This is a genomic window from Sphingomonas naphthae, assembly GCF_028607085.1.
GTDB lineage: Bacteria > Pseudomonadota > Alphaproteobacteria > Sphingomonadales > Sphingomonadaceae > Sphingomonas_Q > Sphingomonas_Q naphthae.
In genome coordinates, this window is the sequence record NZ_CP117411.1 from 3472060 (window position 1) to 3526601 (window position 54542).

Consider the following 54542-nt stretch of genomic DNA (forward strand, 5'->3'; position numbering starts at 1 on the left):
GAAATTGTCGCTGATCTTCACGATCGGGAGCTGGGCGGCCATGATCCATCCTTCGGCAAGGTTTCCGTGGTAGCGGGACAATTGCGCGCTGCAAGCACCCGTAACGATTCTGGCGGAAAGGGCCGATTTCATGACCGCTGAGACACCGGCAACGGGCTGGACGATCCTGGTGGTGAGCCTGGCCGACGCCGGCGAGCGCCGCGCCCGCATCACGGCGATGCTGGAGCGCACCGACTGGCCGTGGCGCTTCCTCGACGGCGCGCGATCGGAGCCCGCCGCCGCGCCCTATGACGCGACGGCGGCGATGCGGCATCGCGGCCGGCCGCTCACGCCCGCCGAACGGGGGTGTTTCGGCAGCCATCATGCGGCGTGGGCCGCGCTGATCGCCGATGCGGCGCTCAGCCACGTCCTCGTCATCGAGGATGACGTGCTGCTCGATCCCGGCTTCGATTTCGCGGGGCTGCCCGCGCTGATGACCGCCACGGGGATCGACTATCTCCGCCTCTACGCGCGCTTCTCGGTCGCCTCGCGGCGGATCGCGCTGGTCGGCCACCGCTGGCTGATCCGCTTCCGCCGCCCGCCTTACGGCACCCAATGCTACATGCTCTCGCGGCATGGCGCCGCGACGTTGCTCGCGGCGGCCACCAGCGTGTCGCGCCCGATCGACGACGAGATGGACCGTTACTGGCACAACGGCCTGCCGATCTACGCGCTCTACCCCTTCCCCGTGCTGGAGATGCAATCCGGCTCCTCGATCCGCGCGACGGAGGTGTTGCCGACCGAGGTGAGCGGGCTGGCGCACCGCCGCTGGCAGGCGCTGCGCATCGCGGAATGGCTGAAGAGCTGGGGCTGCGATCGCGCGCTGCGCGCCAAGGATCGCGCGGTGGCGGCGGCGCTGGCGCGGTTTCAGACGGGCTGAGGCCGCCGCGGCAAAGCGAATCTTGTCGCCCGGATAGCGATAGCCCCTAGGCAAAATCTTCTCTACTAATTAGATCGAGAAAACCGGTTCCCTAGGCCGGCCGCGGACCCCATCCGCAAACCCATCTGCCCGGCCGCACCCCCTGCGGCCGGGCTTTTTTGGCTCGCACCCACATGAGCCGATAATCCCCCTCAAGCGCCCCCAATACCGGGAGGAATGGGGAATTTCGTCCCGAGCAAATACGCAACGAACAGCCCCGCCACATCCTTGGCGGTTAGCGCGTTTTCCGGTGGCGGGGCGGTCAGCGCCGCCTTGAGCCGTGAACCTGATACGCGGCTCCGCTCCACCATGCGGCTGCTATAATCCGTTTCACCAGCCGCGAAGCCGCTCAAGGTCCAGAATGGGCCGGCGCGGAAGGACACCGACCAGAGATCGGACTTACGGACGGCTTTGATCCAGTGCCGTGGACTTCTCCCGAGGATCACAATGCCCCCGTCGTACATATTATCGATGTCGGCGAGCTCAGTGTTCAGAGTCGTCTCGTCCGCTATCAGCAGCGCCGGCCGATTACCGAGATACAGCGTAGCGGGCTCGATCTGCCCGGTGGTTGTAGCCGGCATGTTACCTCACAACCGCTCGATCAACGCCTGCGCCGCCGCCGGGGCGCGCACCTTGGCGCCGTTGATCATGAAGACAAACACGTCGCGCGCCGCCACCGCCGGGCCCTTTGCGGCGATGTACGACAGCCCCTCCGGCTGGTGCCCGCCCGCCCAGCTTTTCGCCACTTTCGCCCAGCGATCGAGCGCGTCGGGGGCGTAGCCGGTCGGCTCGGCCTCGCTCGCATCCTGGAGGCGGGCGTAGACGAAGTCGGCGGTGACGTCGGCGAACTGGGGGTAATCGGGCGAATCCGCCACCACGATCGCCACCCCATGATCGCGGCACAGATCGACCAACGCGGGATCGCGAAAACTCTCGTGGCGCGGCTCGACGACGTGGCGCAGCGCCAGCCCCTCATATGTCTCCGGCAGCAGGGCGAGGAATCTCGCGAAATCCTCGCGATCGAATTGCTTGGTGCCGGCGAATTGCCACAGGATCGGCCCCAGCCGGTCCTCCAGCCGGACGATGCCTTGTCCGAGAAAATTGCCGATCGATTCCCCCGCCTCGGCCAGCACCTTGCGGTTGACGCAATAGCGCGACGCCTTGAGCGAGAATTTGAAGCCATCGGGCACGGCCTTGGCCCATTTCTCGAAGCTCTCGGGCTTCTGCCGGCCGTAGAAGGTGCCGTTGATCTCGATCGCCGTCACCGCGCGCGAGGCGAAATCCAGCTCGTCGGCCTGGCGCAGCTTGGGCGGGTAGAAGGTGCCGCGCCACGGTTCGTAGGTCCAGCCGCCGATGCCCACGCGGATGTCGCCTGCCATGCTCCGTCTCCCGATTCGCCGGGCTTGGTTAGCGCAAAGCATCTGCTGTAGGACAGGGCGCATGGACGGCGGCATCGATATCGAGGATTTCACGGGCGGCCCCGGCGCCATCGCCGACATGACCCGCGTCCGCGCCATCCTGATCGAGGCGGCGCGGGCGGGGCAGGCGATCAGCTACTCCGCCTTCCTGCGCGAACTCGGCTTCCGCTTCACCCGCCCCAAGATGCGCGCCCTGTGCCGCACGCTCGACGCGATCGATCGCGAGGGCGTGGCGCGCGGCGAACCCGAGATGGCGGTGCTGGTGGTGCGGGAGTCGGATAGCCTGCCGGGTCAGGGCTGGTGGAGCGGCGGCCACGCCTTCCTGCTGGGGCATGAGGGGGAGTGGACCGGGCCGGAGGCGCGGGCGCTGGTGGCGCGGTTGCAGGGCGAGGTGTTTGCGTATTGGCGGGAGCGGTGAACCAGGCCCCCCGTTCGTCCCGAGCGTAGTCGAAGGACGTGGAGAGCCACGCGCTTGGGGCCCGTCCTTCGACGACGCTCAGGACGAACGGTTGTTATGCAACTGCGTTCAAACCCGCCCCACCGCGTGCAATTCCACGCCATGCGCGCGCAGCCACGCCCGTTCCGCCACCGGCTCGCGCCCGAGCAACCGCGCGACCGCCGCGTGGAAGGCCCGCGAATGATCCATGTGGAGCCGATGCCCCACCTCATGCGCCACGGTCGCCTCCAGCACCGCCGGCGGCGCCAGGATCAGTCGCCACGAATAGCGGATGCCGCCGCTCGACGAGCAGCTGCCCCAGCGACTGCGCGGATCGCCGACGCCGACCGGCCCGCGCGCCACGCCCGCCTTGTCGCAATAGGCATGGGTCAGCACCGTCAGCTCGGCCAGCGCCTCCGCCCGCAGCCAGCGCAGGATGCGCGGGCCGATCGACTCCAGCGGCCCGCCGGTCACCAGCCGATCCCCCTCGATCCGCACCGTGCGCGGGCGCGCCGCCGCCCAGTCGATCGTCAGCATCCGGCCGCGCACCGGCAGGGTCGCGCCCGGACCCAGCGGCAGGGTCGCGGGGATCGCCGCCAGCGCGGCCTCGATCCAGCCGCGCTGCCCCTCGGCCCAGGCCAGCGCCGGCCGCAGCGCCGCGCGCCTGGGCAGCACCAGGGTCACCGCCCCGTCGCGGGGATCGACCGACAGGCGCATCCGCCGCGCCTGCGCCATGCGCCGCACGACCAGATCGCGGACATGGCCCCCGCCCGCGAACGTCAGATCAGAGGATGCGATCGACGACATGATCCTCGAGATCGCCCGCCTCCACCTCGGACACCGTCCAGCCGCGCACCGAAATGCCGGCCTTGTGGACCGATTCCGGATCGCCGCTGATAAGCGGATGCCAGTCCGCCAGCGGCTGCCCCTCGTCGAGCAGGCGATAGGCGCAGGTCGAGGGCAGCCAGTCGAGCGTCCGCAGCTTGGCGGGCGTCAGCCGCACGCATTCGGGCACGAACATCCGGCGGCGCTTGTAATCCATGCACTGGCCGTTGCGCCGATCGAGCAATTTGCACGCCACGTTGGTGGGATGCAGCTCGCCCGTATCCTCATCCTCCAATTTGTGGAGGCAGCATTTGCCGCAGCCGTCGCACAGCGATTCCCATTCGGCGCGGCTCATCTGGTCGAGGCGCTTGGTCTCCCAGAAGCGCGGCGGGGGCGTCAGCGCACCCATCGGTCGAGCGCCTTTTCCACCGCCTCGGCGCCCTCGTCCTGCGGGATCAGCGCCAGCGGCTCGCCCTTCGGGCCGAACAGCATCGCCTGGCTCATATGATCCATCAGATAGCCGCTCGATCCTTCGGCCTGCTGCTTCTTGAAATAGACGGCATAGCGCTTGGCGACGTCGGCGATCTCGGCCTCGCTGCCGGTCAGCCCGATCAGCCGGGGGTGGAACGCCTGGACATAGGGCTTCAGCACCGCCGGCGTGTCGCGCGCGGGATCGATGCTGATAAGGATCGGCTGGACCTGCGCGCCGCGCTTCGGATCATCCGCCTCGAACGCCTTCAGCCCCTTGGCCAGATGCTGGAGCGAGGTAGGGCATACGTCCGGGCAGAAGGTGTAGCCGAAATAGATCAGGCGATAGCGGCCGATGAAGGCCGTGTCGGACACGCGCTTCCCATCCTGATCGGTCAGGGTGAAGGGGCCGCCGATCGTGGCGCCCTCCAGCGGAGGCGGCTTGGCGGTGCGCTGGCAGGCGGCCAGCGGCAGCGCCAGCGCGATGGCGAGCAGGAAGGGTTTCAGGATGCCATTGTTCATGGTGCCGCCAGCCATGCTTTGCTATTCGATCGCGCGCAAGCGGCCCCACGCCGATGGGGCGAACCGGGATCGAACAAGGGGCATGAGCGACAATATGGGTAAGCGTTTCGCCGGGGCCAAGGCCCGCACTGCTCTGGCCGCCCTGATGCTGTTCGCCGCCGCCCCGCCGGTGGCCGCGCAGATGATGTCGGAAGGCTATAATTTCCTGAAGGCGGTGCGCGAGCGCGATGCCAACAAGGCGATCCCGATGCTCGACAAGCCCGGCACCGGCGTGGTCAACACCCGCGACTATTCCACCGGCGAGACCGGCCTCATCATCGCCACCAAGGGCCGCGACATTCCGTGGATGGCGCTGATGCTCCAGCGCAAGGGCAAGACCGAGCTGCGCGACAACAATGGCGACACGCCGCTCACCATCGCGGCGCGGCTGGGCTTCATGGAGGGCGCGCAGCTGCTGGTCGACAATGGCGCGGCGGTGAACCTGCCGACCAACGGCGGCGAGACTCCGCTGATCCTGGCGACGCAGAAGCGCGACATGGCGATGGTGCGCTACCTGCTTTCGGCCGGCGGCGACCCCAAGATCGCCGACCGGGTGACCGGCAAGACCGCGATCGACTATGCCCGCGACGACCCCCGCGCCAGCATCGTGCTGAAGATGCTGACCGACGCCAAGCCGAGCGCGCCGGTGGCGGGGCCGGCCCGGCCGATGCGGTGATCCCGCTGCGCGTTGGAAATTCGCTCCGGGGCGTGGTGGGCAGGGCTGGATTCGAACCAGCGTACGCATAACACGGGCAGATTTACAGTCTGCTGCCTTTAACCACTCGGCCACCTGCCCATGAGGGCCCCGGAGCGAGGCGGCCTCATGGCGAAGCGGCGGCCCCATGTCAACGGCATGCGGCGACGGCGGCGGTTGCGCCGCCCCCCGTCCCCCGCGTAGAGCGCGCGAATGAAACGCGGCCACCGCCCCTCCGCCCCCGCCTCCGGCAAGCCCCGCTTCTGGGGCCGCCACGCCGTCACCGCCGCTTTGCTCAACCCCGCGCGCACTGTGCGCCGGGTGTGGGGCACGCGCGAGGCGCTATCGGTGCTGGGCATCCCGCCCGACATTCCCGTCACCATCGCCGAGGTCGCCGATCTCGGCCGGCTGGTGCCGGGCGACGCGCCCCACCAGGGCCTCGTCGCCGAGGTCGATCCGCTGGAGGATATCTGGCTGGGCGATCTGCTGGCCGATGCCGTGGGCGAGGGCGATCATCGCCCGCTGGTGGTGCTGGATCAGGTGACCGATCCGCACAATGTCGGCGCGGTGCTGCGCTCGGCCGCCGCCTTCGACGCGCTCGGCATCATCACCCAGGATCGCCACGCCCCACCGGAATCGGGCGCGCTGGCCAAATCCGCCTCGGGCACCTTGGAGACCGTGCCGTGGGTGCGGGTGGTCAATCTCTCCCGCGCGCTCGACGAGATCGGCGAGGCGGGCTTCTGGCGGATCGGCCTGACCGGCAAGGGCCCGCGCCTGCTGAACGAGGCGATCGGCACCGCCCGCATCGCGCTGGTGCTGGGCGCCGAGGGCGAGGGGATGCGCCAGAATACCGAGGCGCATTGCGACGAACTGGCCCGCCTGCCGATCAGCGACAAGGTGGAGAGCCTGAACATCTCCAACGCGGCGGCGATCGCGCTGTACGCGGTGGCGACGCGCTGAGATTATCTCGCTTGTGCTCCGGCGAAGGCCGGAGCCTAGGGTGTTTCGAGCGCGGCGCGTGGACTCTGGGCTCCTGCCTGCGCAGGAGCACAGGATGGTGCGTGCGAACCCCTCTTGCAAAGTAGGATTTCCTTTGCTCTTGCCCGGCCCATGCCGTGCATCGCCCCTTCGCCGCCCGCATCGAAAGCCACCCCGCCGGGCGTGACCTACGTGACCATCCACAGGCAAATCGCCCCGATTCGCCCGATCGGCGCCAACCCCCTTTTCCAAGGGCGCACCATCGCTATAACGGTCGGCCAACGGCATTCGGGGCGGGTTCAATGAAGGCGACGATCGAACGGGCGACACTGCTGCGCAGCCTGAGCCATGTCCAATCGGTGGTCGAGCGGCGCAACACCATCCCGATCCTGTCCAACGTGCTGATCGAGGCGACGAGCGCCGGCGGCCTGCGCCTGATGGCGACCGATCTCGATCTCCAGATCGTCGACACGATCGAGGCGGCGGTGGACACGGCCGGCGCCACCACGGTTTCGGCCCACACCCTGTTCGATATCGCCCGCAAGCTGCCCGAGGGCTCGCAGGTCGAGATCACCGCCGCCGACGGCAAGATGCTGGTCACCGCCGGCCGCGCCCGCTTCAACCTGGGCACCCTGCCGCGCGACGATTTCCCGGTGATCGCCGAGGGCGACCTGCCGACGAAGTTCGAGCTGCCGGCCGAGACGCTGAAGCAGATCATCGACAAGACGCGCTTCGCCATCTCGACCGAAGAGACGCGCTATTATCTCAACGGCATCTTCATCCACGTCTCCGACGAGGCGACGCCGCTGCTGAAGGCCGCAGCGACCGACGGCCACCGCCTGGCCCGCGTCACCGTGGCGCGGCCCGAGGGGGCGGAGGGCATGCCTGACGTCATCATCCCGCGGAAGTGCGTGGCCGAGCTGCGCAAGCTGCTCGACGAGGTCGATGGCTCGGTCGAGGTATCGCTGTCGGGCACCAAGATACGCTTTGGCCTGGGCTCGGCGATCCTCACCTCCAAGCTGATCGACGGCACCTTCCCCGATTATTCGCGCGTCATCCCCACCGCGAACGACAAGCTGCTGCGGCTCGACCCGAAGAGTTTCAAGGACGGTGTCGACCGCGTCGCCACCATCGCCAGCGAAAAGACCCGCGCGGTGAAGATGGCGCTGGAGCGCGACAAGATCACGCTTTCGGTGACGAGCCCGGAGAATGGCACGGCGGCCGAGGAAGTGCCGGGCGAATATACCTCCGCCGGCTTCGAGATCGGCTTCAACGCGCGCTATCTGCTCGAAATCCTCGGCCAGATCGAAGGCGACACCGTCGAGGTCCACCTCGCCGACGCCGCCGCCCCGACCCTGATCCGCGAGAGCGACACGGCCCCGGCATTGTATGTGCTGATGCCGATGCGGGTGTGATCGGGTAATCTCGACCACTCCCGTCCGCGCGGGCGGCGACCAAGCCATGCTGACCCGCCTCGCCCTCACCGATTTCCGGTCCTACGCCACCGCGCTGGTCGCGCCCGGCGCCGGCTTCGTCGTGCTGACGGGGGAGAATGGGGCGGGCAAGACCAATGTGCTGGAGGCGGTGTCGCTGCTGACGCCCGGCCGGGGCCTGCGCGGGGCGGCGCTGTCGGAGATGGCGCGGGGCGACGGGCCCGGCGGGTTCGGGGTGGCGGCGCGGATCGGGGACGTGGACCTCGGCACCGGCACGCTGGCCACCGCGCCCGAGCGGCGGCAGGTGCGGATCAACGGGGCGGGCGCGGCGGCGGCGGCGCTGTCCGACTGGCTGGCGGTGCTGTGGCTGACCCCGGCGATGGACCGGCTGTTCGCCGAGAGCGCGGGCGGGCGGCGGCGCTTCCTCGACCGGCTGGTGCTGGCGAACGAACCCGGCCACGCCACCCACGCCGCCCGCTACGAGGCGGCCATGCGCGCGCGCAACAAATTGCTTGCCGATCCCGACAGCGCCGACCCCGCCTGGCTGACCGCGCTGGAGGCAGGGATGGCCGAACATGGCGAGGCGCTGGCGGCGGCGCGGGCGCGCACCGTGACGGCGCTGGCCGCGCGCCTCGCCGCGCAGCCCGCCGGGCCGTTCGCGCGGGCGGGCTTCGCGATCGAGGGCTGGCAGCCGGGGGGCGATCTGGCGGGCGAGCTGCGCCGGGGGCGGGGCCGCGACGCGGCGGCAGGCCGAACGCTCGTGGGGCCGCACCGCTCCGATCTGGCCGTGACGCATCTCGACAAGGGCCAGCCGGCGGGGCTGTGTTCGACGGGCGAGCAGAAGGCGCTGCTGCTCGGCATCGTGCTGGCCCATGCCGATCTGGTGGCGGAGGCGCGGGGCAGCCGGCCGGTGATGCTGCTCGACGAGGTGGCGGCGCACCTCGATCCGAGGCGACGGGCGGCCTTGTTCGGGCGGCTGGGCGAGGCCGGCGGGCAGGTGTGGATGACGGGGACGGAGGAGAGCCTGTTCGCCGAAGCGGGGACCGGGGCGAGCCGGTTCCATGTGGAGGATGGCGTGGTCCGCCCCGCATGACCAACTCGACCCGTTCCTCCCGAGCGTAGTCGAGGGACGCGCCCCAAGCGCTGCCGTCCGGTCGCACGTCCCTCGATTACGCTCGGGACGAACGGCGTATGGTGCGGCCAGGCATTCCTCACGGACCCCACCTCGCCCTCTCGCGTTCGGCGTGGCATGGTTCGTCCCGATATGCCCCGCATCCTCCTCACCCTGATCCTCGCGCTCGCGCAGATCGCCGCGACCTTCCTGCCGCTGGCGGGGGTGGGCGAGACGATCGGGACTCGATCGGCCGAGGCGCCGAGCCTGCTGACCCCGCCCGGCTGGGCCTTCGCCATCTGGGGGCCGATCTATCTGGCGACGATCGCCTACGCCGTGTGGCAGGCGCTGCCCGCCAACCGCGCCTCGCCCCGCATCGCGCGGATCGGCTGGTGGATGGTGGGGGCGCTGGCGCTCAACACGCTCTGGCCGCTGGTCTTCCAGTTGCAGGGGAGCAAGGGCTGGTCGGTGCTGGTGATCTTCGCTTTGCTCGCCTGCCTGCTGGTGGCGGTGCGCAAGGTGGGGCTGATCGGCGCGCGCGATCCCGATCAATATCTGGTCGCGCTGCCGGTCGGCCTGTTCGGCGGCTGGGTGATGGCGGCGAGCGTGCTCAACATGACGAGCTGGCTGGGCAATGTCGCCGAGGTGCCGCTGCCGGCGATGGCGCCCGAGGCGTGGGTCGCTTTCCTCGCCATCCTGCTCGGGCTGCTCGGCGCGGTGACGGTGGTGCGATCGGCCAACCTGTGGTTCGGCCTCGCCCTGCTGTGGGCGCTGGGCGGGATCGCGGCGACGGCGGGGGCGACGGGCAACCGGCTCGGGCTGATGGCGGCCGGGGTCGCGGCGCTGCTTTTGCTGCTGGGTGGCGTGGCCTCGATCCGGGTCGGCAAAAAGGCGATGCGATGAGACCGATCCTCCACTTCCACCCCTTCTCCAGTTTCTGCCAGAAGGTGCTGGTCGCGCTCTACGTGCGGGCGATCGATTTCGAGCCCAACATCGTCGATCTGTCCGACGCCAACCAGCGCGCGGCGCTGGCGGCGCTGTGGCCGTTCGCGCGCTTTCCGGTGTGGCAGGAAGGCGATGTCGGCCTGCCCGAAACCTCGATCATCATCGAGCATCTCGACCGCCTCCCCGCCGACGGCCCGCGCCTGATCCCGGCCGATCCGGCGGCGGCGCTGGCGGCGCGGCGCTGGGATCGCTTCTTCGACTGGGATGTGTCGCTGCCGATGCAGAAGATCGTCGGGGACTATCTTCGCCCCGAAGGATCGCGCGACCCCTATGGCGTCGGCCAGGCCCGCGCCCAGCTGCTGACGGCTTACGGCATCGCCGAGACGCAGTTGGCGGGTAGCGCATGGGCGGCCGGCGAGACCTTCACGATCGCCGATTGCTCGGCCGCGCCGGCGCTTCATTACGCCGACCTCGTATTGCCGATCGGGAAGCGCCATCCCGCGCTGACCGCCTATCTTGCTAGGCTGCGCGCTCACCCCGCCGTCGCCCGGATGGCGCGTGAAGCGGAGCCCTACGCCCACTATTTCCCGGTGCCGCGCGACACCTAATTTTCTTGGGTTCGCCCGCGCGACTCCCTATATGATGGGCATGGCAAGCACCCCCCAGAACAATGAATATGGCGCCGAGAGCATCAAGGTTCTCAAGGGCCTCGACGCGGTCCGCAAGCGGCCGGGCATGTATATCGGCGATACCGACGATGGTTCGGGCCTCCACCATATGGTGTTCGAGGTATCGGACAATGCGATCGACGAGGCGCTGGCGGGCCATTGCGACCGGGTGCTGATCACGCTCAACCCGGACGGCTCGGTTTCGGTGGAGGATAACGGCCGCGGCATCCCGACCGGCATCCACAAGGAAGAGGGCGTGTCGGCGGCCGAGGTCATCATGACCCAGCTGCATGCCGGCGGTAAGTTCGACAACACCAACGACGCCAACGCCTACAAGGTCTCGGGCGGCCTGCACGGCGTGGGCGTCAGCGTCGTCAACGCGCTCAGCGACTTCCTCGATCTCACGATCTGGCGGAACGGTGAGGAGCATTACATGCGCTTCATGCGCGGCGATGCGGTGGCGCCCCTCAAGGTGGTCGGCGAGTGCGGCGACAAGCGCGGCACGCGGGTGACGTTCATGCCCTCGGCCGAGACGTTCAAGATCACCGAATTCGACTTCGACAAATTGGAGCATCGCTTCCGCGAGCTGGCGTTCCTCAATTCCGGCGTCCGCCTCGTGCTGGCCGACGCGCGCCATACCGAGCGCAAGGAAGTGGAGCTGTATTACGAGGGCGGGATCGCCGCCTTCGTGAAATATCTCGATCGCACCAAGGTGTCGCTGATGCCCGAGCCGGTGGCGATCACCGGCCAGCGCGACGACGTCGGCATCGAAGTGGCGCTGGAGTGGAACGACAGCTTCCACGAGAGCACCTTGTGCTTCACCAACAATATCCCGCAGCGCGACGGCGGCACGCATCTCGCCGCCTTCCGCGCGGCGCTGACCCGCACGCTCAACGCCTATGCCGACAAGTCGGGGCTCCTGAAGAAGGAGAAGGTGACCCTGACCGGCGACGACATGCGCGAGGGGCTGACCGCGATCGTCTCGGTCAAGCTGCCCGATCCGAAGTTCTCGAGCCAGACCAAGGACAAGCTCGTCTCGTCCGAAGTGCGCCAGCCGCTGGAAGCCTTGATGGCCGACAAGCTGGCCGACTGGCTGGAGGAAAATCCCGCCTACGCCCGCGCGATCATCCAGAAGACGATCGACGCCGCCGCCGCGCGCGAGGCCGCCCGCAAGGCGCGCGACCTGACCCGGCGCAAGGGCGTGATGGACATCGCCAGCCTGCCCGGCAAGCTGGCCGACTGCCAGGAGCGCGACCCCAGCAAGTGCGAGCTGTTCCTCGTCGAGGGTGACTCGGCCGGTGGATCGGCCAAGCAGGGCCGCGACCGCAACATCCAGGCGATCCTGCCGCTGAAGGGCAAGATCCTCAACGTCGAGCGCGCGCGGTTCGACCGGATGCTCTCCTCCAAGGAAGTCGGCACGCTGATCCAGGCGATCGGCACCGGCATCGGCCGCGACGATTTCAACCTGGAGAAGCTGCGTTACCACAAGATCGTCATCATGACGGACGCCGACGTGGACGGCGCGCACATCCGCACGCTTCTGCTGACCTTCTTCTACCGGCACATGAAGCCGATCATCGATGCGGGCCACCTCTTCATCGCCCAGCCGCCGCTCTACAAGATCGCCAAGGGCAAGTCCGAAACCTATCTGAAGGACGATGCCGCGCTCGACGAATATCTGATCGTCAACGGCTCGGCCTCGATGGTGCTGGACGGGCCGGACGGGCAGCGCGGTGGCGAGGATCTGCGCCAGCTGCTCGATCATGCGCGGCGGATGCGCACGCTGATGGCCTATGTGCCGCGCCGCTACGACAGCGCGGTGATCGAGGCGCTGGCGCTGGCGGGCGGGCTCGATCCCGATCCGGCCGGCCGCACCGGCGTGGGCGACAAGGTGACTTTGTGGCTCAACGCCGGCGACGGCGAGGCGCAGTGGACCGTCGATCAGACCGGGGAGGGCGGTTACCACCTGCGCCGGCTGTGGCGCGGCGTGACCGATCATCATGTGATCGACGCGGCGTTCGTCGGATCGGCCGAGGCGCGCAAGCTGCATGCGCTCGCGACCGAACAGGCCGAGACCTATCGCGCCACCAGCCGGCTCCACGCCGCGCGCGCGGGCGACGCGGACGAGGAGGATGCCGCCCCGCTGCGCGGCACCGCCATCACCCGCCCGTCCGAGCTGCTCGAGGCGGTGTTCGCCGCCGGGCGCAAGGGCACCGCGATCAGCCGCTACAAGGGCCTGGGCGAGATGAACGCCGAGCAGCTTTGGGAAACCACGCTCGACCCATCGAACCGCGCCATGCTGAAGGTGGAGATCGACCAGGCCGACGTGGCCGACGAGATCTTCACCCGCCTGATGGGCGACGTGGTGGAGCCACGCCGCGAGTTCATTCAGGACAATGCGCTGTCGGTCGCCAATCTCGACGTCTGACCGTTTTGGAGGGCCGGCCGTGAGCGAGAATATCCGCATCGCCAGCAGCCGGCTCTCCGCCGAAATATCCCCCTTCGGCGCCGAACTGCGCGCGCTGCGCGACGGGCAGGGGCGCGATCTGCTGTGGGATGGCGATCCGGCCTGGTGGACCGGCCGGGCGCCGATCCTGTTCCCGGTGATCGGCGTGCTGAACGGCGGCGTCTATCGCATCGATGGCGTGGCCCATCCAATGCCCAAACACGGCTTCGCCCGCCACAGCGACTTCGCCGTCGCGGCGCTCGCGGCGGACATGGTGGCGCTGCGGCTCACCGACAGCGAGGCGACGCGTGCCGTCTGGCCCTTCGCCTTCACGCTCGACCTGATCTACACGATCGCCGCCGCCACGCTGACGATGGAGGCGGTCGTCACCAACGCCGACGCGCGGCCGATGCCGGCGAGCTTCGGCTATCACCCCGCGCTGCGCTGGCCGCTGCCCTACGACGGGTCGCGCGCCGCCCACCGCATCCGCTTCGCCGAGGCCGAGCCCGATCCGGTGCGCCGCATCGATGGCGAGGGCCTGCTCCGCCCCGATCGCCTGCCGACGCCGATCGTGGGCGACACGCTGGCGCTCGACGACAGCCTGTTCGTGGACGATGCGCTGATCCTCGATTCCGTACGCAGCCGCCGGCTCCATTTCGGCGCGCCGGGCGTTGAGGGCCTCGACGTGACGTTCGACGATCTTCCGACCCTGGCCCTGTGGACCAAGCCCGGCGCACCCTATCTGTGCATCGAGCCGTGGCAGGGCATCGCCGATCCGCAAGCCTATGCAGGCGACATCGTCGACAAACCCGGCATCGTGACGATCGCGCCGGGCGAAAGCCGCCGCTTCACGATGACGATCGCCCTCTCCGCGCCAGAGCCCGCCTGAATGGCCGCACCGGCGACCGCCCATATCGCCGCGATCGGCACCGCCATTCCCGATAACGAGGTCCACGGCACCTTCATCGACTGGGCCAGCGCCCGCATCGCCGATACTCGCCAGCGGGCGCTGTTCCGCCGCATGGCGGAGCGATCGGGCATCGGCGCGCGCTGGTCAGTGCTGGGCGGCGGGATGGCGGCGGGGGGTTTCTACGGCGGCGATGCCCTGCCCTCCACCGCGACGCGCATGGCCATCTATGCCGAGGAGGCGCCGCGCCTCGCCGCGCGCGCCGTGGCCCAGCTGGCGGCGCAGGTGGCGCTGCTGGGGCTGACCCATCTGGTGGTGGCCAGCTGCACCGGCTTCGTCGCGCCGGGGATCGATCAATTGCTCGCCGAGCAGCTCGGGCTGGACGTGACCGTCGAGCGGACGTTGATCGGTTTCATGGGCTGCTACGCGGCGGTCGCGGCGCTGCGCACGGCGCACCATATCGTCCGCTCCGAGCCCGCCGCCCGCGTGTTGGTCGTGACGGTCGAATTGTGCAGCCTCCACCTTCAGGACGACAGCAATATCGAGCCGCTGCTCGGCCAACTCCAGTTCGGCGACGGCGCGGCGGCGGCGCTGGTGACCGCCGAGCCGCGCGGCCTCGCGATCGAGGCGCCGTTCGCCGCCGCGCTGGAGCAGAGCCACGATCTGATCCGCTGGACGATCGGCGATCAGGGCTTCGCGATGCATCTGTCGGGCGAGGTGCCCGGCCGCATCGCCGCCGCGCTGGAAGGGCCGCTGGGCGAACGGCTGACCGGGGGCCGCGCGATCGATGGCTGGGCGGTCCATGCCGGCGGGCGATCGATCCTCGACGCGGTCGAGCGCAGCCTCTCCTTGCCGGCCGAGGCGCTGGCCGCCTCGCGCGAGGTGCTGACGCGCTATGGCAATATGTCGTCGGCGACCCTGATGTTCGTGCTGGAACGGATGCTGGACCGGCCGGTGCGCGACGGCATCGCCCTCGCCTTCGGCCCCGGTTTGGCCGCCGAGGGTTTCCGTTTTCGGAGCGCAGTATGAGCCTGGCGGTGCGCGCCACCGCCGAGGAGCAGATGGACGATCCGGCGCTGCCGCCCGAAACCTATGCGGCGGTGCTGCGCGATCTGGCGCAGGTCAATCGGCTGACATGGGCGGCGCGGCCGACACTCGCCTTCCTCGATCGGGCGCTGGCGGGGCGGCGGCATGTCCGCCTGCTCGACGTGGGCTTCGGGCAGGGCGACATGCTGCGCGCCATCGCGCGCTGGGCGGGCAAGCGCGGGATCGCCTGCGAACTGGTCGGCGTCGATCTCAACCCCGGATCGCGCGCCGTGGCCGAGGCGGCGACCCCGGCGACCATGCCGATCCGCTACGTCACCGGTGACTATCGCGACCAGCCGGGCTTCGATGTCGTCGTCTCCAGCCTCGTCGCGCATCACATGAGCGCCGCCGAGCTGACCGACTTCCTTGCCTTCATGGAGCGCGAGGCGCGGGTCGGCTGGATGGTCAACGACGTGCATCGGCTGTGGTTCGCGCACATGGGTTTCCCGCTGCTGGCGACGGCGATGCGCTGGCACCCGATCGTCCGCGCCGACGGGCGCCTCTCGATCGCGCGCGGCTATCGCGCCGCCGAATGGGCGCCGCTGCTGGCCGACGCCGGCGTGACCGAGGCGCAGGTCGTCCGCCGCTTTCCGTTTCGCTTGTGCGTCGAACGCCGCCGCTGATCGCCGGCGGCGGGCCGGCGGGCACCGCCGCCGCGATCACCCTGGCGATGGGCGGGCAGACCTCGCTGGTGATCGAGCGCAGCAATGGCCCGCACGATCTGGTCTGCGGCGCCTTTCTCGGCTGGGACGCGCTCGCCCGGCTGGAGCGGCTGGGGATCGACGTCGCCGCGCTCGGTGCCACGCGGATCGATCGGGTGCGGCTGATCGCGGGCGGGCGCATCGCCGAGGCGCGCCTGCCCCACCCCGCCGCCGGCCTGTCGCGCGCCCGGCTCGACGAGGCGCTGCGCGCGCATGCGGTCACGCTGGGTGTCGAGGTGCGGCGCGGCACCGCCATCCGCCGGATCGAGGGCCGCACCCTCCACCTCGCCGAGGGCGATCCGATCGAGAGTGACAGCCTGTTCCTCGCCACCGGCAAGCATGATCTGCGGGGGCAAACCCGCCCCCACGCACCGCACCCCAGCGTCGGCCTGCGCCGCGCGCTCCACGGCGGGGCGGGGCTGGAGGGGGTGATCGAACTGCATCTGCTGCGCGGCGGCTATGCCGGGCTGCTGTTGCAGGAAGACGGGCGCGCCAACCTCTGCCTGTCGATCGATCCGGCCCGGCTGGCGACGGCGGGCGGGATCGACGGGCTGGTGGCGGCGCTGGCCGGGGAGGCGCCGCAGCTCGCCGCGCGGCTGGCCGGGGGTGGAGGCCCGTGGGTGTCGATCGCCGGCGTGCCCTACGGCTGGCGCGGCGCCGACACCCGCCCCGGCCTGTTCCGGCTGGGCGATCAGGCGGCGGTGATCGCGTCGCTGGCGGGCGACGGTATCGCCATCGCCCTGGCCAGCGGAGAATCGGCGGCACAAGCGTGGCAGTCGGGCGGCGCCGGGGCCGCGCCCGGCTGGCAGCGCGCCTTCGCCGCCCGCGCCCGCCGCCCGATCGCGCTGGCCGAGGGGCTGCGTCACCTCGCCGAGCGGCCCGCCATCGCCGCCCCGCTCGTTCGCCTGATCGCCGCCGCCCCCGCGCTCGCCGGCCTCTTCGCGCGCGCCACGCGGATCGGCTGAGCGCCCATTGACCCGGCCGTGCCGGACACCCACATTCCCCTGATGGCGAAGATGGACCTCCCCGAAACCGAGTGGCGCGAGCGGCTCGACCCCGAACAGTTTCACGTGCTGCGCGAAGCGGGCACGGAGCGCGCCTTCACCGGCCGCTATTGGGACAATCACGACGACGGCACCTATCGCTGCGCCGGCTGCGGTGCGGTGCTGTTCGACAGCGCGACCAAATATGATTCGGGTTCGGGCTGGCCGAGCTTCACCCACCCTTTCGCGGCCGATGCGGTGACCGAGCATGTCGATACGACGCACGGGATGCGCCGCGTCGAGGTGCGCTGCGCCACCTGCGACGGGCATCTCGGCCATGTCTTTCCCGATGGGCCGGGGCCGGAGGGGCTGCGCTATTGCATGAACAGCGCCTCGCTGGACTTCGACAAGCGCGCGAACTGATACTGCCTAACCTCCCCGTTCATCCCGAGCGCAGTCGAGGGACTAGCCGACCGAGCGGAGCCGAGATCGTGTCTGCCATCCACATCTCGGCTTCGCTCGATGCTGACCAGTCCCTCGACTTCGCTCGGGATGAACGGATTGGGATGAGGTCATATACATTGCCCCTCCCCGCCACCATTCGTCGAGCGCGGCTTGTGAGGTGGCGCGGGAACAGGTAACGGGCGGGAGCAACCGATGGCCGCTCCCCCAAAAAAGCCCGCGCGGCGCCAGCCGCCCGCCCCCGCACCCAAGCCGCGCAGACGCTGGATGACCCTCCTCAAGATTGCCGGCTTCGCGATCCTCGGCGCGTTCATCGCGCTGGCCATCGCCGTCGGCGTGACGATGGCGTCGCTGCCCGGCTTCAACGAGCTGAAATCCAGCCCCAACGGCCAGATGGTGCGCGTGCGCGCCGCCGATGGCTCCGTGCTGGTGGCGCTCGGCCCCAGCTATGGCGAGTGGCTGCCTTATGGCGCCATCCCGAAGAACATGGTCGACGCGATGGTCGCGGTGGAGGACCGACGCTATTACATGCACCCCGGCATCGACCCGATCGGCATGGCGCGCGGCACGTATCGCGCCTTCATCAATCGCGGGCAGGGGCGGCGGATCGAGGGTGCCTCGACCATCACCCAGCAGCTGGCGCGCAACATCTTCCTGACGAGCGCCTATGATTTCGGCCGCAAGGCGCGCGAGATCCTGCTGGCGCTGGCGATGGAGCGCAAGTTCACCAAGCAGCAGATCCTGGAGCTGTATCTCAACCGCGTCTATTTCGGCGGCGGCTCCTACGGCATCGACGGGGCCAGCCGGAAATTCTTCGGCCATAGCGCCAGCGAGCTGAGCCTCGCCGAATCGGCGATCATCGCGGGGCTGGTGAAGGCGCCGTCGCATTATTCGCCCACCGCCGACGCGCAGGCCGCGATCGGGCGCGCCGGCGTGGTGCTGGGGCTGATGGTCGAGACGGGCTACATCTCCCCCTCGCAGGCCGCCGCCGCCGATCCGGCCGACGTGCGCCTGGCCCCCGCCACCGCGCAGAACAGCGTGCGCTATTTCACCGACTGGGCGCTGGCGCAGCTCGACGCGCTGGTGGACGAACGCTCGGCGCCGATCGACGTGTGGACCACGCTCGACACCGGCATGCAGCGCGCCGCCGACGCCGCGATCCGGGGCAATACCCCCGATGGCGCGCAGGGTGCGCTGGTCGCGCTCGACCGCGACGGCGGGGTCAAGGCGATGGTCGGCGGCAAGGATTATGTCAGCTCGATCTACAATCGCGCGACACAGGCCGTCCGCCAGCCGGGTTCGGCCTTCAAGCTGTTCGTCTATCTGACCGCGCTGGAAAACGGCATGAAGCCGTCCGACGGCGTGGTCGATCAGCCCGTCACGATCGGCGGCTGGAGCCCGCGCAACAGTTCGGGGCGCTTCTCGGGCCAGATGGACCTGCGCACCGCCTTCGCTTTCTCGATCAACACGGTCGCGGCGCAGATCGGGCAGAAGGTCGGCTTCCAGGCGGTGGCGGACATGGCGCGCCGCTTCGGCATCAGCACGCCGATCAACGTCCACCCCTCGATGGTGCTGGGCTCGTCCGACGTGCGGCTGATCGACATGACGCGCGCCTTCGCCAGCGTGGCCGCGCGCGGCGTCGCGGTCGAGCCCTATGGCATCCTGAAGGTCACGACGCCCGACGGCGTGATCCTGTACGAGCATCAGGCGGACAACAGCCGCGTTCTCGTGGCGCCCTATGTGGCCGACGAGATGACCGACCTGCTCCAGACCGCCGTCAACACCGGCACCGGCCGCGCGGCGCAGATCGGCCGCCCGGTCGCGGGCAAGACCGGCACGACCACCGCCAACAAGGACGGCTGGTTCCTCGGCTTCTCCAGCGGCATCACGACCGGCGTGTGGATGGGCCGCGACGACGCGCGCGCCATCCCCGGCCTGCAGGGCGGCCGCGCCCCGGCGCAGGCCTTCGCGGCCTTCATGGGCCCGGCGACGAGCAAACGCCCGGTCGAGAATTTCCAGACCGAAGTGGTGCTGCCCGACTGGCAGCTCGAGCCCGACGCGGAAGCCTATTATGGCGATCCGGGCAGCGAGGGCAGCGGCGGCGGCGATTATGCCAGCGACCCGATCGGCGGGCTGATCGATGGCCAGGGCAATCCCGCGGGGCCGCCACAGGGGCAGGGCTATCCCGATGGCCCGCCGATCGCCCCGCCACCCCCGCAGGGCCAGCCGCGCGACCCGCAGGGCCGCGATCCCCAGGGCCGGGACTATGGCCGCGACTTCCAGCGCGACCAGGACGGCGCCCGCGGCCAACCCCAACCGCTCGACCAGCGCTGGCTGGACGGCGTGCTGGGCCGCGACGGGCCGCGCCGCTAGAGCGCGGGCGCCGAAGTTCACGAAGTTCGCACCCTACCGGATGGTTTTAGGTGAGGCCGTAGATACGATGCCCTCTCCCACATCCGCCACGTGCTCCGGCGAAGGCCGGAGCCCAGGGTTACAAAGCGCACCGCCTGCCGCCTTCGCCGGAGCACGATGCGGCGTGACACCGAACGCAACCGCCTCACCCATCCGCCGTCACCAACGGCCACCGCCCCAGCACATCATGGCGCTGGTGGCCGATATGGCTGTGGATCAGCACCAGCTCGCGCGCCTGCCAGCTGATCGGCAGGATCGGATCGCGCACCGCGCGCTCTTCGGGCCGCAGAGTGCCGCGCCCGTGATAGGCCAGCGTGATATGCGGCCGGACATCGCGAGGGTCGGGGAAGGGGACACCCTCGCGGCCGAGGGCGCGGCCCAGGCCGCGTTGCAGCCGCTCCACCCCGGCAATCGGCTCGCTCGCGTTCAACAGTACGGACTGCCGCCCGCTGACGAGCTGGTCGAAGACCAGACGGCACGCCCCGAACGCGGCGCGGCCGAGACTGTGCAGCAGCATGGCCACGAAGCGCGGACAAAGGCCGGCGAAATCGCCGATCAGGCCCAATGTGACATGCCAATGTTCGGCCCGCACCGCCCGGCCGGCAACGCGATGGTCGGCGACGAGCCGCCCGATCGCGGCCGCCTCGCCCGTGCCGGGACGCAACGCCAGAAACAGCCGATCGCACCGATGATCCATCGCCGATCCTCTCTCGTGAGTTCGGTTGGCATATAGAACATATGATGAACAAATGCAAGGTCGTTGCGCGGCCGGCAGGCGTCGGGCCCGCGGTGATGTGCACGGCCACGTCCGGCGCGCTCCGTAACCCGGGGTTCCGGCTTTCGCCGGAGCACGGTCAGCGGGGACGCGCCCGGGCCTCAGCCATATTGCACCAGATCCCAGCGGTTGCCGTAGAGATCCTCGAACACGGCGACGGTGCCATAGGGCATGACGGCGGGTTCGCAGACGAAGCGGATGCCGGCGGCCACCATCGCCGCATGATCGCGCGCCAGATCGTCGGTGGCGAGGAACAGGAAGACGCGGCCGCCCGCCTGATCGCCGATGAAGCGCGCCTGTTCGGGCGTGGCGGCGCGGGCGAGGAGGAGCGTCGTGGCGCCGTCGGGCGCGCCGGGCGGCGCGACGACCACCCAGCGCTTGTCCTGCGCCGGCTGGTAGCTGTCCTCGACGAGGGTGAAGCCCAGCGTGCCGACGTAGAAGGCGATCGCCTCGTCATAATCGCGCACGACCAGGGCGACATGCGCGAGCGACTGGATCACCCCGCGCGCCCCGCGCGCCGATCGATCATCGCGGCGCGGCCGGGGCGGGAGTCGCTCAGGGGCATTTGGTGAACTTGCCCTTGTTGGGGCCGGCGGCGACACGGCACTTGCCGTCCTTGCCCTTCACCACGGCGGCGGCGGGCGGGCATTTCACGAACTTGCCCTTGGCATCCTTGCACGGCGGCGCGGCGAAAACCGGCGAAGCGACGAGCGCGGCGAGGGCGAGCGCGACGGGGAGACGGGGCATGAGGATCACTCCGATTTAATTAGGACAGTTCTGCTAGCCGTGATGACCAACCGCTTTTTCCAAAAAAATCATTATATCGTCAGAATTTGTCTTATTTAAATGAGATGCTCAGGCGCTTCTCGGATAATTGATAAAGACGTGACAGACATCAGCCTCGGAATTTCATCATTTGTACGCTCTACGAGCCCCCGAGCCCGAACAGTAGCACCTAATAAATTTCTAGGACTAATATCAACTGTTCGATATGCACATCTCACGTCTCGAACCTGCTCATCTGCTATTCCTCGCAAATCGAATCTGCGAGAATCCAAATCAATTTCTCGGACCTGTCCGATAAATTCGATTTCCTCTCCTCTTATAACTGGCCTATCCAGGCTTTGCCGTATTGCCTTGCGATGCTCATTAGTTAGTTCTGCCGGTGCGCCTTCCGTTCCCGATACCGATACAGCATCTATACCCCTGCGTCCTGTAGGCGATATTCTTTGAACCGCAACTAATGCCGCATCGCGTATTTTTGGATCAACAATAATCTCCGAAACTTCTTCTAAGGAAACTTTATCAGAGTCATGTTCTATAGTATGCGCCACGTCGTCTATAATTTTTAGAGCACGACGTGTTGAGTCAAAAAGGGTGTCAATCTCTCCAAGGACAGGATATTTATTGCTGTCTATCTGCGCTTTTAATCCGAAATATAGGCTACCTCGCGCTATCCCACTTAGGCCGAGATCGACAGATTTAGGTGTGACTCTCCCATCCGCCCAAACACCAAGTATCGCTTTTGTTAAACCCGTGACTTGAGATGTCACATTACTAAATATAGATGTAACAAGTTGCAAATTAGGATCACCATCAAAGGCTACGCCCTCAACTCGTAAAACCAAATCTGACTTATCTCTTACTTCAGCAAGCCTGAGATCACGGTCGTATAAATCGTCCAACATCTTATAATATGATTCGAGCGCAACGCCCATTGTACCATCATTATCCAATGAACGGGCGCGTATATTTGCAATCTGATCAATGATCAGGCGAACTTGCAATCGCACCTGATCGGCCCACACCGTCATCGTGCCACCTTCAAAATACCTTTGCGGACTGTTGGTGCAATGCCGCGGCGAAGTGCTTCCTCAATCCTAACATACTGAAAAAATGCAGAGAAATCACTTCCCAGACCAATCGCAAATGGATAAAAATCGACTGAAAATGTTAATTTTGCAAATTCGTGCTGCTCTGCCCAAACTGCAAACCATTGCTTTTGCTGTTCAGTTGAGCAGCTAGTAACATCCACGATCACGTCGACATCGTTAGGCAGCGGCTTGTCCGTGACGTAACTACCGTCAATCAGGAATGCGGCCGGCCTAGGGAAAGCTGCTGCCCAATCCAAAAATCGCTGAAGCCTTGCCCATATGGCGCTCCGATGCTCATTCGAACATAGAAAAGCCTGTGCCTCAAGGAATGTGCAGTCGTGCACACCTTCAGGCAGCAAGCCGTGTTGATTGAATTGCGGAATTGCCATTGAGATGACGTGCCCCCTCACATCGTCTCAAAGTTATGGCGCAATATTGGGAAGAATCAATCACTCGGCCGCTGGCAGATAAATCTCTCCGCCCTTCTCCCTGAACTTCTCGCTCATCTCGGCCATGCCCGCTTCCGCATCGACGGTCGCTGCGGGGGTGAAGGCCCCTCCACCATTCGGCTTCGCCGAACGGTCCCCCTCCCCTGCCAGGGCAGGGGAGGAACTGGTGGCGGCCAGGAAGGTGTCGGCCTCCGCGTTCTGCTTGGCCGCGAATTCGCGTACCTCCGCCGTGATCTTCATCGAGCAGAATTTGGGGCCGCACATCGAGCAGAAGTGCGCCGTCTTGGCGCCTTCGGCCGGCAGGGTCTGGTCGTGATATTGTTCGGCCGTGTCGGGATCGAGCGACAGGTTGAACTGGTCGCGCCAGCGGAATTCGAAGCGGGCGCGGGACAAAGCATCGTCGCGCAGTTTCGCGGCCGGGTGGCCCTTGGCGAGATCGGCGGCGTGGGCCGCCAGCTTGTAGGTGACCACGCCGACCTTTACGTCATCGCGATCGGGCAGGCCCAGATGCTCCTTGGGGGTGACGTAGCAGAGCATCGCCGTGCCGAACCAGCCGATCATCGCCGCGCCGATCGCGCTGGTGATGTGATCGTAACCGGGGGCGATATCGGTCGTCAGCGGCCCGAGCGTGTAGAAGGGGGCCTCGCCGCACGCCTCGAGCTGCTTGTCCATATTGGCCTTGATCTTGTGCATCGGCACATGGCCGGGTCCTTCGATCATGACCTGGATGTCGTGCTTCCACGCGATCTGGGTCAGCTCGCCCAGGGTGTGCAGCTCGCTGAACTGCGCCTCGTCGTTGGCGTCGGCGATGGAGCCGGGGCGGAGACCGTCACCGAGCGAGAAGGCCACGTCATAGGCCTTCATGATCTCGCAGATTTCCTCGAACCGTTCGTAGAGGAAGCTCTCCTTGTGGTGGCTGAGGCACCATTTCGCCATGATCGATCCGCCGCGCGAGACGATGCCCGTCACCCGCTTGGCCGTCATCGGGATGTAGGCGAGGCGGACGCCGGCGTGGATGGTGAAATAATCGACGCCCTGTTCGGCCTGCTCGATCAGCGTGTCGCGGAAGATCTCCCACGTCAGATCCTCGGCCACGCCGCCGACCTTTTCCAGCGCCTGATAGATCGGCACGGTGCCGATCGGCACGGGGCTGTTGCGCAGGATCCATTCGCGCGTGTCGTGGATGTTGCGGCCGGTGGAGAGGTCCATCACCGTGTCCGCGCCCCAGCGGATCGACCAGACCATCTTGTCGACCTCGTTCGCCACGTCCGACGCGACGGCCGAATTGCCGATGTTGGCGTTGATCTTCACCAGGAAGTTGCGGCCGATCGCCATCGGCTCGGATTCGGGGTGGTTGATGTTGGAGGGGATGATCGCCCGGCCGCGCGCCACTTCGTCGCGCACGAATTCGGGGGTGACGTAATCGGGGATGGCGGCGCCGAAATCCTGCCCGTCGCGGACGAGCTTTTCGCGGAGCGCGGCGCGGCCGACATTCTCGCGGATGGCGACATATTCCATCTCGGGCGTGATGATGCCGGCCCTAGCATAATGCATCTGGCTGACGTTGGCGCCCGGCTTGGCGCGCAGCACGCGGCCACGCACCTGCGGGAAGGGCGGAACGCCGCCCGAGCGATCGGGGCCGAGCTGGCCGTTGTCCTCGGGCTTCACCTCGCGCTGGTCGACCTCCTCGACGTCGCCCCGGCCGCGAATCCAGTCGCGGCGCAGTTCGGGCAGGCCGGCCATGATGTCGATGCGGGCGTTGCCGTCGGTATAGGGGCCGGAGCAATCATAGACGCGCACCGGCGCCTCGCCGGAGGAGGGCTCCAGCGCGATCTCGCGCATGGCGACCCGGATGCCGCCGGGCCCCTCGACATGGATCTTGCGGCTGCCGCGGATCGGGCCGGTGGTAACCTTCATCTCGGTGCGGGCGGGGATATCGGCCATGGGCTGTTCCTTCAGATGAATGCTTCGGCGCGGCCCGTGAGGCCGGCGAGGAAGAGGAGGAGACCGGCGACCAGCGCCACGACCGCCCACGGGCGGGTATGGCGGGCGGCGGCGGTGAGGATCGGGCTGATCCAGTCGGGAAACACGAAGAACAGGGCCGCCTCGAACAAGGCGAGCCAGCCGCATAGCGTGACGATGATCGCCAGCGGATCGCTGAGATGGTGGTGCGGTATCAGGATCGCGGTGCCGACGACGAAGCAGGCCACGCCGAACAGATCGGCGACGGCGGCCGAGGCGGCGATGTCGGCGACGATCTCCTGCCAGCGCGTCGGCAGGCGCAGACCGGAAAGGCCCGCGAGGATCAGGTACAGGCCGATCGCCTCGGCCAGTCGCAGGGTCAGCACGTCGAGCGTGTGGATCACGCCGTTTCCTCGTTTCGAGCACGGACGAGGGGTGCGGTGTGAGCGCGCCCTCCCTCCGCCGGTGTCAACCGGATCAGGTTCGACGGGTCGCGAGGATCGCCTCGCCTCTCAGCCGCCTGTACGCGGCCCCCCGGGGACGGCGCGATGGTAGCGCGCGCGGGCGGCGGGGGCAAATCTTTGTGCGGGCGGGGTTTGGGGATCGGTGGGGCGATCGTGCGGCGTGGCGCTCGCCTTCCACCAAAGCCGCTCATGCTGAGTAGCCACTGAGCTTGTCGAAGTGGCGTATCGAAGCACGCCCGCAGATCCTTCGATACGGGCCTTCGCCAAGCTCAGTCCCTACTCAGGATGAACGGATCGGGTGTGAGGCCCCTCAGAAAAAATATTTCAGCTTCACCGCCTCGTTCACCGCCCCGCCCGTCACCCGGAACTGCGCCGCCGAGAAGCGCGGCGGGCCGAACCACAGTTTCGGATTGCGCGAGAAACCGACGCCCTCCAGCGGGATGCCCAGCCGGGTATCGAGCTTGCCATTGCCATTCTCGTCGTGGAACAGCGCAATGGCATAGGCGCCCGAGGGCAGATCGGCGAAGCTGAGCGCGCCGGCCGCCGCCGGGATGGTCGCGCGGCGCGCGGCGGGGTCTTTTTCGCAGGTGGTCAGCAGGTCGGCGCGCATCGTCATGCAGACCTGCACCAGCCCGGCCTTCGATCGCAGCCCCTCGATATCGAGATCGACCCGGCCGTCGGGCGAAGCGCCGACCAACACCAGCGCGAGAAGGAATGTCGCCAGCCGCATCCTAACCCCCGCGATCGAACCGCCCGAGCCCCTTGTCGGTGCCACAGAGCCGATCCCAGACGCGGAAGTAGAGGCCATAATTGCAGCGATACTCCTGATGGTGGCGCTGGTGGTGGCTGGCGGTGATGAGCCAGCGCCCGGCGCGCCCCTCGACCAGCCAGCGGGGAAACAGCTCCCACCCCATATGGTTGGTCACCCCCATTAGCGTCATGATCGTCAGCACGACAGCCAGAGCGCCGATATGGATCGGAATCACGAAAACCAGTGTCGGGATGACCACAGCGCCGGTCAGCGCCTCCCACGGATGGAACGCCATCGCCGCCCAGGCTGTCGGCGGCCGGCTGGCGTGGTGGACGGCATGGGCGATGCGGAACGGGCGCGGCGCATGCATCCAGCGGTGCGTCCAGTAGAACCATGTGTCGTGCGCGGCGAGATAGGCCAGCACCGACAGCGGCAGCCACCAGATCGGATAGGCATGGACATCGCGATAGACGAGCGTCCACCCGCGCGCCTGCCAGCCCCAGGCGACGATGCCAGCGGGGATGCCGTAGATGGCGGCCGAGGCGAGCGACCAGCTGATCTCGCGGCGGATCTGCCGGTCGAGCCCCCGGTAGAGCCCCGGCTGGCGCACGCGGGTGGCGAGGGCGAAGCCGGCCGAGGCGAGCAGGTAACGCACCCCGACGATCAGGGTCATCGCCAGCGCGGAGAGGAGGATGGCGAGGGTCACGGGGCCATCTGTAGCGCGCCGGATGCGACGGGTCACGGGCACAACGCCTTCCCTCGTCATCGCGGGCGCAGCGACGCGATCCAGCCGCGCGGCACGCGACAAGGGCGGTACTGGATTGCTTCGCTGCGCTCGCAATGACGAACGATGAGCGACGCGGCCGATCGCGGGTGGAAAGAGTATCCCCGCCGCGCGGCGCTTGCTAAGCGGCCGGGGATGGCCGCTTCCGACCCCGTCGACATCCTCATCGCCGGCGGCGGGCTGGCCGGTGGGCTGATCGCACTGGCGCTGGCCGAGCGCCGGCCCGAGGCGCGGCTGCTGCTGGTCGAGGGCGACGACCATCTCGGCGGCAATCACGTCTGGTCCTTCTTCGAAAGCGATATGGCACCCGCCGAACGCGCGCTGGTGGCGCCGCTCGTCGGCCATCGGTGGGACGCTTATGACGTGCGCTTCCCCGCGCACAGCCGAACGCTCGCGTCGCCCTATCGCTCGATCGAGAGCGAGCATTTCGATGCGGTGCTGCGCGCGCGGCTGGGCGATCGGGTGAGGCTCGGCGCGAAAGTGGCGGCGATCGACCCCGGCGGCATCACGCTCGACGGCGGCGAGCGGATCGCGGCGAAGGGCGTGATCGACGCGCGCGGCGCGGCCGACCTGTCCGGGCTCGATTGCGGCTGGCAGAAGTTCGTCGGGCAGGAACTGGTGCTGGCCGCGCCGCATGGCCTGACCCGGCCGATCGTGATGGACGCGACCGTGCCGCAGATCGACGGCTATCGCTTCGTCTACGTCCTGCCCTTCGGCCCCGATCGCCTGTTCGTCGAGGATACCTATTACAGCGACGATCCCGCGCTCGACGAAACTGCGCTGACGGGACGCATCGCGGCTTATGCGGCTGCGCATGGCTGGCAGGTGACAGCCGTAACCCGCTCTGAAAGCGGCGTTCTGCCGGTCGTGGTCTCCGGCGATGGCGCCGAATTATGGGATCCCGGCTCGCCCGGCGTGGCCAAGGCGGGGATGCGCGGCGGGCTGTTCCACCCGACCACCGGCTATTCGCTGCCCGATGCCGTCCGCACCGCCGCGCGCATCGCCGCTCTGCCCGATCTGTCGAGCGCCGCGCTTCACACCACCTTGCGGGATCATGCGCTGACCGCCTGGAAAGACCGGGCTTTCTACCGCCTGCTCGATACGATGCTGTTCCGCGCCGCCGAACCCACGGAGCGCTATCGCGTGCTGGAGCGTTTCTATCGCCTCGCCCCCGGCCTGATCGGGCGTTTCTACGCGGGGCAATCGACCTGGGCCGACAAGGCCCGTATTCTCGCGGGCAAGCCACCCGTGCCGATCGGTCGCGCATTGGGCGCGCTGGCCGGGTTGGGGCCCAAAGCGGGTGGTGGCAAGGGGGACAGATGAAGAAGGCGGCAGTCATCGGCGCGGGGTTCGGCGGGCTGGCGCTCGCGATCCGCCTCCAGGCGGCGGGCGTGGCGACGACGGTGATCGAGGCGCGCGACAAGGCCGGGGGGCGCGCCTATCACTGGCAGCGCGACGGCTTCACCTTCGACGCCGGTCCCACCGTCATCACCGATCCCGCCTGCCTCGCCGAACTGTGGTCCCTGAGCGGCCACAATATGAGCGAGGACGTGACCCTGATGCCCGTCATGCCCTTCTACCGGCTCAACTGGCCCGACGGCACCAATTTCGATTATTCCAACGACGATCCCGCGTTGTTCGCCGAAATCCAGCGGCTGGAGCCGGGTGACGTGGCCGGATACCGCCGCTTCCTCGATTACTCGGCCGGCGTCTATGCCGAGGGCTATGAAAAGCTCGGCCATGTCGCCTTCCTCGATTTCGCGTCGATGCTGAAGGCCGGCCCGCATCTCGCGAAATATCAGGCGTGGCGATCGGTCTATTCGATCGTGTCGAGCTTCGTGAAAAACGAAAAATTGCGGCAGGCGCTGAGCTTCCACACATTGCTCGTCGGCGGCAATCCGATGACGACGAGCGCCATCTACGCGCTGATCCACAAGCTGGAGAAGGATGGCGGCGTATGGTTCGCCAAGGGCGGCACCAATGCGCTGGTGGCCGGGCTGGTGACGCAGTTCGAACGGCTGGGCGGCACGCTGCGGCTGGGCGACAAGGTGGCGGAGATCGAGACGCTGGGCGACCGGGTGACCGGGGTGCGGACCGAAAGCGGCTGGCGCGAGGGTTTCGACGCGGTCTGCTCCAACGCCGATATCGTCCACAGCTATCGCGACCTGCTGAGCGAGAACCGCCACGGCAAACGGGTCGCCAAGGGATTGCAGAAGAAGCGTTTCTCGCCCTCCCTGTTCGTCGTGCATTTCGGGGTGAAGGGCACGTTCCCGGAAATCCCGCACCACATGATCCTGTTCGGCCCGCGCTACGGCCCGCTGCTGGAAGCGATCTACGATACGGGCGTGCTGTCGAACGACTTCTCGCTCTACCTGCACCACCCGACCGCCAGCGACCCGCAGATGGCGCCCGAGGGGCATTCGACCTTCTACGCGCTGGCCCCGGTGCCGCATCTCGGCAAGCTGCCGATCGACTGGGACGCGGTGGGACCGGCCTATGCCGATCGCATCCTCGACGAGGTGGCGCGGCGGCTCAACATCCCGGACCTCAAGGATCGGATCGTCACCCGCTTCGAATATGCGCCGAGCGATTTCGCGAGCGATCTGGCGGCCTTCCAGGGATCGGCCTTCAGCCTCGAGCCGATCCTGACGCAATCGGCCTGGTTTCGCGTGCACAATCGCGACGATGCGATCGACAATCTCTATTTCGTCGGCGCGGGCACGCATCCGGGCGCGGGCATCCCCGGCGTCGTCGGATCAGCCAAGGCGACCGCCAAGCTGATGCTGGAGGATTTGCAGGCCGGCCCGGCGATCCCACGCAAGTCGGCACTGTGAGGGGCGCGGCGTGAAGCGGATCTGCGTCTTCTGCGGGTCGAGCCCCGGCTTCGATCCGGCCTATGCCGAGGCGGCCGGCGCGCTCGGCACGGCGATCGCGGCGGCCAGGCTGGGGCTGGTCTATGGCGGCGCCTCCGTGGGGCTAATGGGGATCGTCGCCGATGCGGCGCTGGCGGCCGGCGGCGAGGTGATCGGCGTGCTGCCGCGCGCGCTGAAGGATCGCGAGCTGGCGCATCATGGGCTGAGCGAATTGCACATCACCACTTCGATGCACGAGCGGAAGGCGAAAATGGCCGATCTGGCCGACGGCTTCGTCGCGCTGCCGGGCGGGATCGGCACGTTCGAGGAATTGTTCGAGGTTTGGACCTGGGGCCAGCTCGGCGACCATGCCAAGCCGGTCGCCCTGCTCGACGTGGCCGGCTTTTACCGGCCGCTGCTGGGCTTTCTCGATAGTGTGGTGGCCGCCGGCTTCCTCCGCGCGGGCCATCGCGAGCTGCTGATCGACGAGAACGATTCCACGCGGTTGATCGCGCGGATGCGGGACTATCGGCCGCCGATGGTGACGAAATGGATCGACCCCAGCGAGCGTTGACCCCCCTGCCCGATCGGACGTGGCTGGTCGCGCAGGCCCGCGACAGTATCGCGCGCGGATCGAAGAGCTTCGCCATGGCGAGCCGCCTGTTCGATCGCGCGACCCGCGAGCGGGCGTGGATGCTCTACGCCTGGTGCCGCGCCTGCGACGATCTGGCGGATGGGCAGGATCTGGGCATGGAGCGCCACGTCGTCGCCGATCCCCACGCGCGGCTGGCCGAGATCCGGGAACGCACCACGACCGCGCTGGCGGGCGGCGCGACCGGCGATCCGGCGTTCGACGCGCTGGCGCAGGTGGTGGCGGAATGCGATCTGCCGGCGCGCTACGCCTGGGATCTGGTGGAAGGCTTCGTGCTGGATACAGAGGGATTTCAGCCGCAATCCGAAGCCGATATGCTGCGCTATTGCTATCATGTTGCCGGTTCGGTCGGCGTGATGATGGCGATCGTGATGGGCGTCGACCCCGCCGATCAGCTGACCCTGGATCGCGCCTGCGATCTGGGTCTGGCATTCCAGCTGGCGAACATCGCCCGCGACATCGGCGAGGATGCCGCCTTCGGCCGCTGCTATCTGCCGGCCGACTGGCTGGCGGAGGCGGGCATCGCCGATGTCGCCGCGATCCTCGATCCGGCCAATGCAGACGCGGTCGGCGCGCTCGGCCAGCGGCTGGGGGCGATGGCCGAACATTATGAGCGCAGCGCCCGGCGCGGAACGCCCGCGCTGGCGCGGCGGCCGGCCTGGGCGGTGTTGTCGGCGGCGGGCATATACGGCGATATCGCGCGGCGGGTTCGCTGGCGGGGGGCCGATGCCCTGCTCAACCGGGTGGTGACAAGCGGCGAGGAAAAGCTCGCATGGGTCATCAAGGCCGGGTTACAAACGCTTGGTCGCCGGGCGCTTTATCCCGACCGGCCACGGGTCGGGCTGTGGACCCGCCCGCGCTGAGCGATCAGAAGCGCTCGCCGCTCAGGCGCTGGCAGATCAGGTCGAGCTGGTCGAGGCTGGCGTAGCTCAGCACCACATTGCCCGCCCGCCCCTGATGCTGGATCGTCACCTTGAGGCCGATCAGGTCGGCGAGGTGGCGTTGCAGCGCGTCGATATCGGCATCGATGCTCTTATATTCGATCGGCGCGTCACCCTTGGGCGTCTGCGGCCTGGCGCCCTTGGCCAGCTTCTCGGCATCGCGCACCGAAAGCCCGCGCTTCTCGATGTCAGCCGCCAGGCCGACCGGATCGCTCGCCGTCACCAGCGCGCGGGCGTGGCCCATCGTCAGCCGCCCCTCGGCGACGGCATGGCGCACCGGCTCAGGCAGATCGAGCAGCCGCATGAGGTTGGCGACATGGCTGCGCGACTTGCCAACCAGCTTGCCGAGCGCCTCCTGCGTATGGCCGAACTCGCTGATGAGGCGGCGATAGGCATCGGCCTCCTCGATCGCATTGAGATCCTGCCGCTGGATATTCTCGATCAGCGCCAGCTCGAACGTCGCCGTCTCATCAAGATCGCGGACGATGACCGGGATCTCGTGGAGTTGCGCGCGCTGCGCCGCTCGCCAGCGCCGCTCGCCGGCGATGATCTGGTAGCCGCTACCATGCGGGCGGACGATGATCGGCTGGAGGATGCCCTTTTCGGCGATCGACTGCGCCAGTTCGTCCAGCGCGGTCTCGTCGAAGTGGCGGCGCGGCTGGCCGGGATGCGGGGCGATATCGGCGAGCGAGACGGTGCGCAGACCCTCGACCGACACACCGGCCTCATCCGTGACGGCACCTCGCGGCATATCGTCGAGCAAGGCCGAAAGGCCACGGCCGAGCCCGACGCCGCGCTTGGACGCGAGGCTCATGCCGCTTTCGCCGGGGCCGGCAAGCGGCCGATGAGTTCGCGGGCAAGCGCCATATAGGCCTCCGATCCAGGGCAGCGATGGTCGTAGATCAGCGCCGGCAGCCCATGGCTCGGCGCTTCGGACAGGCGGACGTTGCGCGGGATCACCGTCTGGAACACGACATCGCCCAGCACGGAGCGCACATCCTGCGCCACCGCTTCCGACAGACGATTGCGGCGATCGTACATGGTGAGCGCGACACCCAGGATCGACAGGCCAGCGTTGAACCGCCCGCGCACCCGCTCGACCGTCTGGAGAAGCTGGCTGAGCCCCTCCAACGCGAAAAACTCGCATTGCAGCGGCACGATCACCGCGTGGGCCGAGACTAGCGCGTTGACGGTCAACAGGCCGAGTGAGGGAGGGCAATCGATCAGACAAACATCCCAACGGCCGAGCGGCGCCTGGTTGAGCGCCTCGTCCAGCCGATAGACGCGCCGGTCGGCGCCGACCAGTTCGACCTCGGCGCCAGACAGGTCGGGCTTGGCGGGGACGATATCGAGCTTGGGAATGTTCGTCGGCACGGCCGATTCGATAAGGGTGCAGCCGCCGGTAACCAGTTCGTAGCTCGAGACGTCGCGGGCGTCGTGCGCGACGCCCAGCCCCGTGGAGGCATTGCCCTGCGGATCGAAGTCGATCAGCAACACGCGCCGCCCGACGGCAGCCAGCGCCGTGGCGAGGTTGATCGCCGTGGTGGTCTTGCCGACCCCGCCCTTCTGGTTGGCTACCGCAATCCGCATCATCGCGCCTTGCTCCTGCGCCGCACATTCCGGGCCACGACAATCGCCGCCTCGGCGTCGGTCACGCTGCGGACCAACCGGAAGTCACCCTGCCATGTCGCCTTGACGCTTTCCAGTTCGGATGCGGCGGTGCGGCCCTTGGGCAACAACCAAACTGTGGATGGTTCGGCGATCGCGCCGCACCATTCGAACAATTTGTCCAATGTCGCCACGGCGCGCGCGCTGATGACAGCCGCGCGGATATCGCGCAGCTGCTCTACTTTCCCGGCAACGACTGTGGCGTTCGTCAGCCCCAATTGCGAGATGGCGAAGCGCAGGAATTCGACCCGGCGGGCGCGCGGCTCGACCATGACGACCGGCCGGGTCGGCTCCGCGATGGCCAGCAGGATGCCCGGAAGGCCGGCCCCAGAACCGACATCGACCCAAAGGCCCGGTGTAGCCAAGGGGAGAAGCTGGAGCGAATCGGCGACGTGCCGGTTGGCAAAGTCCTCCAGCGTCGAACGTGACACCAGATTCTGTCGCTCCGATTCGGCCGTGACCAGCCCGGTGTAAGCGGCGATCTTCTCTTGAGCCGCGCTATCCAGATCGATCACGCCGCCTCTCGCGTGCGTTTCACGTGGAACAGAATGGCCGTTATCGCCGCCGGGGTAACCCCCCGGATACGGGCGGCCGCACCAAGAGTCGCCGGCCGCGCGGCGGAGAGCCTTTCGCACATCTCCCTGGAAAGGCCGCCAATCCCCGAGAAATTGACATTCGCAAGCGGCAGCCCCTCCTGCCGGTCTACCGCTTCGAGATCGCGCGCTTGCCGCGCTGCATAGCTGTCATACCGCCTGTCCTCGACCAACTCATCCAAGACGTCGCGCGATATGGCCCCGAACGCGGGGTCCAGACGTCGCACACCATCTCCCGTAACCCCTGGGTGCCGCGCCCAAAGATCAAGCGGTCGTGCTTCCGCATCCTGCCCTGTTACGCCCATACCGATGGCTCGGAGCGCGGATGCGCGGACGGATCGGGCAAAGAGGTTCGCCGCCTCGGCTTTCTCGGCACGGTGTGCCTCGAACCAACTCTGTCGGTCACGCCCCATAGCACCGCATGCGAGCGCATCCTCCCCGAGACGCGCGTGGGCGTTATCGCTCCGCAGGTGCAAGCGATGCTCGGCCCGTGACGTGAGCATACGATAGGGTTCGGAAACGCCTTGCAGAACGAGATCGTCGATCATCACGCCTATGTATGACGATTTCCGATCGAACGGCCTGGCCACGCCGCCCAGTGCAGCGGCCGCACCGAGTCCAGCGGCGAGGCCCTGCGCCGCTGCCTCCTCATAGCCCGTCGTGCCGTTGATCTGGCCGGCAAAGAACAATCCCTTCAGCACGCGAACCGACAGGTCGGCGTTGAGCGCGCGCGGATCGATATAGTCATATTCCACCGCATAACCGGGAACGGCGATCACCGCCCGCTCCAGGCCCTGAATCGAGTTGACGAACTCCTGCTGGACATCGACCGGGAGCGAGGTCGAAATGCCATTGGGATAGATCAACGGATCATCCAGCGCTTCCGGCTCCAGGAAGATCTGATGCCCGTCACGGTCGCCGAAGCGGTCGACCTTGTCCTCGATCGAGGGGCAATAGCGGGGGCCGCGGCCATCGATCGCGCCGGTCCGCAACGGCGATCGATCGAGGCCCGCGCGAATGATGTCGTGGGTCTTCGCATTGGTGCGGGTGATGCCGCAGGAGACTTGCGGTGCGCTACGGCCGCCCCCGAGCACCGACATCCGCCAATCGTCGACGTCGCTTTCCTGACGGTCGAGCGCGCTCCAGTCGATCGTACGGCCGTCGATGCGCGGCGGCGTCCCCGTCTTCAGGCGCGCCATCGGCAGGTCGAGCGCACGAAGCTGGCCGGCGAGGCGGTTAGCCGGGCGAGCGCCGATCCTGCCGCCGATCATCCGCTCCTCTCCCCGGAACAGGCGGCCGCCGAGAAAGGTGCCGGTGCACAGGACGACCGCGCCCGCGGTCAGCCGTGATCCGTCGGCAAGCAGCAAGCCGCCGACGGCATCATGATCCAGATGCAGGCCGATCACATGGGCCTCGATGACATCCAGCCCCTGCTGCTCGGCCAGCATGCGCTGGACCGCTGCCTTGTAGCGCCCGCGATCGGCCTGCACGCGCGGACCACGGACGGCGGCGCCACGGCTGCGGTTGAGCATGCGATAATGGATCGCCGCCTCGTCAGCCGCCCGCGCGATCAGACCATCAAACACATCGACTTCGCGGACGAGATGGCCCTTGCCCAAGCCACCGATAGCGGGGTTGCAGGACATTGCGCCGATCGCGGACGCATCGCTGGTGACCAATGCGACACGGGCGCCCATACGCGCCGCGACGGCCGCAGCTTCGCATCCGGCGTGGCCGCCGCCGACAACGAGGATATCATAACCCATGCCGCCTTTTACGGGCCGGGCCCCTCGACAGCAAGTTCCACGTGGAACATCACTTGCCGAGGCAGAAGCGACCGAAGAGGCTGTCCAGCATATCTTCGACGCCAGCCCGGCCGGTCAAGGCGTCGAGCGCGCTGCATGATTGTCGCAAATGTTCGGCCACCAGCAATATGTCGGGCTCGGCCGAGGCGAATTGAAGACTTTCGGCCGCATCGGCGACCAGAGTCCGCTGACGCTGATTGAGGGCGATCAGGTCGCCGGAGAATTGCGCCTGTGCGGCGGCTACCAGCCGGGCGCGAAGGGCCCCGAGCCCCTCACCGCTTACGACCGACACGGCGAGGCGACCGTCGGGCGCGGTGGCAAGATCGGACTTCGCGGCGACGCGAATCAGGCCGGGTCGATCGATCGCGTCCTCCTCCGGGCCAAGCCACAACACGACATCCGCCTCGTCCATGGCGTCCTGCGCGCGACGGATACCGATCGCTTCGATAGGATCGTCGCCCTCTTCGCGCAGGCCAGCCGTGTCCGTGAGGAGGATGGGAAAGCCGTCGATCACAAGTGCCGCCTCGACCCGATCACGGGTGGTGCCGGCGATCGGCGACACGATCGCGGCCTCGCGGCCCGCCAAGGCGTTCATCAGGCTCGATTTACCGGCATTGGGAGGGCCAGCCAGGACAACGCGCAGGCCATCGCGCAACCTTTCGGCGGGGGGCGATGCCAACAAGGCGCGCAGCGCTTCCGCATCCGCGCCGACGCGCGCTTGCAGCGGCGCGATATCGATGTCGTCGCCGACCTCGTCGCCATAGTCGATCACCGCCTCGATCGTGGCGGCATGGTCGAGAATATGGCGTCGCCAGATCTCGACGGCGCGGCTCAGACCACCCTCGGCAACGCGGATGGCGTTGCGGCGCTGGATTTCGGTCTCGGCGGACAGGAGATCGGCGAGCCCCTCGGCCTCGGCAAGATCGAGGCGGCCGTTCAGCATGGCACGGCGGGTAAATTCCCCCGGCTCCGCAGGACGCAGCCCGGGCAGGCCGGCCAACACGCGCTGGACCGCCGCGACCACCGCCCGGCCGCCGTGCAGGTGCAGCTCAAGCAGATCTTCGCCGGTCGCGCTGTTCGGGCCGGGAAACCACAGGATCAGGGCGCGATCGAGCGTTTCGCCCGTCGTGGGATCGGCCAGTCGCGCCAGCCGCGCCTCGCGCGGCGGCGGTCGGCGGGCACCGAGCGCCTTGGGCACATCGCCCGCCCCCGGCCCGCTGACCCGCATGATGGCGATGGCCGCCGGCGGCGCGCCGCTCGACAGCGCGAAAATCGTGTCGGCCGGCAAGGCGCGCGCCTCAGCTCTTGCTCATCGATCCCGTCATGCGGTCCATCAGCTGGCGCCACATCGCCATGCCCGTGTCGCCCATCGGCGCCCAGGCGCGCATCATGCTCTCCATCGTGTCGGGCGTGATGCCGTCCTCAACGAGCTTGCGCATCTTTTCGAGATAGGCGTCGTGGATCGGGGTCAGGTCGGGCAGGCCCATCACGCGGCGGGCTTCCTCCGGCGTGCATTCGACATCCATCGTCATCTTCATGAAGGCACCCCATATGTCCGTGACTGGACGCTAGCCCTCCCTTGCGGCAAAATCCATCGCCTTCCCCTCATTCCAAGGAGCCGTGTGTTGGGCCAGATGATCGAGATCGACGCGTTGGACGCGAGCGGGCGCTTTGCCGCTTATTTGGCCGAACCGGAGGGCGCGCCGCGCGGGGCGATCATCGTCCATCAGGAGATTTTCGGGGTGAACCCCGGCATCCGCGCCAAATGCGATTATTGGGCGTCGCTCGGCTATCTGTCGATCGCGCCGGACATGTTCTGGCGGTTCGCGCCGGGCTACGACGTCGATCCCGACCAGCCCGAGCAGATGGCCGAAGCCTTCGAGGTGCGGAAGAAGTTCAACCCCAACAAGGGCGTCGAGGATCTGGAGGCGACGATCCGCGTCGCGCGCGAGAAGAGCGGCGGCGGCAAGGTCGGCGTGGTCGGCTACTGCCTCGGCGGGCGGATGGCCTATCTGTCGGCGACGCGCACCGACGCCGCCGCCTGCGTCGGCTATTATGGCGCGGGGATCGACGGGCTGCTGGAGGAGGCGCATGCGATCGCCAATCCGCTGATGCTGCACTTCGCCGAGAAGGATCATTTCATCCCGGCCGAAACGGTGGCGAAGATCCGTGCGGTGCTCGATCCGAACCAGCATGTGACGATCCACGAATATGCCGGGGTGGATCATGGCTTCGCGACGACCAGCGGGTCGCGGCGGGATGAGACAGCGGCGCAGGCGGCGGATGCGCGGACCGAGGCGTTCTTCGCGGCGCATATCGGGTAGTTTGTTCGCGCGGAGACGCGGAGGCGCGGAGAGACGTAAGAGAAGATTGTTCGGGACGTGGCTCCCGGACCGTTCGGAGCCACGTCGCAGTCTCTTTCTTTCCGCGTCTCCGCGTCTCCGCGCGAACAAGCTCAGCCGATGAAGCGGCTGATGTCCCCCCACCCTTCCCAGATCATTTTGCCCGCGACGTACAGGATCACGGCAAGACCGATATAGGCGATCCAGCGGTAGCGTTCGATCACGCGGGCCAGCAGGTTCGCGGCCACGCCCATCAGCGCGACCGACAGCAACAGGCCGATGACGAGGATGCCGGGGTGCTCGCGCGCCGCACCGGCGACCGCGAGGACATTGTCGAGGCTCATGCTGACGTCGGCCACCGCGACCGCCCAGGCGGCGGCGGCGAAGCTCTTGGCGGGCTTGAGGCCGTCATGCTCGCCGGGGCCGTCGACCGAGGACGAGCGCAGCTCGCGCCACATTTTCCACGCCACCCACACCAGCAGCAGGCCGCCGGCGAAGACGAGGCCGACGATCTGGAGCAACTGGCTGACCGCCAGCGCGAAGACGATGCGCAGGACGAGCGCGGCGAGGATGCCGATCAGGATGACCTTGCGGCGCTGCTCGGCGGGCAGGCCGGCGGCGAGCGCGCCGACAACGATCGCGTTGTCGCCCGCCAGCATCACATCGATCATCAACACCTGCACGAACGCCGACAGCGCCGCCGGCGAGCCGAGGTTGGAGAAATCGGCGACGATGTGGTTCCAGAGGTCGATCATGGCGCCTGCCTAGCGCAACTCGCCTTCCGGGGAAATCGCGCGAGTCAGTCGAGCCCCGCCAGCCCCGGATCGAGGCCGCCAAGCAGACGACGGGCGGCACAGCGCGCGAAGCGGAGCGTCTCGGCCTTGCGGCGGGCGCCGGGAATCGGCCGATGGGCGGCCTCGCGGACGAGGGCGGCGTCGTAGCGGTCGGCGACGATCAGGCCGGCGATGTCGGGCTGGAACCAGGGATCGTCGACGAGGGCGTGATCGAAGGCGGCCGGCAGCGCCCAGTAGAAGCGGTCGCAATAATCGAGATAGTCGGGCCACTTCATGTCGCCGCGCAGATCGGCGCGCGAGACCTTGATCTCGATGATGGTGATGCAGCCCCTGGCGTCGATCGCCATCAGATCGGCGCGGCGGCCGTTGCCGAGGGGCACTTCGCACAGCGCGGTGAAGTCCTGCCGGAAGAGGAGACGCGCGACACCGCGCGCGACATCGGCGGCGACGAGGGGCGCGTCATCGAAACAGGCGGGGGCGGTGGCCATGGCGGGAGATTAGGACAAATCAGGAACGAGGGGAAGGGATTCGGTTGATTTACCTACACCTTCACCGTTCGTGCTGAGCGAAGTCGAAGCACGGGCGACTGGACGGTACATCGCTCGGGGCACGTCCTTCGACTACGCTCAGGACGAACGGGTAAAAGGGTTCAGCCCAACAGCTCCGCCGCGACACGCAGCGGCATGTCGCCGTCGCCATCCAGTTCTACCACCCACAGATCGGGATCGGAGCGGCGGCGGCGCGCGAGATAGTCCGTGAGGGCGCCGGGGGCCGCCGGATCGGCGGGGCCGGTCGGCGCGAGGGTGTAGCCCCCTGCCCCCGGTATCCGCTCGTGAAGGCCCCGGAGGGCACCGCGTTCGAGAATGACGATCAGGATTGCGCCGGAGGTGGCGTCGCCCTTGGCGAGAACCATGCCGTTCCCACCCTCGGCGGCGACGCTCCGGACCAGAGCGGAGACGAGCAGGCCGGCGGCGGCGCGCGGCGCCGACCCCTCGCCGCCGAAATCAGGCAGCGTCGCGCGCCTCGTTGCCGACCAGCAGCGCGTAGAGCGCGTCGGGCGATCCGGCGCCGCGCAGCTTGGCCACCAGGGTCCGGTCACGCAGACGGCGGCTGACGCGGGCGAGGGCCTTCAGATGCTCCACCCCGGCATCGGGCGGGGAGAGCAGGAGAAAGACGATATCGACCGGCAGGTCGTCGATCGCGGCGAAGTCGATCGGCTGGGTCAGGCGGGCGAACAGGCCGACGACCTGGGTCAGCCCCTCGATCTTGCCATGCGGGATGGCGATGCCGCCGCCGAAGCCGGTCGAACCCAGCCGCTCGCGCTCGACCAGCCGCTCGACGACATGGCGCGGATCGACCGGCACGATCCGGCCCGCCGCCGTCGCCAGATTCTGGAAGAGGCTCTTCTTGTTGGGAACGCTGAGCGAGGCGATCACCGCCTCATGCGAGAGAATATCGGCCAGCCCGTCCATCAACCACGTCCATACATGCGCCTGCCCCGGCCCTATAGGCCAAGGCAGATCAAAACTTCATGACGAAATACGCACCACGCGGGCGACGTCTTCCATAAGACGCCGCCCGCCGCGATTCAGCCCATCAGGCGGCGCGTTGCGGCTCGACCCAGCCGATCGACCCGTCCGGGCGGCGATAGACCATGTTGAACGTGCCGGTGCCCGAATTGCGGAACAGCAGCGCGTTGGTGTTGCGCAGATCGAGCATCATCACCGCATCGGAGACGCTGGCATCGGGGATGTCGACACGGGTCTCGGCGATGATGACGGGATTGTCGGCGGTGACTTCCTCTTCCTCCGGCGCGGGCTGGAAGACGGTGTAGCCGGCGTCGGCATCGACCAATGCGGCGGCCGCGGCGGCGCCCGACTGGCGATCCTTCAGGCGGGCCATGTAACGGCGCAGCTGGGTTTCGATGCGGCTGGCGGCCTGATCGAAGGCGGGATGCGCCTCCTGCCCCTGGCCGTGGCCCTTCAGGATCACGCCCTGCATCACATGCGCGATGATGTCGCAGGTGAACATCGCGTGCGGCCCTTGGCCGAAGGTCACATGGGCCGAAATGCTCCGCGAGAAATGCTTGTCGGCCAGCGCCTGGAGGCGCTCCTCGACATGGGCGCGCAGCGCATCGCCGGTATCGACCTGATGTCCCGAAACCCGGATGTCCATCGTTCCCATCTCCTCTTCTTGTGTTCGCTCGGCCTGGGGGTCAGGCCGGGGAGGCGAGGCGGCTTATGCCCCGTCGGTCATACGGTCAACCAACGAGGGCGGCGGAGGGTTCTCCCATCTTCGGCCACAGCGGATCGGTCAGCGTGGCCACGAAAGCGGCGTGGCGCGCGCGCTCCCCGGCGCTGGGCGCGTGGGGGCGGGGCACGCGCACCGGCCGGGCGATGCCGCCGACGATGCGGGTCTCCTCGGCCGTGAGCGGGACGGCCACGTCCATCGCCAGCGAAAGGCCGATCTGCCGCCCGCCGGTCAGCTCGACATAGAGCTGCGCCAGCAGCTGCGCGTCGAGCAGGGCGCCATGCTTCACCCGGTGGCTGCGATCGATGCCGTAGCGCGAGCAGAGCGCGTCGAGGCTGTGCTTGGCGCCGGGGTGGCGGGTGCGGGCGATGGCGATCGTGTCGATCATGCGGGTCAGCGACACCGCCTGCCGCCCGCACAGCCCCAGCTCGTGATTGAGGAAGCCGAAGTCGAAGGCGGCATTGTGCGCGACCAGCTGGCTGTCGCCGAGGAAAGCGAGCAGATCCTCGCATGTCTCGTGGAAGCGCGGCTTGTCCGACAGGAATTTGTGCGAGAGGCCGTGGACCGCCTCCGCCTCTGCCGGCATGTCGCGGTCGGGGCAGAAGTAAGCGTGGAAGGTGCGGCCGGTCTCGACCCGGTTGACCAGCTCGATGCAGCCGATCTCGACCAGTCGGTGACCATATTCGGGGCCGATGCCCGTGGTCTCGGTATCGAAGACGATCTCGCGCATGACAGTTTGGCGACTATCGGACTCAGCCGCCCCGCATGCAAGTGACCATGCGGCGGATGATCGCGAAACTGGCGCTTTTCGGCCGCGCGGTATCGATCACCGCGTCGGCGCGGGCGCGCTTCACCGAATCGCGTACTTGCAGCGCGCGGATGCGGGCGAGTCGGCCGCCGGTCATGCCCGGTCTCGCCAGCACGCGGCGGCGCTGCATCCAGGCTGGGGCGGAGACGACGAGGATCGAATCGACCTGCCGCCAGCCGGTCCGCTCGAACAGCAGGGGGATGTCGAGCACCACCATCGGCCGGGCGGCGTGGCGGCGCAGGAAGAGCGCGCGGCGGCGGCGGACGGCGGGGTGGATCAGCCGTTCCAGCCGGCGCAGCGCGGCGCGATCGCCCAGCACCGCCCGGCCCAGCGCCGCGCGATCGACACCGTTGGGGCCGGTGGTGCCCGGAAACAGCCGCTCGATCGCGCCGACCAGCGCGCCGCCGGGGCCTTGCAGCGCATGGACCTCGGCATCGGAATCGAACACCGGCACGCCCAGCCGCCGGAACATCGCGGCGATGGTCGATTTGCCCATGCCGATCGATCCGGTGAGGCCGATGCGGATCGTCATGCCTTCAGCAGGGCGCGCAATTCGGGGTCGCGACCGCGCGGCGCCGGCGTGCCGAAGAAGAGCGCGAAGGCTTCTGCGGCCTGCCCCACCAGCATCGACAGGCCATCGATCGTGCGGTGGCCGCCGGCGCGCGCGGTGGCGAGCAATTCCGTTTCGAGCGGGGCGTAGACCACGTCATAGACGATCGCGCCGGGCGGCAGGTGCGTCGGATCGAGCGGCAGCGGCGGATAGCCGGTCATGCCGAGCGAGGTGGCGTTGACCACCAGATCGAGCACGCCACCGCGATCGTCCCACACGAAATCGCTGGGGGTGGCTAAGGTGCCGAGCGGGGCGGCGAGCGTCTCGTCGCTCTCGCCGATCTCGGCCAGCAGGGCGCGCGCCTTGTCGAGATCGCGGCCGAGAATGACGACGAGGAAGCCCGCGTCCTTCAGCGCATGGGCGATCGCCCGCGCGGCGCCGCCGGTGCCGATCAGCCGCGCCATTTTGAGCAGCGAGGGCCTGGCGAGATCGGGCTGGAGCGCCTCCATGAAGCCCGCCGCGTCGGTATTGTGGCCGGTCAGCCGCCCGTCCGCGCCGCGCACGATCGTATTGACCGCGCCGATCCGCGCCGCGAGCGGATCGACCGCGTCGAGCAGCCCCAGCACCGCGCGCTTGTGGGGGATGGTCACGTTGCAGCCGCGCCAGCCGGGATCGGCGCGGCGCGCTTCGATATAAGCGGGTAGCTCGTCGGGCGTGACGTGGCAGCGGCGGTAATCGGCGTCGATCCCGGCTTCGGCCAGCCAGAAATTGTGGATCAGCGGGGATTTGCTGTGGGCGATCGGATCGCCGATCACCTCGGCATAAAGTCGGGTCACGTTACGATTACACCTTGGATACGAAGCCAGTCGAGCAAAGGCAGCAGCGGCAGGCCGAGGATAGTGAAATGGCTGCCCTCGATCTTGGCGAACAGCTGCGCGCCGAGCCCCTCCAACCGATAGCCGCCGACACAGCCGCCGATCGCGGGCCATTCGGCGTCGAGATAGGACTCAAGAAACGCATCGGAGAAGGGCCGCATCGTCAGTTTGGCGCCATCGACATGGCGCCAGATCGGCGCACCCGCCCGGCACACCACCGCCGCACTCCACAGGCGATGCGTGCCGCCGCGCAGCCCCTGAAGCTGGCTCCGCGCCTCCTCCCAGCTCTCGGCCTTGTCGAGCAAGGCGCCATCGGGCGCGGCGACGGTGGAATCGCAGCCCAGCACCAGCGCCTCGGGGAAACGCAGCGACAGGCGCAGCGCCTTCAGCTCGGCCAGCGCATCGGCCAGCGCGCGCGCGTCGAGCCCGTCGGCCAGCAGCGACGCCTTGACGGCCGCCTCGTCGACCCCCGCGACCTTCGCTTCGTGCGGCACGCCGGCCGCCGTCAGCATCGCCCGGCGCGATGCCGATTGGGACGCGAGGATCAGCATCAATTTTCGGCCGGCTGGGGCTTGTGCTCGGAAATGAGCTTGATGATCGCCGCCGCCGTCTCCTCGATCGAGCGGCGGGTGACGTCGATCACCGGCCAGCCGCGATCGGCGAAGATCCGCCGCGCGAAAGCCAGTTCGGCCGCTACCGCATCCTGATCCACGTACGCCGTCTCGGGCATCTGGTTGAGCGACAGAAGCCGGTTGCGGCGGATCTGGATGAGGCGATCGGGGCTGGTCGTCAGCCCCACCACCAGCGGATTCTTGAGCGTGTAGAGCGAGGCCGGCGGCGGGGATTCGATCACCAGCGGAATGTTCGCCGTCTTGTAGCCGCGGTTGGCGAGATAGATGCTCGTCGGCGTCTTGGACGAGCGCGACACGCCCGCCAGCACCACGTCGGCCTCCTCCCAATCCTCGGCCGCGACGCCATCGTCATGGGCGATGGTGAACTGGATCGCGTCAACCCGCGCGAAATAGGCCGCGTCGAGGATATGCTGGCGGCCGGGCTTCACCTGCGCCTCCTGCCCCAGCATCCGCGAGAGCGCGCCGATCACCGGATCGAGCGCCGAGACGCAGGGGATGCCCGCCTGGCCGCAGCTCGCCTCCAGCTTGCGGCGCACATCCGAATTGACGAGCGTGTAGATGATGAGGCCGGGCCGCTGCGCGATCTCCTTCAGCACCCGCTCCAGATGGCCTTCGGAACGGACCATCGGCCAATAATGTTTGATCGGCTCGACATGCTCGAACTGGGCGAGGCCCGCCTTGGCGATGGCCTCGAGCGTCTCGCCGGTCGAATCCGACAGGAGATGGAGGTGAAGGCGCATCAACCCTCCCGGACAAGTCTGTGGAAAAGCATCGGCGAATCGGTAGCGCAAGCGATCCCCGAGCGGAAGCCGAGCGATTCATTCCCATGATGCGCGCGCCATCCGCGCATGCATCCACAGCCGACCGGCTTTTTCCCCAGCCTGTGGATTATGGGGGAAGCGCGCGGGACTCGGCGGGGATGCGTGGGCCCTCCCCGAGTCAAGTTGTTGGCAAGTTCGCCCGAGCCGAATAAACCCCGGCTCCCGCCGCCCTACTGACTCCATCAATCATCTAAGATTCTAGACTCTAAGAGTAGAAGGAACGCCCTTGCCGAGCGGTATCGAGACCCCCGACCGTCCCTTGCTCGCGACGTTGCGGGGAGAGGTTCGGGTGACCCCGCCGGTGTGGTTCATGCGGCAGGCCGGGCGCTATCTGCCCGAATATCGCGAGCTGCGCGCCGAAAAGGGCGGGTTCCTGGCGCTGGTCGAGGATAGCGCGGCCGCCGCCGAGGTGACGCTCCAGCCGATCCGCCGCTTCGGCTTCGACGGCGCGATCCTCTTCTCCGACATTCTCGTCATCCCCTATGCGCTGGGGCAGGATCTGTGGTTCGAAGTGGGCGAGGGCCCGCGTCTCGCGCCCAAGCTCGCCGACGTGGATCTGGCGTCGTTCGTGCCGGCGATGGACCGGCTCGATCCGGTCTATGGCACGGTGCGGCGGGTGGCGGCGGCGCTGCCGGCCGAGACGACCCTGCTGGGCTTCGCCGGCTCCCCCTGGACGGTCGCGACCTATATGGTGGCGGGGCAGGGATCGAAGGAGCAGGGGCCGGCGCGGCGGCTGGCCTATGGCGATCCGGCGCGCTTCCAGGCGATCATCGACGCGATCGTGGCCGCCACGGTCGAGTATCTCTCGGGCCAGATCGAGGCGGGCGTCCATGCGGTGCAGCTGTTCGACAGCTGGTCGGGCAGCCTGGCGCCCGCCGAATTCGAACGGTGGGTGATCGCGCCGACGGTGGCGATCGTCGATCGGCTGCGCGCGCGCCATCCCGATACGCCGATCATCGGTTTCCCCAAGGGCGCGGGCGCCAAGCTGCCCGCCTATGCGCGCGAAACGCGGGTCGACGCTGTCGGGCTGGACGAGACGGTCGATCCGGTCTGGGCCGACGGCGCGTTGCCGGATGGGCTCCCGGTGCAGGGCAATCTCGATCCGCTCGCGCTGGTCGCGGGCGGGGATGCGCTGGATCGAGCGGTCGATCGCATCCTGGGGGCTTTCCCTGCGCGGCCGCATGTGTTCAATCTGGGGCACGGGATCGTCCCCGACACGCCGATCGCGCATGTCGAGCGCGCTCTGGCGCGGGTCCGCAAGCGGGGCTGAGGGCTTGGAATGGAAGGGTTTCTCGGCGTGACCTATCTGTGGGTCAAGGCGGCGCACATCACCTTCGTCATCTTCTGGATGGCGGGGCTGTTCATGCTGCCGCGTTTCTACATCTACCACCAGCCGGTAACGCCGGGCTCGGCCGAGGACCGCCAGTGGATCGATCGCGAGCGGCGGCTGCGCAACATCATCCTCACCCCCTCGATGGTGCTGGTGTGGGTGTTCGGGCTGATCCTGGCGGCCAATATCGGGCTGTTCTCGGGCGCGGCCGGCCTGGGGTGGCTGCACGCCAAGCTGCTGGTGGTGTTCCTGCTGTCGGGCTTCCACGGCTGGGCGGTAAGCTACGGCAAGAAGCTGGCGACGGGCTATCGCCCGGAAAGCGACCGGACGCTTCGGATGATGAACGAGATTCCGGGCGTGGCGGCGGTCATCATCGTCATTCTGGTGATCGTGAAACCGTTCTAAGCCCGTCCAACTCACCTAAGCCGTTCATCCCGAGCGCAGTCGAGGGATCGCCAGCATCGAGCGAAGCCGAGATGCGGATGGCCGGGCGACCCGCCCTCGGCTTCGCTCGGTCGGGAAAGGCCCTCGACTTCGCTAGGGATGAACGGGCATGGGGAATGACCACAGCGGGTTGACTTGACCCCTCCCGCACCCTAGCTCGGGGCCAAGACCACCGCCGTTCGCGCGGCCCGGCCCATCATCCAGCCTCATCACGACCGGCCTAAAACGCCACGGCTGTCGATCAAATCCCCCGCCCAGGAACGCCCGAATGCATCTGAAAGACCTGAAGAAGAAGACCCCCGCCGACCTGGTCGCGATGGCCGAGGAGCTGGGCGTCGAGAGCGCGTCGACCCTGCGCAAGCAGGATCTGATGTTCGCGATCCTGAAGGTGCAGGCCGAAAACGGCGACCAGATCATGGGCGAGGGCACGATCGAGGTGCTGCCCGACGGCTTCGGCTTCCTGCGGTCCCCCCAGGCCAATTACCTCGCCGGGCCGGACGACATCTACGTCAGCCCCAATCAGGTGCGGAAATTCGGCCTGCGGACGGGCGACACGGTCGAGGGCGAGATCCGCGATCCCAAGGATGGCGAACGCTATTTCTCGCTCGTGCGGATCAGCTCGATCAATTTCGACGATCCGAGCGTGGTGCGCCACCGCGTCAATTTCGACAATCTGACGCCGCTCTATCCCGAACAGAAGCTGACGCTCGACAACCATGATCCGACGATCAAGGACAAGTCCTCGCGCGTGATCGACATCATCGCGCCGCAGGGCAAGGGCCAGCGATCGCTGATCGTGGCGCCGCCCCGCGTCGGCAAGACGGTGCTGCTCCAGAATATGGCGCGGGCGATCACCGACAATCACCCCGAAGTGTTCCTGATCGTGCTGCTGATCGACGAGCGGCCCGAGGAAGTGACCGACATGCAGCGTTCCGTGAAGGGCGAGGTCGTCTCCTCCACCTTCGACGAGCCCGCGCAGCGCCACGTCCAGGTCGCCGAAATGGTCATCGAAAAGGCCAAGCGCCTCGTCGAGCACAAGAAGGACGTGGTGATCCTGCTCGATTCGATCACCCGCCTCGGCCGCGCCTACAACACCGTCGTCCCCTCCTCGGGCAAGGTGCTGACCGGTGGTGTCGACGCCAACGCCCTCCAGCGCCCGAAGCGCTTCTTCGGCGCGGCGCGCAACATCGAGGAAGGCGGCTCGCTCTCGATCATCGCCACCGCGCTGATCGATACCGGCAGCCGCATGGACGAGGTGATCTTCGAGGAGTTCAAGGGCACCGGTAACTCGGAAATCATCCTCGACCGCAAGGTGGCCGACAAGCGCATCTTCCCGGCGATGGACGTCGGCAAGTCCGGCACCCGCAAGGAAGAGCTGCTGGTCGACAAGGCCAAGCTCTCCAAGATGTGGGTGCTGCGCCGCATCCTGATGCAGATGGGCACCATCGACGCGATGGAATTCCTGCTCGACAAGATGAAGGATTCGAAGACCAACGAGGATTTCTTCGATTCCATGAACCAGTAAGGTTCAGGGCATCGGGATACGAAAAGGCCGGCGCGCTCGAAGGAGCCGCCGGCCTTTTTCGTTGGGTTTACAGAGGGGCGTTGCTGATCTTGCGGGCGACGTAGCCGCCCAGCAGCGGCAGCCCGACGCACAGCACCGCCATCCAGGTCGGATGCGGGATCTTCACGCCGAACAGCAGGGCGAACAGGACCACCAGCCCGGCAATGATCCAGCCGATGAAGCCGCGCCCGGAGACGAAATCGGCGACCAGCGCGCCGATGAAGGCGCCGGCGAAGAAGCCGAGGCACAGCAGCAGCTTGATGCGGAACGGGATCATCGCCAGCGGATCGCTCGCCGCCTCGTTGGCCGATACGCCGAAATCCGCCACCGGCTGCGACAGGTGCGACTGGCCGGTCCACACGGTGAGGTAGATGATGGCGCCCGCGATCAGCGCGCCGAGGATCAGACCGAGGATGCTTCGCAACGCAGGCTCCCTTCACGGCAATGCAACATGCCCGATTGGTTAACGCGCGAAACGAAAAAGGTTCAATATCGATGTTTGATGGGCGCGTGTGGGTTGCCAATCTTAAGCCGTCACCCCGGACTTGTTCCGGGGTCCACGGTGCAGCCGGGCGCAGCATTGCCTTCATGTCAGTGCGATTGGGGTCAGGTGGACCCCGGCACACGGCCGGGGTGACAATCCGGATTTTAGCGCGAGGCGACGGCCAGCCGGGTCGCGGGCTGGCGGCGGCATTCCACGGTGACGACCGGATAATCCACGTCCACGCTGTCGCGCAGCGCGGCATCGCTCGCGGCGGCGCAGCGTTCGGCGGTGGCATAAGTGGTGGGCAGGGTGCGCACGGCCGTGCAGGTATCGCCCGCGTCGCCGCATCCCAGGATCGCCATGACGTAGATGAGCGGTTCCATTTCGGCCCTCCCGACCAGCACCGACGATAGAACCGACGACCAAGCGAGCCGTTCCATCGGCGAACCGTGATGGTGGCGAATCTTTGCGACGCGCCTATCTAGGGGCGATGCCTCCCGATACTTCCGTGACCAGCGACCGGCGTGCCGAGCCGCCGATGCTGCCCACGATGCGCCGCTTCCTGCCTTATCTGTGGCCGGCGGATCAGCCGAGGCTGAAGGCGCGCATCACCGGCGCGATGGGCTTCGTGCTGCTGTCCAAGCTGATCCAGGTCTATGCCGTCAGCTATGCGATGAAGGCGGCGGTGGACGCCATGTCGGCGGGCGATCGCTCGGCCGCCTGGTATGTCGTGGCGATCGTGATCGGCTATGCCGCCGCGCGCTTCTCGACGACGCTGTTCGACAATCTGCGCAACGCCGTGTTCGAGCGGGTCGGGCAGGATGCGACCCACCGGCTGGCGGCCAACGTCTTCCGCCACCTCCACGGCCTGTCGCTGCGCTTCCATCTCGAGCGGCGCACCGGCGCCGTCACCAAGGTGATCGAGCGCGGCACCAAGAGCATCGATACGATGCTCTATTTCCTCCTCTTCAACATCGCGCCGACCATCCTGGAACTGGTGCTGGTGCTGGGCATCTTCGCGACCCGCTTCGGCGGCTGGCTGGTCGCGGCGACGGTGGCGATGGTCGCGGCCTATATCGTCTTCACGCGGATCGTGACCGACTGGCGCAACGCGCTGCGGGCGAAGATGAACGATCTCGACACCGGCGCGGTCGCCCATGCGGTGGATTCGCTGCTCAATTTCGAGACGGTCAAATATTTCGGCGCGGAGGAGCGCGAGGCCAGACGCTACGATCGCGCGGTGCGGGTCTATGCGGCGGCGGCGGTGAAGAACGAGACGTCGCTGGCGTGGCTCAACATCGGCCAGGCGCTCATCACCGGCGTGATGATGGCGTTCGGCATGGCGCTGGTGGCGCATGGCTGGGGGCAGGGGCGCTTCACGCCGGGCGACGTGGTGTTCGTCTCGACCCTGCTGTCGCAGCTGTTCCGGCCGCTCGACCTGCTCGGCATGGTCTATCGCACGATCCGGCAGGGGCTGATCGACATGGGCGCGATGTTCGACCTGACCGACACCCCCGCCGAGGTGACCGACGCGCCCGGCGCCCTGCCGCTGCGGGTGGAGGGCGGCGCGGTCCGGTTCGAGGCGGTGCGCTTCGCCTATGATCCCGAGCGGCAGATTTTGCGCGGGATCGACATCAGCGTGCCGGCGGGCAGGACGCTGGCGGTGGTGGGGCCATCGGGCGCGGGCAAGTCCACGCTCGCGCGGTTGCTGTTCCGCTTCTACGACGTCACCGGCGGGCGCCTGCTGGTCGACGGGCAGGATATTGCCGGCGTCACGCAGGCCTCGCTGCGCCACGCGATCGGCATCGTCCCGCAGGATACGGTGCTGTTCAACGACACGATCGGCTACAATATCGGCTATGGCCGGGAGGGCGCGAGCCAGGCCGAGATTCAGGCCGCCGCGCAAGGCGCCGCGATCCACGATTTCATCCTGTCGCTGCCCGACGGTTATGAAACCCGCGTCGGCGAGCGGGGCCTGAAACTGTCCGGCGGCGAGAAGCAGCGGGTCGCGATCGCCCGCACCCTGCTCAAGAATCCGCCGATCCTGATCCTCGACGAAGCCACCAGCGCGCTCGACAGCCGCACCGAGGCGGAGATTCAGGCGACGCTCTCGGCCGTCTCCGAACGCCGCACCACCATCGTCATCGCCCACCGCCTCTCCACGATCGTCGACGCCGACGAGATCGTCGTGCTGGACGGCGGCCGGGTGGCCGAGCGTGGCAGCCACGCCGCGCTGCTGGAGGCGGACGGGTTGTATGCGGAAATGTGGAACCGCCAGCAGACCGAGCGCGAGGTGCTGGAGGAAGCGGCGGAGTAGGGGGCGTCTCCTTTCTCCGTTCGTCCTGAGTAGGGACTGAGCGCAGTCGAAGGCACGTGTCGAAGGATAGGTGCAGCCTCGCCCCGTCCTTCGATACGCCATTTCGACGAGCTCAATACCTGTCCTGAGCGCCTGCCTTGGCAGGCAGTCGAAGGGGCTACTCAGAGAACGGTGTGGGAGGCTTTCCCGCCGTCCGTCGACCCCGCACGGTCGTTCGCAGAAGGCGCTGGGGGAAGTGCGCGAACGGGCGTAGGGTCGGCGCCGGAGGGGTGTCGGCCAATGACAAGCCCGGAGAGGATGATCGCGATCATCGCCGCACTGCTGGCGCAGGCGGCCACGGCGGCTGTCGTCCCCCCTCCAACCCCCACGACACCGCCACCCGTCGAAACGCCCGTCGCCTCGCCCGACACCGCCGAGGGGCTCGATCCGGCCGATCTGGCGCTGGTGCTGCAATCGGTCGATCTGCGGATGACGACGCAGGTCACGGTCAACGGCAAGGGGCCCTATCGCTTCATCGTCGATACCGGGGCGACGCGCAGCGTAATCTCGCGCCGGCTCGCGGCGGAGCTCGGTCTGACGGCATCGGGCAAGCGGCGGCTGGTCAGCACCGGTGGCGTGCGCGAGGTCGAGGTGGTGCGGATCGACGAACTGGGGCTGGGCAAGCTCATCGCCGGGCCGGTGGTGGCGCCCCTGCTGGACGAGGCGAATATCGGCGCGGCGGGGATGCTGGGCATCGACGTGCTGGCCAACCGCCAGGTCGAGATGGACCTGATCGCCGACCGGATGACCATCCGCAAGGGCGCCTCCCGCCCGGCCTCCACCTCGGGCGAGGAGATCGTCGTCGTCGCGCGGCGGCGCTATGGCGAGCTGGTGCTGGTCGATGCCGATATCGATGGCGAGCCGATCTATGTGGTGCTGGATACCGGCGCGTCCGGCTCGCTCGGCAATATGGCGTTGAAGAACCGGCTGGAGCGGCGGTTGCGGCGCCAGCCGGTCAAGACGGTGATGCTGCTCGACGTGGTCGGCAACGTGCTGGAGGCGCAGGCGTCGCAGCTCCCGACGATCCGGCTGGGCGGCGTGACCGTCGTCAGCGCGCCGGCGGCCTTCGCCGATGTCGAGACGTTCCGCCAGTTCGGGCTGATCGGGCGGCCGGCGATGTTGCTGGGAATGGACGTGCTGCGCTCCTTCCGTCGCGTCATCGTCGATTTCGGCACCAAGAAGGTTCGCTTTCAGCTCCGTTGAGGGCATGACGCGCGGGCCATGCGCGATCCGCTCGATACCCTCCGCTCGACCTTCGGCTACCACAGCTTCCGGGGGCGCCAGCCCGACGTGATCGGGCGGGTGATGGCGGGCGAGCATACCTTGGCCGTGATGCCCACCGGCGCGGGCAAGTCGCTGACCTATCAGATTCCGGCGCTCTGCCGCGAGGGGACCGGGCTGGTGATCTCGCCGCTGATCGCGCTGATGCACGATCAGGTGCGATCGGCCGAGGCGGCGGGCATCCGCGCGGCGACGCTGACTTCTGCGGACAGCGATCGCGAAGAGACCATCCGCCGCTTCCGTAGCGGAGAACTGGACCTGCTCTATGCCGCGCCCGAACGGGTCAACAGCGACGGGTTCCGCCGGATGCTGGCGGCGGTGCCGCTGAGCCTGATCGCGATCGACGAGGCGCATTGCGTGTCCGAATGGGGGCATGATTTCCGGCCCGATTATCGCCTGCTCAAAGGGCTGCTCGACGCGTTTCCCGATGTCCCCCGGCTGGCGCTGACGGCGACGGCGGATTCGCAGACGCGCGGCGACATCCTGCGCCAGCTGGGTATTCCCGACGAGGGCTTGATCCTGGCGGGGTTCGATCGGCCCAATATCCGTTATTCGATCGCGCCGAGGGATGGCCTGCCGAAACAGCTCGCCGCCTTCGTGGCGGAGACGCCGGGCGCAGGCATCGTCTACGCGCAGAGCCGCGCCGAGACCGAGCGGCTGGCGGCGAGTCTCGGGGCCGGCGGCCGGCCGACGCGGGCCTATCATGCCGGGCTCGATCCCGCCGTGCGCGCCGCCAATCAGAAGGCATTCGTCGCGAGCGAGGATATGGTGATGGTGGCGACGATCGCCTTCGGCATGGGGATCGACAAGCCCGACGTGCGCTTCGTGGCCCATGCCGGCCTGCCGCGATCGATCGAGGCCTATTATCAGGAAACGGGGCGCGCGGGGCGCGATGGTGATCCGGCGCTGGCGCTGATGTTCTGGGGCGCCGACGATTTCGCCCGCGCGCGGCGGCGGATCGATACCGAGATGGAGGAGGCGCGGCGGCCGGGCGAGCGGCAGCGGCTCAACGCGCTGGCGGCGCTGGTCGAGACGGCGGAATGCCGCCGCGCGATCCTGCTGCGCCATTTCGGCGAGCATCCCGCCGAACGCTGCGGCAATTGCGACAATTGTCTGAGCCCGCCGGCAACGGTGGACGCGACCGTCGTGGCGCAGAAGCTGCTGTCGGCGGCCTTCCGCACCGAGATGCGCTATGGCGTGGGCCATCTCGCCGACGTGCTGGCGGGCAACGACAATGAGAAGGTGCGGACGCTCGGGCACCACACGCTCTCGGTGTTCGGCATCGCCGACGCGGGCGAGCAGGCGCTGGTGAAGCCGGTGGCGCGGGCGCTGCTGGCGCGCGATGCGCTGCGCGCGGACGAGCATGGTGGGCTGTCCTTCGGTCCAGCGGCGCGCGCGATCCTGAAGGGCGAGGCGACGGTGCCCCTGGTGGTGCCGCCCAAACGCGAGCGGAAGGCGCGGCGCGAGCGGGGGGCCACGCAGGAATGGCCGCACGATCCCTTGTTCGAGGCGCTGCGCGCGGTGCGACGGGTGCTGGCGAAGGATCAGGGCGTGCCGCCCTATGTGATCTTCCACGACGCCACCTTGCGCGACATGGCGGCGGCGAAACCGCGCACCCTGGCGGAACTGGGCCGGCTGGGGGGTGTGGGGGAACGCAAGCTGGCCGCGTATGGCCAGCCGTTTCTGGAAGCGATCCGGAGTTTTTGAGGCTTAATCGTCATTGCGAGCGCAGCGAAGCAATCCAGCCTCTCGACCGATGCAACCGGCGGAACTGGATTGCTTCGCTGCGCTCGCAATGACGATCCACTTCCGGCTAAGGACGCCGCACCCCATCAGGAGAGACAAGCATGTTCCGCCGCCTCGATGACGCCATCTCGGTCTATGGCCAGCTGCTGCCGGCGGATGTCGCCGAGGCGAAGGCGCAGGGCTTCACCACGCTCGTGAACAACCGCCCCGATGGCGAGGAGGCCGGCCAGCCCGAAGGCGGCACGATCCGCGAGGCGGCCGAGGCGGCGGGGCTGGATTATCATGCCATCCCGATCGGCCATGGCGGCTTCTCCGAAGCGTCCGTTGCCGCGATGGCGCAGGTGCTGGGCGAGGCCGAGGGGCCGGTGCTGGCCTTCTGCCGATCGGGCACGCGATCGACCCTGCTGTGGGCACTGGCGCGCTCCACGATGGGCGACAGCGGCGCCGACCTGGCGGAGAAAGCGGCGGGGGCCGGCTACGATCTCGGGCCGATCCGCGGGCATATCGGCTAAGTAGATCCCGTGCTCCTGCGCAGGCAGGAGCCAGAGCTCCACGCGCCGCGCCCTGTAACCCTGGGCTCCGGCCTGCGCCGGAGCACATTGCGTTCAATCCACAAAAAAGGGCCGGCGAGGTGAGTCGCCGGCCCAGTCGTTCGCAGGAGGAACCCTGTGAGGGGCGGCGGCCTTCTGTGGGCCGCCGCCCCAATCGGATCAGAGGTTGTAGGCGCGCTCGCCGTGCTCGCCGATGTCGAGACCGTCGGTCTCCACTTCGCGGCTGACACGCAGGCCGGTCAGGGCCTTGGCGGCGAAGATCGCGATGGTCGTGCCGATCGCGGCCCAGATGATCGTGGCGCCGACCGCCAGAACCTGGGTCACCAGCTGCGGACCGATCGCGAAATCGGCGCCGCCCGGCCCGCCCAGCGACGGGGCGTAGACGATGCCGGTGCCGATCGCGCCGACGATGCCGCCGACGCCGTGGATGCCGAAGGCGTCCAGCGAGTCGTCATAGCCGAGCATCGGCTTGATCTTGGTGACCGCGAAGAAGCAGATGATCGAGGCGACGGCGCCCAGCACGATCGCGCCGAACGGACCGGAATTGCCGGCCGCCGGCGTCACCGCGACGAGACCGGCGATGATGCCCGAGCAATAGCCCAGCGCCGAACCCTTGTGGCCCATGACCTTCTCGCACAGCATCCAGAAGAGG

The 54542-nt window shown here is 67.9% G+C and carries 61 protein-coding genes, 1 tRNA gene and 1 riboswitch (2 of these 63 only partly in view); of the genes, 27 read left to right on the forward strand and 35 right to left on the reverse strand.

All coding sequences use genetic code 11. From position 1 onward, the window contains the following. Positions 1 to 42: the start of a glycosyltransferase family 10 fucosyltransferase gene (locus PQ455_RS16715; protein ID WP_273687309.1), read on the reverse strand. Its footprint begins 969 nt before the window's first position; 42 of the gene's 1011 nt are visible here — the first part of the coding sequence; it begins with the start codon at positions 40 to 42; its stop codon lies off the left edge, out of view. Positions 43 to 130: 88 nt separating this feature from the next. Between PQ455_RS16715 and PQ455_RS16720 the strand changes: the two genes are divergently transcribed. Beyond that, entirely contained in the window at positions 131 to 919 is a 789-nt protein-coding gene (locus PQ455_RS16720; RefSeq protein WP_273687310.1) for a glycosyltransferase family 25 protein, read from the forward strand. Between the two features lie 191 nt (positions 920 to 1110). On the opposite strand, the gene PQ455_RS16725 is transcribed toward PQ455_RS16720, so the two are convergent. Next, positions 1111 to 1539: a hypothetical protein gene (locus PQ455_RS16725; RefSeq protein WP_273687313.1), complete on the reverse strand. Its 429-nt coding sequence runs from the start codon at positions 1537 to 1539 to the stop codon at positions 1111 to 1113. Between the two features lie 6 nt (positions 1540 to 1545). Then, entirely contained in the window at positions 1546 to 2337 is a 792-nt protein-coding gene (locus PQ455_RS16730) for a DUF72 domain-containing protein (protein WP_273687315.1), read from the reverse strand. A 61-nt stretch (positions 2338 to 2398) separates the two neighbouring features. On the opposite strand from PQ455_RS16730, the gene PQ455_RS16735 reads away from it, so the two are divergent. After that, positions 2399 to 2794: a ribose-phosphate pyrophosphokinase gene (locus tag PQ455_RS16735; RefSeq protein WP_273687317.1), complete on the forward strand. Its 396-nt coding sequence runs from the start codon at positions 2399 to 2401 to the stop codon at positions 2792 to 2794. 108 nt (positions 2795 to 2902) lie between these two features. Here PQ455_RS16735 and PQ455_RS16740 read toward each other — a convergent pair whose 3' ends face one another. From PQ455_RS16740 to PQ455_RS16750, 3 genes are read right to left on the reverse strand one after another with little or no spacing between them, the layout of a single operon-like run. Beyond that, positions 2903 to 3619 carry a M48 family metallopeptidase gene (locus tag PQ455_RS16740; protein WP_273687319.1) on the reverse strand — a complete coding sequence of 239 codons (717 nt, stop codon included), beginning with the start codon at positions 3617 to 3619 and terminating at the stop codon, positions 2903 to 2905. After that, positions 3597 to 4046 carry a YcgN family cysteine cluster protein gene (locus PQ455_RS16745; RefSeq protein WP_273687321.1) on the reverse strand — a complete coding sequence of 150 codons (450 nt, stop codon included), beginning with the start codon at positions 4044 to 4046 and terminating at the stop codon, positions 3597 to 3599. The genes PQ455_RS16740 and PQ455_RS16745 overlap by 23 nt, the downstream gene beginning before the upstream one ends. Next, on the reverse strand, positions 4034 to 4642 hold the full coding sequence (locus tag PQ455_RS16750; RefSeq protein WP_273687323.1) for an SCO family protein: 609 nt from the start codon (positions 4640 to 4642) through the stop codon (positions 4034 to 4036). Before PQ455_RS16750 ends, PQ455_RS16745 begins: the two co-directional genes overlap by 13 nt. A 79-nt stretch (positions 4643 to 4721) precedes the next feature. Between PQ455_RS16750 and PQ455_RS16755 the strand changes: the two genes are divergently transcribed. Next, on the forward strand, positions 4722 to 5342 hold the full coding sequence (locus PQ455_RS16755) for an ankyrin repeat domain-containing protein (RefSeq protein ID WP_273687325.1): 621 nt from the start codon (positions 4722 to 4724) through the stop codon (positions 5340 to 5342). Between the two features lie 33 nt (positions 5343 to 5375). Here the strand turns inward: PQ455_RS16755 and PQ455_RS16760 are convergent. After that, a tRNA-Tyr gene (locus PQ455_RS16760) sits at positions 5376 to 5462 on the reverse strand. A 111-nt stretch (positions 5463 to 5573) separates the two neighbouring features. On the opposite strand from PQ455_RS16760, the gene rlmB reads away from it, so the two are divergent. The 12 genes from rlmB (at position 5574) to PQ455_RS16820 (ending at position 19453) form a co-directional block, all read left to right on the forward strand. Continuing rightward, positions 5574 to 6320, forward strand: coding sequence for a 23S rRNA (guanosine(2251)-2'-O)-methyltransferase RlmB (rlmB, locus tag PQ455_RS16765; protein ID WP_273687327.1), 747 nt, complete (start codon positions 5574 to 5576; stop codon positions 6318 to 6320). Between the two features lie 320 nt (positions 6321 to 6640). Further along, the gene (dnaN, locus tag PQ455_RS16770) at positions 6641 to 7753 is read left to right on the forward strand and encodes a DNA polymerase III subunit beta (RefSeq protein WP_273687329.1); all 1113 of its coding nucleotides are present in this window, start codon (positions 6641 to 6643) and stop codon (positions 7751 to 7753) included. Positions 7754 to 7799: 46 nt separating this feature from the next. Beyond that, a complete protein-coding gene (gene recF, locus PQ455_RS16775; RefSeq protein WP_273687331.1) occupies positions 7800 to 8864 on the forward strand; it encodes a DNA replication/repair protein RecF in 1065 nt (354 codons plus the stop codon). A gap of 156 nt (positions 8865 to 9020) precedes the next feature. Further along, on the forward strand, positions 9021 to 9785 hold the full coding sequence (locus tag PQ455_RS16780; protein ID WP_273687333.1) for a tryptophan-rich sensory protein: 765 nt from the start codon (positions 9021 to 9023) through the stop codon (positions 9783 to 9785). After that, entirely contained in the window at positions 9782 to 10435 is a 654-nt protein-coding gene (locus PQ455_RS16785; protein WP_273687334.1) for a glutathione S-transferase family protein, read from the forward strand. Before PQ455_RS16780 ends, PQ455_RS16785 begins: the two co-directional genes overlap by 4 nt. A 40-nt stretch (positions 10436 to 10475) precedes the next feature. Beyond that, complete coding sequence (gene gyrB, locus PQ455_RS16790; protein WP_420542795.1) at positions 10476 to 12923, forward strand: DNA topoisomerase (ATP-hydrolyzing) subunit B; 2448 nt, start codon at positions 10476 to 10478, stop codon at positions 12921 to 12923. Between the two features lie 19 nt (positions 12924 to 12942). Continuing rightward, positions 12943 to 13830 carry an aldose 1-epimerase family protein gene (locus PQ455_RS16795; RefSeq protein ID WP_273687336.1) on the forward strand — a complete coding sequence of 296 codons (888 nt, stop codon included), beginning with the start codon at positions 12943 to 12945 and terminating at the stop codon, positions 13828 to 13830. Further along, the gene (locus PQ455_RS16800; RefSeq protein ID WP_273687337.1) at positions 13831 to 14877 is read left to right on the forward strand and encodes a type III polyketide synthase; all 1047 of its coding nucleotides are present in this window, start codon (positions 13831 to 13833) and stop codon (positions 14875 to 14877) included. Continuing rightward, complete coding sequence (locus PQ455_RS16805; RefSeq protein WP_273687339.1) at positions 14874 to 15557, forward strand: methyltransferase domain-containing protein; 684 nt, start codon at positions 14874 to 14876, stop codon at positions 15555 to 15557. Before PQ455_RS16800 ends, PQ455_RS16805 begins: the two co-directional genes overlap by 4 nt. Next, positions 15536 to 16600 (forward strand): NAD(P)/FAD-dependent oxidoreductase, encoded by a 1065-nt coding sequence (locus PQ455_RS16810; protein ID WP_273687341.1) that lies wholly within the window; start codon positions 15536 to 15538, stop codon positions 16598 to 16600. Before PQ455_RS16805 ends, PQ455_RS16810 begins: the two co-directional genes overlap by 22 nt. Before the next feature lie 42 nt (positions 16601 to 16642). Beyond that, positions 16643 to 17041 carry a peptide-methionine (R)-S-oxide reductase MsrB gene (gene msrB, locus PQ455_RS16815; RefSeq protein WP_273687344.1) on the forward strand — a complete coding sequence of 133 codons (399 nt, stop codon included), beginning with the start codon at positions 16643 to 16645 and terminating at the stop codon, positions 17039 to 17041. 306 nt (positions 17042 to 17347) lie between these two features. Continuing rightward, positions 17348 to 19453 carry a transglycosylase domain-containing protein gene (locus PQ455_RS16820; protein ID WP_273687346.1) on the forward strand — a complete coding sequence of 702 codons (2106 nt, stop codon included), beginning with the start codon at positions 17348 to 17350 and terminating at the stop codon, positions 19451 to 19453. Between the two features lie 184 nt (positions 19454 to 19637). Here PQ455_RS16820 and PQ455_RS16825 read toward each other — a convergent pair whose 3' ends face one another. From PQ455_RS16825 to PQ455_RS16865, 9 genes are all read right to left on the reverse strand, one after another. Continuing rightward, positions 19638 to 20189 (reverse strand): 2'-5' RNA ligase family protein, encoded by a 552-nt coding sequence (locus PQ455_RS16825; RefSeq protein ID WP_273687348.1) that lies wholly within the window; start codon positions 20187 to 20189, stop codon positions 19638 to 19640. Positions 20190 to 20368: 179 nt separating this feature from the next. Beyond that, positions 20369 to 20767, reverse strand: coding sequence for a VOC family protein (locus tag PQ455_RS16830; RefSeq protein ID WP_273687350.1), 399 nt, complete (start codon positions 20765 to 20767; stop codon positions 20369 to 20371). Between the two features lie 55 nt (positions 20768 to 20822). Next, positions 20823 to 21014 (reverse strand): hypothetical protein, encoded by a 192-nt coding sequence (locus PQ455_RS16835; RefSeq protein WP_273687352.1) that lies wholly within the window; start codon positions 21012 to 21014, stop codon positions 20823 to 20825. Positions 21015 to 21109: 95 nt separating this feature from the next. Then, positions 21110 to 22081: a hypothetical protein gene (locus PQ455_RS16840; protein WP_273687354.1), complete on the reverse strand. Its 972-nt coding sequence runs from the start codon at positions 22079 to 22081 to the stop codon at positions 21110 to 21112. Then, positions 22078 to 22530: a DUF6932 family protein gene (locus PQ455_RS16845; RefSeq protein ID WP_273687356.1), complete on the reverse strand. Its 453-nt coding sequence runs from the start codon at positions 22528 to 22530 to the stop codon at positions 22078 to 22080. Before PQ455_RS16845 ends, PQ455_RS16840 begins: the two co-directional genes overlap by 4 nt. A gap of 60 nt (positions 22531 to 22590) precedes the next feature. Beyond that, on the reverse strand, positions 22591 to 24534 hold the full coding sequence (gene thiC, locus PQ455_RS16850; protein ID WP_273687358.1) for a phosphomethylpyrimidine synthase ThiC: 1944 nt from the start codon (positions 24532 to 24534) through the stop codon (positions 22591 to 22593). Between the two features lie 11 nt (positions 24535 to 24545). Next, positions 24546 to 24956: a DUF2065 family protein gene (locus PQ455_RS16855; RefSeq protein WP_273687360.1), complete on the reverse strand. Its 411-nt coding sequence runs from the start codon at positions 24954 to 24956 to the stop codon at positions 24546 to 24548. A gap of 47 nt (positions 24957 to 25003) precedes the next feature. Continuing rightward, positions 25004 to 25092, reverse strand: a riboswitch (TPP riboswitch). A 234-nt stretch (positions 25093 to 25326) separates the two neighbouring features. Beyond that, positions 25327 to 25746 (reverse strand): DUF2141 domain-containing protein, encoded by a 420-nt coding sequence (locus PQ455_RS16860; protein ID WP_273687363.1) that lies wholly within the window; start codon positions 25744 to 25746, stop codon positions 25327 to 25329. Position 25747: 1 nt separating this feature from the next. Further along, positions 25748 to 26473, reverse strand: coding sequence for a sterol desaturase family protein (locus tag PQ455_RS16865; protein WP_273691413.1), 726 nt, complete (start codon positions 26471 to 26473; stop codon positions 25748 to 25750). A 213-nt stretch (positions 26474 to 26686) separates the two neighbouring features. Between PQ455_RS16865 and crtY the strand changes: the two genes are divergently transcribed. From crtY to PQ455_RS16885, 4 genes are read left to right on the forward strand one after another with little or no spacing between them, the layout of a single operon-like run. Further along, a complete protein-coding gene (crtY, locus tag PQ455_RS16870) occupies positions 26687 to 27874 on the forward strand; it encodes a lycopene beta-cyclase CrtY (protein ID WP_273687365.1) in 1188 nt (395 codons plus the stop codon). Further along, complete coding sequence (locus tag PQ455_RS16875) at positions 27871 to 29385, forward strand: phytoene desaturase (protein ID WP_273687367.1); 1515 nt, start codon at positions 27871 to 27873, stop codon at positions 29383 to 29385. The genes crtY and PQ455_RS16875 overlap by 4 nt, the downstream gene beginning before the upstream one ends. A gap of 10 nt (positions 29386 to 29395) precedes the next feature. After that, a complete protein-coding gene (locus PQ455_RS16880; RefSeq protein ID WP_273687369.1) occupies positions 29396 to 29977 on the forward strand; it encodes an LOG family protein in 582 nt (193 codons plus the stop codon). Then, the gene (locus PQ455_RS16885) at positions 29953 to 30918 is read left to right on the forward strand and encodes a phytoene/squalene synthase family protein (RefSeq protein ID WP_273687371.1); all 966 of its coding nucleotides are present in this window, start codon (positions 29953 to 29955) and stop codon (positions 30916 to 30918) included. The genes PQ455_RS16880 and PQ455_RS16885 overlap by 25 nt, the downstream gene beginning before the upstream one ends. A 4-nt stretch (positions 30919 to 30922) precedes the next feature. Here PQ455_RS16885 and PQ455_RS16890 read toward each other — a convergent pair whose 3' ends face one another. The 6 genes from PQ455_RS16890 to PQ455_RS16915 all read right to left on the reverse strand — a co-directional run bounded on the left by PQ455_RS16890 (position 30923) and on the right by PQ455_RS16915 (position 36600). Next, positions 30923 to 31810, reverse strand: a complete 888-nt coding sequence (locus PQ455_RS16890; protein ID WP_273687374.1) for a ParB/RepB/Spo0J family partition protein — start codon at positions 31808 to 31810, stop codon at positions 30923 to 30925. Further along, complete coding sequence (locus tag PQ455_RS16895; protein WP_273687376.1) at positions 31807 to 32589, reverse strand: ParA family protein; 783 nt, start codon at positions 32587 to 32589, stop codon at positions 31807 to 31809. The genes PQ455_RS16890 and PQ455_RS16895 overlap by 4 nt, the downstream gene beginning before the upstream one ends. Beyond that, on the reverse strand, positions 32586 to 33179 hold the full coding sequence (gene rsmG, locus PQ455_RS16900; protein ID WP_273687378.1) for a 16S rRNA (guanine(527)-N(7))-methyltransferase RsmG: 594 nt from the start codon (positions 33177 to 33179) through the stop codon (positions 32586 to 32588). Before rsmG ends, PQ455_RS16895 begins: the two co-directional genes overlap by 4 nt. Then, positions 33176 to 35023, reverse strand: coding sequence for a tRNA uridine-5-carboxymethylaminomethyl(34) synthesis enzyme MnmG (gene mnmG, locus PQ455_RS16905; RefSeq protein WP_273687380.1), 1848 nt, complete (start codon positions 35021 to 35023; stop codon positions 33176 to 33178). Before mnmG ends, rsmG begins: the two co-directional genes overlap by 4 nt. Before the next feature lie 49 nt (positions 35024 to 35072). Continuing rightward, on the reverse strand, positions 35073 to 36290 hold the full coding sequence (gene mnmE, locus PQ455_RS16910) for a tRNA uridine-5-carboxymethylaminomethyl(34) synthesis GTPase MnmE (RefSeq protein WP_273691414.1): 1218 nt from the start codon (positions 36288 to 36290) through the stop codon (positions 35073 to 35075). A gap of 70 nt (positions 36291 to 36360) precedes the next feature. After that, positions 36361 to 36600 carry a DUF6489 family protein gene (locus tag PQ455_RS16915; RefSeq protein WP_273687382.1) on the reverse strand — a complete coding sequence of 80 codons (240 nt, stop codon included), beginning with the start codon at positions 36598 to 36600 and terminating at the stop codon, positions 36361 to 36363. An 87-nt stretch (positions 36601 to 36687) separates the two neighbouring features. Here PQ455_RS16915 and PQ455_RS16920 point away from each other — a divergent pair, with 87 nt between their 5' ends. Beyond that, a complete protein-coding gene (locus PQ455_RS16920) occupies positions 36688 to 37386 on the forward strand; it encodes a dienelactone hydrolase family protein (RefSeq protein WP_420542796.1) in 699 nt (232 codons plus the stop codon). Between the two features lie 131 nt (positions 37387 to 37517). Here the strand turns inward: PQ455_RS16920 and PQ455_RS16925 are convergent, their stop codons facing one another. The 10 genes from PQ455_RS16925 to PQ455_RS16970 all read right to left on the reverse strand — a co-directional run bounded on the left by PQ455_RS16925 (position 37518) and on the right by PQ455_RS16970 (position 44056). Next, the gene (locus PQ455_RS16925) at positions 37518 to 38159 is read right to left on the reverse strand and encodes a TerC family protein (protein WP_273687384.1); all 642 of its coding nucleotides are present in this window, start codon (positions 38157 to 38159) and stop codon (positions 37518 to 37520) included. Between the two features lie 44 nt (positions 38160 to 38203). Beyond that, positions 38204 to 38686, reverse strand: a complete 483-nt coding sequence (locus PQ455_RS16930; RefSeq protein WP_273687387.1) for an MmcB family DNA repair protein — start codon at positions 38684 to 38686, stop codon at positions 38204 to 38206. Between the two features lie 161 nt (positions 38687 to 38847). Continuing rightward, complete coding sequence (locus PQ455_RS16935; RefSeq protein ID WP_337958540.1) at positions 38848 to 39111, reverse strand: DUF1491 family protein; 264 nt, start codon at positions 39109 to 39111, stop codon at positions 38848 to 38850. Positions 39112 to 39202: 91 nt separating this feature from the next. Beyond that, positions 39203 to 39670, reverse strand: a complete 468-nt coding sequence (locus PQ455_RS16940) for a PTS sugar transporter subunit IIA (protein ID WP_273687389.1) — start codon at positions 39668 to 39670, stop codon at positions 39203 to 39205. 124 nt (positions 39671 to 39794) lie between these two features. Then, entirely contained in the window at positions 39795 to 40373 is a 579-nt protein-coding gene (gene hpf, locus PQ455_RS16945) for a ribosome hibernation-promoting factor, HPF/YfiA family (protein WP_273687391.1), read from the reverse strand. Between the two features lie 85 nt (positions 40374 to 40458). After that, positions 40459 to 41178: a DNA polymerase III subunit epsilon gene (dnaQ, locus tag PQ455_RS16950; protein WP_273687393.1), complete on the reverse strand. Its 720-nt coding sequence runs from the start codon at positions 41176 to 41178 to the stop codon at positions 40459 to 40461. Between the two features lie 22 nt (positions 41179 to 41200). Next, positions 41201 to 41788: a dephospho-CoA kinase gene (gene coaE / locus PQ455_RS16955; RefSeq protein WP_273687395.1), complete on the reverse strand. Its 588-nt coding sequence runs from the start codon at positions 41786 to 41788 to the stop codon at positions 41201 to 41203. Next, positions 41785 to 42642: a shikimate dehydrogenase gene (gene aroE / locus PQ455_RS16960; RefSeq protein WP_273687397.1), complete on the reverse strand. Its 858-nt coding sequence runs from the start codon at positions 42640 to 42642 to the stop codon at positions 41785 to 41787. The genes coaE and aroE overlap by 4 nt, the downstream gene beginning before the upstream one ends. Continuing rightward, entirely contained in the window at positions 42639 to 43232 is a 594-nt protein-coding gene (locus PQ455_RS16965; RefSeq protein ID WP_273687399.1) for a Maf family protein, read from the reverse strand. Before PQ455_RS16965 ends, aroE begins: the two co-directional genes overlap by 4 nt. Continuing rightward, positions 43232 to 44056: a pyruvate, water dikinase regulatory protein gene (locus PQ455_RS16970; protein ID WP_273687401.1), complete on the reverse strand. Its 825-nt coding sequence runs from the start codon at positions 44054 to 44056 to the stop codon at positions 43232 to 43234. Before PQ455_RS16970 ends, PQ455_RS16965 begins: the two co-directional genes overlap by 1 nt. A gap of 304 nt (positions 44057 to 44360) precedes the next feature. On the opposite strand from PQ455_RS16970, the gene hemE reads away from it, so the two are divergent. The 3 genes from hemE to rho all read left to right on the forward strand — a co-directional run bounded on the left by hemE (position 44361) and on the right by rho (position 47433). After that, entirely contained in the window at positions 44361 to 45404 is a 1044-nt protein-coding gene (gene hemE / locus PQ455_RS16975) for a uroporphyrinogen decarboxylase (RefSeq protein WP_420542797.1), read from the forward strand. 9 nt (positions 45405 to 45413) lie between these two features. Next, positions 45414 to 45869, forward strand: a complete 456-nt coding sequence (locus tag PQ455_RS16980) for a CopD family protein (RefSeq protein ID WP_273687403.1) — start codon at positions 45414 to 45416, stop codon at positions 45867 to 45869. A gap of 307 nt (positions 45870 to 46176) precedes the next feature. Further along, positions 46177 to 47433: a transcription termination factor Rho gene (gene rho / locus PQ455_RS16985; protein ID WP_273687405.1), complete on the forward strand. Its 1257-nt coding sequence runs from the start codon at positions 46177 to 46179 to the stop codon at positions 47431 to 47433. Positions 47434 to 47500: 67 nt separating this feature from the next. Here the strand turns inward: rho and PQ455_RS16990 are convergent, their stop codons facing one another. Both PQ455_RS16990 and PQ455_RS16995 read right to left on the reverse strand, forming a co-directional pair. Next, positions 47501 to 47896, reverse strand: a complete 396-nt coding sequence (locus PQ455_RS16990) for a hypothetical protein (protein WP_273687406.1) — start codon at positions 47894 to 47896, stop codon at positions 47501 to 47503. A gap of 224 nt (positions 47897 to 48120) precedes the next feature. Further along, on the reverse strand, positions 48121 to 48339 hold the full coding sequence (locus PQ455_RS16995; protein WP_273687407.1) for a hypothetical protein: 219 nt from the start codon (positions 48337 to 48339) through the stop codon (positions 48121 to 48123). A 107-nt stretch (positions 48340 to 48446) separates the two neighbouring features. Here PQ455_RS16995 and PQ455_RS17000 point away from each other — a divergent pair, with 107 nt between their 5' ends. From PQ455_RS17000 to PQ455_RS17015, 4 genes are all read left to right on the forward strand, one after another. Further along, positions 48447 to 50273, forward strand: a complete 1827-nt coding sequence (locus PQ455_RS17000; protein WP_273687410.1) for an ABCB family ABC transporter ATP-binding protein/permease — start codon at positions 48447 to 48449, stop codon at positions 50271 to 50273. A gap of 279 nt (positions 50274 to 50552) precedes the next feature. Further along, complete coding sequence (locus PQ455_RS17005) at positions 50553 to 51515, forward strand: aspartyl protease family protein (RefSeq protein ID WP_273687412.1); 963 nt, start codon at positions 50553 to 50555, stop codon at positions 51513 to 51515. 18 nt (positions 51516 to 51533) lie between these two features. Beyond that, a complete protein-coding gene (recQ, locus tag PQ455_RS17010) occupies positions 51534 to 53300 on the forward strand; it encodes a DNA helicase RecQ (RefSeq protein ID WP_273687413.1) in 1767 nt (588 codons plus the stop codon). Positions 53301 to 53440: 140 nt separating this feature from the next. Continuing rightward, a complete protein-coding gene (locus PQ455_RS17015) occupies positions 53441 to 53851 on the forward strand; it encodes a protein tyrosine phosphatase family protein (protein WP_273687415.1) in 411 nt (136 codons plus the stop codon). Positions 53852 to 54049: 198 nt separating this feature from the next. On the opposite strand, the gene PQ455_RS17020 is transcribed toward PQ455_RS17015, so the two are convergent. Continuing rightward, on the reverse strand, positions 54050 to 54542 hold the 3' portion of the coding sequence (locus PQ455_RS17020; RefSeq protein WP_273687417.1) for an ammonium transporter. The gene runs 854 nt beyond the window's last position; only the last 493 of its 1347 coding nucleotides appear in the window; the start codon falls outside the window, past its right edge; it ends in the stop codon at positions 54050 to 54052.

Excerpts from the sequence above, each read along its gene's own strand:
- PQ455_RS16860 (WP_273687363.1), bottom strand. The coding sequence starts at position 25,746 with ATGCGGCTGGCGACATTCCTTCTCGCGCTGGTGTTGGTCGGCGCTTCG.
- PQ455_RS16820 (WP_273687346.1), top strand. The coding sequence starts at position 17,348 with ATGACCCTCCTCAAGATTGCCGGCTTCGCGATCCTCGGCGCGTTCATC.
- PQ455_RS16725 (WP_273687313.1), bottom strand. The coding sequence starts at position 1,539 with ATGCCGGCTACAACCACCGGGCAGATCGAGCCCGCTACGCTGTATCTC.
- PQ455_RS16840 (WP_273687354.1), bottom strand. The coding sequence starts at position 22,081 with ATGACGGTGTGGGCCGATCAGGTGCGATTGCAAGTTCGCCTGATCATT.
- mnmG (WP_273687380.1), bottom strand. The coding sequence starts at position 35,023 with ATGGGTTATGATATCCTCGTTGTCGGCGGCGGCCACGCCGGATGCGAA.
- PQ455_RS16875 (WP_273687367.1), top strand. The coding sequence starts at position 27,871 with ATGAAGAAGGCGGCAGTCATCGGCGCGGGGTTCGGCGGGCTGGCGCTC.
- rho (WP_273687405.1), top strand. The coding sequence starts at position 46,177 with ATGCATCTGAAAGACCTGAAGAAGAAGACCCCCGCCGACCTGGTCGCG.
- PQ455_RS16780 (WP_273687333.1), top strand. The coding sequence starts at position 9,021 with ATGGTTCGTCCCGATATGCCCCGCATCCTCCTCACCCTGATCCTCGCG.
- hpf (WP_273687391.1), bottom strand. The coding sequence starts at position 40,373 with ATGGACATCCGGGTTTCGGGACATCAGGTCGATACCGGCGATGCGCTG.
- PQ455_RS16800 (WP_273687337.1), top strand. The coding sequence starts at position 13,831 with ATGGCCGCACCGGCGACCGCCCATATCGCCGCGATCGGCACCGCCATT.
- msrB (WP_273687344.1), top strand. The coding sequence starts at position 16,643 with ATGGCGAAGATGGACCTCCCCGAAACCGAGTGGCGCGAGCGGCTCGAC.
- PQ455_RS16835 (WP_273687352.1), bottom strand. The coding sequence starts at position 21,014 with ATGCCCCGTCTCCCCGTCGCGCTCGCCCTCGCCGCGCTCGTCGCTTCG.
- PQ455_RS16785 (WP_273687334.1), top strand. The coding sequence starts at position 9,782 with ATGAGACCGATCCTCCACTTCCACCCCTTCTCCAGTTTCTGCCAGAAG.
- PQ455_RS17005 (WP_273687412.1), top strand. The coding sequence starts at position 50,553 with ATGACAAGCCCGGAGAGGATGATCGCGATCATCGCCGCACTGCTGGCG.
- PQ455_RS17000 (WP_273687410.1), top strand. The coding sequence starts at position 48,447 with ATGCCTCCCGATACTTCCGTGACCAGCGACCGGCGTGCCGAGCCGCCG.
- crtY (WP_273687365.1), top strand. The coding sequence starts at position 26,687 with ATGGCCGCTTCCGACCCCGTCGACATCCTCATCGCCGGCGGCGGGCTG.
- PQ455_RS16825 (WP_273687348.1), bottom strand. The coding sequence starts at position 20,189 with ATGGATCATCGGTGCGATCGGCTGTTTCTGGCGTTGCGTCCCGGCACG.
- PQ455_RS17015 (WP_273687415.1), top strand. The coding sequence starts at position 53,441 with ATGTTCCGCCGCCTCGATGACGCCATCTCGGTCTATGGCCAGCTGCTG.
- PQ455_RS16980 (WP_273687403.1), top strand. The coding sequence starts at position 45,414 with ATGGAAGGGTTTCTCGGCGTGACCTATCTGTGGGTCAAGGCGGCGCAC.
- PQ455_RS16895 (WP_273687376.1), bottom strand. The coding sequence starts at position 32,589 with ATGATGCGGATTGCGGTAGCCAACCAGAAGGGCGGGGTCGGCAAGACC.
- recQ (WP_273687413.1), top strand. The coding sequence starts at position 51,534 with ATGCGCGATCCGCTCGATACCCTCCGCTCGACCTTCGGCTACCACAGC.
- PQ455_RS16885 (WP_273687371.1), top strand. The coding sequence starts at position 29,953 with ATGGATCGACCCCAGCGAGCGTTGACCCCCCTGCCCGATCGGACGTGG.
- PQ455_RS16755 (WP_273687325.1), top strand. The coding sequence starts at position 4,722 with ATGGGTAAGCGTTTCGCCGGGGCCAAGGCCCGCACTGCTCTGGCCGCC.
- PQ455_RS16925 (WP_273687384.1), bottom strand. The coding sequence starts at position 38,159 with ATGATCGACCTCTGGAACCACATCGTCGCCGATTTCTCCAACCTCGGC.
- PQ455_RS16845 (WP_273687356.1), bottom strand. The coding sequence starts at position 22,530 with ATGGCAATTCCGCAATTCAATCAACACGGCTTGCTGCCTGAAGGTGTG.
- rlmB (WP_273687327.1), top strand. The coding sequence starts at position 5,574 with ATGAAACGCGGCCACCGCCCCTCCGCCCCCGCCTCCGGCAAGCCCCGC.
- PQ455_RS16915 (WP_273687382.1), bottom strand. The coding sequence starts at position 36,600 with ATGAAGATGACGATGGATGTCGAATGCACGCCGGAGGAAGCCCGCCGC.
- thiC (WP_273687358.1), bottom strand. The coding sequence starts at position 24,534 with ATGGCCGATATCCCCGCCCGCACCGAGATGAAGGTTACCACCGGCCCG.
- PQ455_RS16930 (WP_273687387.1), bottom strand. The coding sequence starts at position 38,686 with ATGGCCACCGCCCCCGCCTGTTTCGATGACGCGCCCCTCGTCGCCGCC.
- PQ455_RS16940 (WP_273687389.1), bottom strand. The coding sequence starts at position 39,670 with ATGGACGGGCTGGCCGATATTCTCTCGCATGAGGCGGTGATCGCCTCG.
- PQ455_RS16730 (WP_273687315.1), bottom strand. The coding sequence starts at position 2,337 with ATGGCAGGCGACATCCGCGTGGGCATCGGCGGCTGGACCTACGAACCG.
- PQ455_RS16995 (WP_273687407.1), bottom strand. The coding sequence starts at position 48,339 with ATGGAACCGCTCATCTACGTCATGGCGATCCTGGGATGCGGCGACGCG.
- PQ455_RS16735 (WP_273687317.1), top strand. The coding sequence starts at position 2,399 with ATGGACGGCGGCATCGATATCGAGGATTTCACGGGCGGCCCCGGCGCC.
- gyrB (WP_420542795.1), top strand. The coding sequence starts at position 10,476 with ATGGCAAGCACCCCCCAGAACAATGAATATGGCGCCGAGAGCATCAAG.
- PQ455_RS16890 (WP_273687374.1), bottom strand. The coding sequence starts at position 31,810 with ATGAGCCTCGCGTCCAAGCGCGGCGTCGGGCTCGGCCGTGGCCTTTCG.
- dnaQ (WP_273687393.1), bottom strand. The coding sequence starts at position 41,178 with ATGCGCGAGATCGTCTTCGATACCGAGACCACGGGCATCGGCCCCGAA.
- dnaN (WP_273687329.1), top strand. The coding sequence starts at position 6,641 with ATGAAGGCGACGATCGAACGGGCGACACTGCTGCGCAGCCTGAGCCAT.
- PQ455_RS16935 (WP_337958540.1), bottom strand. The coding sequence starts at position 39,111 with ATGGTTCTCGCCAAGGGCGACGCCACCTCCGGCGCAATCCTGATCGTC.
- coaE (WP_273687395.1), bottom strand. The coding sequence starts at position 41,788 with ATGACGATCCGCATCGGCCTCACCGGATCGATCGGCATGGGCAAATCG.
- PQ455_RS16740 (WP_273687319.1), bottom strand. The coding sequence starts at position 3,619 with ATGTCGTCGATCGCATCCTCTGATCTGACGTTCGCGGGCGGGGGCCAT.
- mnmE (WP_273691414.1), bottom strand. The coding sequence starts at position 36,290 with ATGCGGGTCAGCGGGCCGGGGGCGGGCGATGTGCCCAAGGCGCTCGGT.
- PQ455_RS16745 (WP_273687321.1), bottom strand. The coding sequence starts at position 4,046 with ATGGGTGCGCTGACGCCCCCGCCGCGCTTCTGGGAGACCAAGCGCCTC.
- PQ455_RS16805 (WP_273687339.1), top strand. The coding sequence starts at position 14,874 with ATGAGCCTGGCGGTGCGCGCCACCGCCGAGGAGCAGATGGACGATCCG.
- PQ455_RS16750 (WP_273687323.1), bottom strand. The coding sequence starts at position 4,642 with ATGGCTGGCGGCACCATGAACAATGGCATCCTGAAACCCTTCCTGCTC.
- recF (WP_273687331.1), top strand. The coding sequence starts at position 7,800 with ATGCTGACCCGCCTCGCCCTCACCGATTTCCGGTCCTACGCCACCGCG.
- PQ455_RS16965 (WP_273687399.1), bottom strand. The coding sequence starts at position 43,232 with ATGCTGATCCTCGCGTCCCAATCGGCATCGCGCCGGGCGATGCTGACG.
- PQ455_RS16720 (WP_273687310.1), top strand. The coding sequence starts at position 131 with ATGACCGCTGAGACACCGGCAACGGGCTGGACGATCCTGGTGGTGAGC.